This is a genomic window from Photorhabdus sp. RM96S, from assembly GCF_042879335.1.
In the GTDB taxonomy this organism is placed as follows: domain Bacteria; phylum Pseudomonadota; class Gammaproteobacteria; order Enterobacterales; family Enterobacteriaceae; genus Photorhabdus; species Photorhabdus kayaii.
Map to the genome: position 1 here is coordinate 57,672 of NZ_JBHFKT010000003.1, position 57,671 is coordinate 115,342.

Below are 57,671 nucleotides of genomic sequence, written 5' to 3' on the forward strand. Positions count from 1 at the left end.
ATGTTTAAAATCTAAGAAAAGCTCTATCGTTTTTTTACTAGCACTGAAAATATGGATATGGCTACCGCAGCAACATGATTTTTAAAGGTTATTATTCATGATGGATATTTTTTGATTTGTGGAAATAATTTTTATTTTATTCTTATCATTAATTAATAAAGTGATTCAAGATGGATTTTTTAATAATGTTACAGAACCGACATTTTTATATGTTCATAGCAAGTTTTTCATTATTTTAGTTTGGAATAGATTAAGTCTGATTATTGAAAACGGTGAGTGATATTAAGTACCTGTGACTTTTTTATTTCACTATGAAGGAAGAAGTTTATGATGAGTTAATTATCTGGAGTAAACTTTTATTGGGATATCTGCTGTGCTTAAAGTTAATAACACTTACCCAATGTTTGAGTACACAGCCCAGTAGATATTTATGAGAAAAATTTTTCACAAGGAAAGAAAATATAAAAATCTTGATATTTTATTACAAGTGACTATTAATTATATATGTGGTTTTGGTTTTAATATGCTTTCCCTTTAATTAATAATTTCAAGATAATGTTAATAGTTACCTATCAGTTTAAAGTTCAACAAATAGCGATTTGTAAATAATGTTTGTGTAATGTTTCTGACTTAAGAAATTTTTATTACTTCATAGGAAAAATTATGACTCTATACAAAAGAATATTTATTTTTTTTACCATACTGCTCACCCCTATAATTTCATGCCTTGCTGATACGAAACTGGATACGTTATCTATAGATGATTATAAGGCTGTATCTGAACTTTTAGATAGCATTAAGGTAAATAATAAACCTAAAGTGATCAATCTAACTATTCCATCTCATAAAAAGGGGTATATAGCACTGTTACGCTACAGTGGTATTACTGAACAGAAGTATCCTGATGTTTTTAAAGATATTGAGACGATAAAAGCAAAGCAACATGCACTGATTAAGAGTGGGAAATCGCTTGAAATACATCGCTCGAATAAAGATCCGGAAAATTTTTTCGGGCAGCCTGTAATCATACCTTCTAAAGGTTATAAATCAATTTCAGCTACAGTTTTTAATTCTCTTTACTATCCTGACTCTTCCGTTCCTTCATCGTTCCAAGACTCACTTGTGGTTTTTGCACTTGATAAAGATAAAAAATCTAGACAGGTAATCGCATCAGGTTCAAGCAGTATAGAGGGTAAGGTAGTACGGAGCCATACAACAGAAGCCGTTCCTGGAGAAGATATACTTGATGGTATTAATAATCCTAATCAATATTCTGTTATCGCTGTTGCAACATATCAGGGAAAAATAAATGGAATAAGTATCAGTGACGGGCCAATTATCATGAAATCAAATATACTTGATTTCGACGATGCTCCAAAAGAGATGTGTAACACGTCACCTAATGCACCTGATTATGTAAAAAAGAAGATATGTAACACGGACCCCGGTTATAAGGAGTATTTGCAGCATATACGCCCTATAATCGTTTGCTTAAATAGAGCAAATCCTGAACACGGAGCTCCCGATGCTTGCGATTATGGTCCAATGACGCCAGAGATACCATATAGTAATACACATATCAACATGGAAATCATTGGCAGTGTTGAATTCGATGACTATATCCTGATTGATGAGAATAGAAAGCCTAAGGGAACCAAGAGATTACCAATAAGCGCAGAGTTGACGCTGGTTGGCCTTGATACTGGTGGTGGATGTAAAGCAAGAGAAATTGATGAAAATATATTTTGGGAACATGTGACGGTTGATGAAAGCGGTAAAAGATTGACATGGGATTTCTCCAAAGGCTCAGGTTACGCTGATTTTGGGGAAAAATGCTGGAAGAATAACGAGAGGTATGTATTGGATTTACAGGCTAATATTCTCACAACTCCTGATAAGTCTGATAAGGAAGCATCTTTTATTCCATTCACTTATACTAATAGGGACGGAAGTACTCCGTCTGATTTACAATTCATTTACCCACCCATTAACATCCAATATGGTTGTATTGCTGAAGGTACATTAATAGATATGGCCGATGGTTCTAAGAAGAAGGTTGAAGATATACGTTCAGGCGATAGCGTTTTAACAAAGCAAGGCGGTGTATTACAAGTGAAAAGCCGTATTGTAGGTCACGATACTGAATTTGTTGATTTAATTTATAATAACGGTGAAAAAGTTTCATTGACGCCAACGCATCCTGTTGCAACATTACGAGGAATAGTCAAAGCCGATGAACTTAAGATCGGTGATACTATATATACACGTGATGGTCAAACTACCCTTAGCTCAGTTAAATTGAGAAACACAGATCCATTAAACGTATATAATTTCGTGTTAGAAAAAACAGATGATAAAAGTGAATTGTTACCTGAAGATGCTTTGCTTTTTGCTGGTGGCATTTTAGTCGGTGATAATAATCTGCAAAGAAAGGTATCGATAGAAAATTGATATTTTTAAGAGACTGTAATTTTAATTGTCAGTATTAAACTGCGCCACCTCCTAATGGAGGTGGTTTTTTACTTATAGTTTTGCTGAATAATAAATGGTCAGTCAAAGAACCACACCCTCCGATTTAAGATATCGGTTTAGAGTTTATTTCGTTCCATTTAAGCTTAAATTCCCTATTCCTTTCTCAATAAATAGCGAGCAAAAATTCTCTGTCGGCATTTAAAAAACCTTGGTTAATGCAAGGCGTTTTTCTTCAACAAAGAATATTCAGAGTTGAGCACTGTTGTATGCCCCATTTTTACGAAAATGTGATCTGTGACAGGCTCAGTACAACAGTAAGTCTTAACAACAATCTAATTTTATATATAAATAATTCTTATTTATTGTCATTTGCTGCTAATTGACAGAATGAAATCCATTGACTTTTTAATGAGCTGTATCATTAGTTTTAATCGATACTTTCGATCTAAATTAATAAATTCGATAGTTTTTATCGATCGATTGTGTGATTTTTGAACGATTTAAACAATTTTATTTTCTAAATGATAACTTATAGTATTAATTTCATAACGAAATATTGAAATTTTATAAATACTTTTATCAATTAAATCATAACGCAAATATTTTATTTCTTTTGTAAGTATATGAGTGATTAGCAAATAACAGTTCTTAAGTACGAGTTGTAACACATCTATATTTCGATTTTGGAGTTATCAGCATGAATAAGAAAGTCAATGTATTGCGTGGCGCCAGGTATCAATTAGGTTTTACGCTGATTGAAGCATTAGTTGTGATGATTGTTGGGATTGTGATATTAGCCGCCGCCGCCGCGGGGATTGGTAAGTTGTTTCGGGCTTCGGAAATTTCAACCGAATCGTCGAATATTACTCAGATGGCCGCAAATTTGAAATCAATTAAAAATGGCGCCAAAGGTTATGACAGCTTGGATAACAAGATTGCCATCCATTATAAGGTTGTTCCGGCCAATATGACTCAGGATGGTAAGTCCGGGATTATTTTTAATAGTTGGAATGGCAAGGTAATCATTTCTCCGGGAGATACCACCGCTCAAACCTTTAAGATTGAGTATCAAAATGTGCCTGATGAGGCTTGCCAGCAACTTTCGTTGAAATTGCGAGTGGCGGGTTGGTCGAAAATGACCGTGGGTGGTGGAGGTGGGAAAGGACAGCAGTCAGCCACGGAAATTAAACCAGATTCGACTTTGGCGCAAATTGAAGCGGCGTGTAATGCCAATGATGCGAATACCGTGACGCTTGTTTCTGCCAGTTAGAGTTTGATTGATGTTTTGATGTGGATGTGTGGCTTGGCAGGCTCGGTGAAGGCTTCTCAAGCTGCATTTTCTTGGTGAGGGAAGTTGCCGGTTTCTCTGGTTCTGTTGTTGTTTCCCTTATCTAATCGTTGTGTGCTGAATCTGCCGGGAGATCATCATGATGATAGGGTGGTTGCAATCTTCTACCGGGTGTTTGGTCCTGGCATCCGGGTTGCTAGGGCTGTGTGTCGGAAGTTTTCTTAATGTGGTGATCTGTCGCCTGCCGATGATGATTTTCTCTGAAATCAATAATGAGTCTGTCAGCTTTAATCTCTGTTTTCCTGGTTCCCATTGTCCACGTTGCAGCCACGTGTTAGCGGCCCGCGATAACATTCCCCTGTTGAGCTATTTGTGCCAGAAAGGACTCTGTCGATACTGTAAGGGTGCGATTTCTATACGTTATCCACTGGTTGAAGGCACGGTAGCGGTGCTCTTTTCCTTACTGGCTTTGGACTTGGGTTGGAGTTACTCGTTGTTGGGGTTTTTAGTGTTCAGCTCGATGTTGGTCGTACTGGCGGTAGTCGATTTCGAATATATGCTGCTGCCCGATCAACTGACACTTTCTTTGTTATGGCTAGGGTTGCTGTTTAATTTGTCATCCGCCGGTTTTGTCGCGTTGCCTTTGGCTGTCATTGGCGCAGTTTGGGGATATCTGTTTTTCCGGCTGGTTGAGTGGATCGCCCGGCGATTGACTCGACGCGATGCATTAGGCATGGGAGATGCCAAGTTTCTGGCGGCGCTCGGTGCCTGGTTAGGGTTGGAAGCGCTGCCAGTAGTGATTTTGCTGGCGGTGGAACTCACGCTGGTAAGTTATCTGGCAATGCGGTGGTTACGCAGAATTAAAACACCGCAGATACCTTTCGGGCCAGGTCTGGCAGTAGCTGGATTGATTGTCGCGCTTTGTCATCGGTAGCTAGCCGTGGTGCAGTTTTATAATAGAAGGGCTGTTTATGCATGATGGTAAGTCTGTATCCATATTGATGATACGTCGTCGTAATGCCGGTTTCACTCTGTTGGAAGTGACGATTGCACTTATGGTACTGGCGTCAATGATGGTGGTTGGTGTGATTTATCTGAATAGGCAGAGTGATATGTTGGTGAATCAGGTGGTAGCCGGGCAAATCCAGCACCTCGGCGATGCCGTAGTGGATTATGTGAATAATAATTACACCGCTTTAAGTCAAGGACCCACGTCAGCACCAATCCATTGGGCGGAGATGCGTCCTTATTTGCCCCCCGGATTGGATCAAAATACAGTCAATCCGCTTGGTCAGAAATATGATGGCGTATTACGTGTCGTTGTGCTGCCTAATGGCAAAAAACGCATCGATCCGCTGATTTACACCGTTCCAGCAATAGAAGGCGGAAAACAGCCGGATGTGGCGGAACATGCAATGAAAATCGTGCAATTGATTGGCGTTGGCGGCCTCTATCTCGATTACCGGGATCGTGACAGTAACAATCCAGTCACTTATTGGAACAGTTACGGTCAGGTCGATTCCCTCGAATCTTTTGCTGGTTTTTTCAATGAACAACCTACTGAAATTGGACGCATTTTTTACGCTCCATTTGTGCGGGATGCATCAACTTATGGTCCCGGTACCTTGGCCGGTGATTTGCTTCATCGGCAAAAAATAGATGGGCATCCAGAGTGGAATAAGATGGAAACCAGCATCAACATGGGGGGCAATCACCTTGATCAGGTCGATACGCTGTCGATGCAAGGGAGCGGTGTGGTTGATGGGGTGAATAAGGTCGCTTTCTCTTCCCGTTTTCAGCAAAAACAATCTTATATCGCGCAAGGTAATGATGGCGCGATGGTTGTTAATCCAACACATGGCACGCTATTTATTTTGGATGGTAATGCTAATCCCGCTAGGAAAGGCACTTTGGCTGCCGGTGATGTTCATGCAGATCAGAACGTGGTTGTTGGTAATAACCTGGTGATAAATACGAAAACGGGCAGTTTTGCCGGTAGGGGATGTCCAGCGTTAGGGAGCGTATCCATGAGTAAACAGGGAGAGTTGTTGATTTGCCAGCATGTGGGTTTTGGTATCCCGATTTTGCAATGGAAAGATGTCGCAGGGAATAAACGATTGTTTGAAAATCAAATGGTTATGGGAAGTGGTGACGGGCCTGCGTCAGGGATGTCGTCTGCTGTGGCGGGGAGGAGAGATACCGATTATCTCAGTCGTGGCGGTAAGGAAAGCAGCCAGCCCTTTTTGAACAATTCAGATTCTCCTGTGTTGGTGACGGCTTCCATACCATCCCTTTCTCATGGTTATCACCGGCGTTGTGTGTTGGCGGTGTATGAAATGAATGTGCATGGTAACGACCAACAATATAACTTTCCGCTGGTTTCTCAGGGAGCGGGGTTGATGGATAATTCCGGCGCTAATGCTCGTGTCACTCTACGAGAGGCAGCGCCTTGTGCCGTGACATTCATCGCCAAGCCGCATAGGAAATATAATATTATCAGTATGTTACACGCTGCGTACAGAGTACGGAAAACGGAGGACAGAAAACAGAGTATAGGGAGCGGATGATTGGCTGTATCCAATGTTGATTTTTCTGGTGGGTGGATTTTTACGTTTTTAATTTGCGGAGAACGAAAATGTGGCCATTAGCGATTGTTAGCGTTGTCGTTGTGTTTTTCATGCAACTGATTTTTGGTCAGTTGTTACATGAAGTGCGTGTGCAGTCAGTGCGTGCCAGGACAGATGTCGCAGCGTTGTTTCGTAGTTATGCTTCAGCCGGTGTGCAATTACTTAATCATCATTCTCAAGGAAAGATCAGGCGCCGGAATATGCAGCAGGCATTAACTGCTTTGCATATGGAGTGGGTAAACACCGGTGCCTGGTGTGACAACTTTTCCAGTCAGTGTCTTTGGGGGGGATTTATTTCAGGGGCCCATGTCTATATTTTCCGCAAAAATATCAGTGCTAGTGACAATGTGTTGTTGCACGGGGCTTTCGCGGAATTGCTGAGATGGGGAGCAGAACCCGATCAGATAGGTTTCAAGCGTGGCTCTTGGCTTATCGATGGCAAGGGAAAACGCATAGAAAGCCAACTTGCCAGACGATTACCGGGTGATGTTCGGGAATTTGTTTCTGACGGAGCGCTGGTGGAAATATTGTAGTTGCTATTCCGCAAGCGGGCTTTCTTCGGGTAACTGACCCATTAATGGGTTGTTTGGCGACTTATTTTCCTTTGGAGAAAGATCGATGAATAAAATAATCGCATCTGTTTTTATGGCGCTTGTCTCTCTGTCAAATGTCGCCGTTTACGCTACACCTGTGCCAACATCGGTTCCTCTGGCGGCAGTGTGGACAGCAACGTCGGGGCAAACGCTGCGTGATGTTATACAAGCGTGGGCCAGTAGGTCCGGTTATGAGGTGGTGTGGGATGCTTCCTATGATTTTCCGATTCGGGCTAATCTGCGTTTCAGTGGCACGTTCATTCAGGCGGTGAGTGCGTTGTTCGACGCCTACACAATGGCGAATCGCCCTTTCAACGTCGATATTTATCAGGAACAGCGGCTTGTCCATGTTCAGGCTCAGGGGTAATAACATGTCTATTCAGTTTTTGACGTTTTACAGAGGGTTATTGTTGCCCTGTGTAGCCGTTGGACTGTCAGGTTGTGCGGCAATCGCTAAGGTCGATCAGCAGGCAGATACCGAGATGGCGCAGGCGACTGAGGTTATTCAAGGATTACGTGATAGTGCCGCCGCAATGTCGGTACATGTGCATGAACATGGTTATTGGGTGTCAACTAAGGAGATCCCTTCGAAGAAGGAGAGTGAAACCGTCTCTTGTCGGTTGACCCTTGAGGAAGCTGAGCCGATTACCTTGGGTGAGTTCGCGGATAAGATTAAACGTATTTGCGGTGTACCGGTGGTGATCAGCGCCGATGCCCGGCTCGCTGTCTATCCCGGTTCGACATCGGGTGAAAAAGGGAGTGAGGGGGGAGTTGTGGTGGTCAATTCAGGCACACAGCCGGTATCTGGAGAGGGGGAGCCGGAGGTGTTGAAAATTCATGTGAATTGGCATGGATCGCTAGTGGGGTTGCTCGATTCGGTTGTTTCGTCGTCCGGTTTGCATTGGAAAGTACATAATGGCGCAGTGCATATTTTCAAGACAGAGACGCGGGTGTTTCAAATATATGCATTGCCGGGTACGGATGCATTGTCTTCCAGCGTGACTGCGACGACGAGTGCGACGTTCGGCAGTGGAGTCAGTGAGGGTGATAGTGGTAATAGCGGTAGTACTCAAACCCTTGCAACTTCTTTGACACGTTCGGTGATGGATGAGATCCAAAAAACGGTATCAGCCATGCTGACGCCGGGGGAAGGTAAGCTAACTCTATCGATGGCGACAGCATCGTTGGCGGTAACCGATTCACCCGAAGTACTCGATAGGATTAAGGATTACATTGATCAACAGAATAAATTGCTGACCACCCAGGTGGTGCTTAATGTCAAGATCCTGAATCTGACTTTCGATCGCACTGATCAGTATGGTGTCGATTGGTCGCTAGCTTATAAAAGTGCTCGTATAGGATTGAGTAATGAGAGCAGGAATAGTGTTAGTGATGACGGCGGAATCAGTACCAATATTCACATCCTCAAAGGGCCATTCAGTGACAGCGCTTTGCTAATTAAGGCGTTATCAGCGCAAGGTAAAGTATCCATAGTGACTCAACCCTCTGTGACTACGTTGAATTTGCAGGCAGTACCAATGCAGGTGGCAACTCAGACCGGTTATGTTGCATCCATTTCCAATACTTCAACGCCACAAGTCGGTACTTCGGTGGGGATTGAGCCTGCAACAGTGACGACGGGTTTTAATATGTTGATGCTGCCTTATGCTATGGCTGACAAGCAAATATTGTTGCAGTACAACATTAGTTTGAGCGATTTAAAGAAGCTGGAGAAATTTGGCAAGGAAGAGACCGGTCAGGTGCAGTTGCCGACGATAGATTTACGCGCATTCAGTCAGAAGGTGCGGCTGCATTCTGGTGAAACGCTGGTGTTATCAGGGTTCGAGCAACAGTCGGATACCAGTGATCGCAGTGGTTTAGGTAGCCCGGATAATCAGCTCTTGGGAGGGAGCCGTCAGGGTAAAAGGAATCATAATGTGATCGTAGTCATGATTACGCCTATAGTGGTAGATTAAAAGATGACCGAGATAGGCGTGGAGCATGTCATGCAAATCAAGTTATGTGGTAAGACTCTGGTGGCTGGCATCATCTGGCGGCCGCCGGTAGCTGTACTGGCGCGGGCTAACATGCGCAGAAATGGGATTGCAGCGGGGTTTACCCTAGCCGTTCGCCATCGTGTTGGACGAGGTGTTCAGGTCGGTTATGCGCCAAAGGAGGCAGGAGAACCCGGTTATTATTCATTGGCTGCTGTCTTGGCTAAAGTGGTGGATAAATCTAACTGGATCGGTGCGTTTCGTTTGTCTGATGCGTGTTATGCGTTAGTGGCAGTACATCAGGGTGCAATCATGGCTGGACGTGATTTGATCGGAACTCGCGAAGAGATCGAGACGAAGTTGCGTGAGACGGTACAGCTAGTCGAGGATGCTAATGGGGTGTGGCATGCCATCTATGCGCCGAAGGAGTTTGAATCGCTGTGGCCGGAGATGCCATTAGAGCAGCTATTATCGAAATCGATATTGAAAAAGTCTGTCGGTCAGCTAGAAAGTTTAACCGGTGAAATGTCGAAGTATCAAATTAAGGTCTTTGTCATGACCGCCGGTTTAACACTTTTGTTGGGGGGCGGTTGGTGGATGTGGCATACCTATAAGCAGAATAGGGTGGTGGAACTACCTGATTTACCCCGTGAGGTAGTGGAAGCCCTACCACCGCATCCGTGGCTTGCACAACCGCAAATGGCATGGCAATTCTCTACATGGAAGAGGGTGTTAGCCAGAGTGCCCTTGTCGCTGGCAGGTTGGCAGGTTGAATCGATTAGCTTGGATACTGATACGGTTTCCGTGAGCTATCAACGTCATGAAGGCATGCCGATCAATATCTTTCAGGTCGCTGCCATCAATATTTTCCGAGCTGGTCCGGTTATCTCCAATGGGGGAGAACAAGCACAGGTATTGATACCGATTGAGCAGCAGAGTGAGGATCAGGCAGGTAATGATGATGTATTGCAGTCATCCGATCAGGCGTTGGTTGAATTGATCTCTTATTTTCAGGCGCTAAATTTGCCCCCTCCGGTTTTGACTGAGAGTGCTTCCGTCTTGCCCCCACCACCGCCTCCCAGAGCAGAGGGAGAGACACAGGTGTGGGCCAATCCTGATTGGCAGACTTATAGTTGGACGCTCTCTTCTCAGTTACCTCCAGATGCTTTGTTTTCAGGTAAGCCTTTCCCTGGACTGAGGGTCACTAGTGCCAAAGTGGTGTTAGCTGATGGTTTCCCTCAGTGGGAACTCAATGGAGTTTTCTATGCAAAAAATTAGTCAGTTTATGATCAGTCTGTTGATGGTGTCGGTATTTTCGTTGGCATATGCACAAGTATCATCCACTGAGCGTTCAGCAATTCAGGCGAAACCTGTTGCACAGAAACCGGTATTGTCAGAGGTGACGGCGAACAATAGCGTTGCTGCGCAATTGGAGAAATTACAGACGGATGTGATGTTACTTAAAGCCGAAACTGCAAGGGCAAATGCGCAGGCTGAACTCGATAAAATTTCCAGAATCGTGAATAGAGGCAGTGTTGTTAATAACGATTTGCCTTTAGTCAAGTCAATCTTTGGACGTAACGGTGTGTTGATTGCCACGCTCCGGTTTCGTTTGGGTGGCATTATGGATGTGAAAGCGGGTGATTGGTTACCGAATGGTTATAAGGTGATCCGCATTAATTCCGGGGTGGTGACTTTCGCTAAACAAGGACGATGCTATGACGTGGGCCTTACCGCAACCAATGATGCATCGTTGTTAGATAGTCTTGATTTAATGGTAGCGCCACCGTTGCCGTTAAGTCGTTAATTGCTGAGTAGGCGGTTTCCTATGGAAATAACAAGCTCCGATCTGCTGTGTATGGTCAGGCAGGGCGCAAAAGTTTTATCCGCCCTGAGCGGCGCACTTGAAATCGAGTCAGCGAACCGTAGTTTGATCTGTCTGATTGAGTTGCCTCAGCAAAAGGGGCAGTGTGTGCTGGCGGTATCTGCTTCCCATCGCCTTGATCCCCATGTGCTGGCCTATGAGGAAACCGTTAAAAGACACGGTCTTACCTATCAGATTGTCACCTGTGGAATGGGGAGCATATTGGAGTTGTACCGTCTTAACAAAAGCCATAATCATAGTCATGGGTTAGGCGGAACGGAATCCGATGTTCAGCGTTATATCATTCGCTTAATTGGTGAAGCCACTGAGGAGCGCGCGTCGGATTTACATATCATCGCTCGTCATAATTATTGTGAGGTTCGTTGCCGTATCGATGGTTATTTACGGCCAGTGGGACAGTTGCGCCCAGAGGAAGGATTGCGGCTGTGTGCGACGATTTACCAAAGTATGTGTGATGTGGCGGAGCCGACTTTTAAGCCGATGCAAGCACAGCGTGCGCGAATGAAGGATGAATTTCTTGCCGAGTGCGGGCTTTCTGGGGCACGAATTAATACACGTCCTCTTGATCGTGGCATGTTAATGGTGTTGCGATTGCTGTACGCGGATAGCCCCGGAACCGTGCGCACCTTAAGCGATCTTGGCTATTTGCCGGAACAGTGTCAGATATTGGAAGCGCTGATGGACCATCGGGCCGGTGTGGTGCTGCTATCCGGCGCGACGGGTAGCGGCAAGAGCACCACTTTGAAAGTCGTGATGCAGAAGATGATAACCGAGCAAGCTGGCATTCATCTGCTGACACTTGAAGACCCTCCTGAATATGAGATTGAAGGGGCTAATCAATCGCCCATCACCGGTGATCGTGGTGATAGCGTGGTTATCGAACAAGAATGGGCAATGGCAATCGCTGATGCAATGCGACTCGATCCTGATGTAATTATGGTCGGTGAGATACGCGATGCAGTGACGGCAAAGATGACTTTCCGGGCAGCCATGACCGGCCATCTTATTTGGACCACGATACATGCAAACGATGCGTTAGCGATTTTGCCCCGCTTGCAGGATGAGGCGGTAATGGAATCACTGTTAATGGATTCGCGGTTGGTCATCGGCTTAGTCAGTCAATCGCTGATTCAGGTGTTATGCCCTCATTGCAAAATTCCTTTGCAAGGGCATGAGCAAGAACTCTCCGAGCGTTTGTTGAAACGGCTAAATCTTTATTGTCAGCCGGAATCGGTTTGTCTACAGGGGAAGGGTTGTGACTATTGCAAACAGTGCGGTACCGTGGGCCGAACCGTCGTGGCGGAAGTGGTTCAGACTTCTCCTGGCTTAATGCAAGCTTATCGAACCGGTCATCATCATGAGGCAACCCGATATTGGATTACGGAGATGGGCGGTATCAGTAAGATCGACGCACTTATTCGCAAAATAAATGACGGAATGATTGATCCCCGTGCCGGAGAGCGTGTGATGGGGCCGATTGTCCCGGTGGGCTATCAAATCGAGTAAAACGATATGTCAATGACCGATTTTGTTGCAAGACTGAACTATCGAATGGCGAAGATACAGTTCAGTAAGAAAGTGCGGGCCCGTTTCTATGAGCATCTTATTATGATGCTAGAGAATCGTGTCATGCTGATTGATGCATTACGTGAAATGTACAATGTTGCCAGCAATGAAGGCCATAAGCCTAACGGTGGTTATGCGTTGGTGTTGAGTAGTTGCTATGAATCTGTGAGTCAGGGCAGCACCTTGTCAGAGAGTTTGCAACAATGGATTGGTCCTAATGAAGTGGCGGTGATTGCCGCGGGTGAGCGCTCCGGTGATATACGTAGTGCTTTCACGGATGCGATCGCCATGATCGAAGCGGGTAGTAAAATTCGTCGTGCGGTTATTGGTGCATCTATTTATCCTGCGGTACTCATTGGGATGATATGTGTATTGTTGCACATTGTAGCAGGCAGTCTGGTACCGAAATTGGCTGCGGTTTCCAAGCCAGAAACTTGGGATGGTGCGGCTTATACCCTATATTTGATGGGAACATTTGTTAATGACTATGGGCTGTATTCACTGATATTCCTGGTGATATTGTTCATGTTAGTAGCATTATCGTTACCTTTTCTTGGGGGACGATTGCGAACGGGACTTGACCGGTTTCCACCGTGGTCACTGTACCGAACCATTCATGGCAGTATGTTTATACTGAATGTATCGTTGTTGATCCGTTCAGGGATGATGTTGCAATCGGCACTGGAATTGCTGCTGGAACAGGCGGGTTCACGCTGGCTGTATGTGCGTATCGCTGCCACGCTTGAACACATCTCAATGGGGGCCGGTTTTGGTGAGGCGTTGCGCGATACCGGTTACCGTTTTCCTGATAATGAGGCGATCAGTTATCTGCGGTTGTTGTCACGGTTACAGGGATTTGATCAGTCAATGGCAAAGTTCGCACGGCACTGGCTGGATGAAACGATCATTAAAGTCCAGATCGTGACGCGTGGGTTCCTGTTCGTTTCGATCCTCATGATCGGTGGTATGTTGATGCTGGTGGTTACCGCGGTGTCTGGCATTGAGAATGCCATTGAGCAGTCGCTCTCTCTGCCCTCTGTTTAATGTCGAGGCTAACTGATGAAAATTCGCCAAGACATGGAAACTGAAACTCGTGATACATGTCGCGAGAAAGTGCTGGATGAGCTGAGAAGAGCTTGCGGACCGATTATCCTCCAAGCGCTTGATGACAAGGATGTGGTGGAAATAATGATTAATCCTGATGGAAAATTGTGGATTGAATCGTATAACCAAGGCATGAGTGAAGCGCAATCTGATTTTCCGGTAGAGGCGTCAGAGCGGATTTTACTGATTTCGGCAGCACTGCAAAAATCGGATATTGGGACTGATATGGGCCTCATTGAAGGGGAATTTCCGTTGGGGAGTGCGCGTATTGCCGGTGTCTTGCTTCCGCTGGCAAATGCGCCGACTATTGCCATTCGTAAACACTCTCCGGTGGTATTATCGCTGTCTGATTACCGCAAAAGCGGCATTATTAAACCGATAGGCGTTACCGCCATGCGGTTGGTATCCGGGATAGCGAGCTATAAACGCAGTTTTGAACATCCCATTGAAGCAATTCGCGAAGCCGTGGTTATGCGTAAGAATATTCTAATCGTTGGGGGGACCGGCAGTGGGAAGACGACGCTAGCTAATACTATTTTGTACGAGATTAGTCTGCAATGCCCGCATGACCGTATCGTGGCGATTGAGGATACGATGGAATTACAGCTTAACAATGCTAACCGAGCGCTGTTACGCACTAGTCAAGATGTGGATATGCGCCGTTTGTTGCGGACTACGATGCGTTTGCGTCCAGATCGTATTGTAGTGGGGGAGATTCGCGGCGGTGAAGCTTATACTTTGCTCAAGAGCTGGAATTCCGGCCACCCTGGAGGGGTAACAACAATGCATGCTAATTCATCTGAAGAGGGGCTACAAAAACTGGCGCATTACATTTATGAAGATGAGACTGCACAGGGTTTTACTCCTGATACTATCGGTTGGATGATCGCCAAAAGTGTGAATCTGGTGGTGGTAATAGAAAAGATCGCAATGGAACCGGGAAGAATGGTGACAGAAATTTGTGAAGTTTCCGGGTTTATGAATGGTCGTTACAATATGAATGTTTTGTGCTTACAAAGTAATGGGTATTGTGAATTCAAACCACGTATTTAAAGGTGTGATGTTATGGTATGGTATGGTATGGTATGGTATGGTATGGTATATTATGTGAATCTACCATTTAAAAATATATAATTTCATAAGTTTTTGTAGCCCGGATAATATAGAATTAAGCCATTGTAAATTTGGCAAAAACCTATCAAGTAATCCGGGCATGGATTTTTTATTATTTTTTTAGACAAAAATCTTACGGTCGATTCGATAGAAAATAATCGTATCTCCCTGATTAAGTCTTTATTTTTCAAAAAGAAGTTCTCACCGGTTTACCAAAACCAGACTCTATTCTTGAGCCGACGCAATATTACCGCAAATTCTTTGCTAATCGTTCATTTAAATTATCTGGAGGTAAAGTGAAAGCCTCTTTATTGCGTACTACTAAAAGAATGTGTAGTACCTAATTTTATTTTTCCCGGGTGTTGCGCAGATTTTGTTATCGGGAATAACACTCGCTTTATTGGCGGTAAAGTTTGTGCAACCCGAAGTACAGTTCGAAACAGTATTCGCTTGATCATTGAGCGATCGGCTGCATTTAGCGCGGTACGTAACGAAATCTCAACGGCCTCATTAGCATATGTCCGCATTTGTTGTTCATAATCTGAAATCGCCTTGATTAAGTCTTCATGACCAGATGCTACGCGAGTTAGCGTCTGTGTGAGTAAAAGTGCGTCTCGAAGCGCTATGTTTGCTCCCATTCCTACCATTGGCGTCATGTTGTGAATAGCGTCGCCAAGTAGAGTGACAGCGCTGGAACGCCAGGGTAAGAGATGCTCCATACTGCGTAACGGAATCACAGAGATGTTTTCCATATCACTCTGCTTAATCAGGGTATGCAGGTTCGGGTCCCATGCAGCAATACGGGTACAGATCAGATCACACAGAGATTCCGCGGGAAAATCGGTAATCGTATTCGGATAGCTATTCGTTGCTGCTGCGTAGGCCCACATGACAAAATCACCAATTTCTGTCGATGTGGCCTTTACCTGGGTATTGATTGGAGCACGCCATAGAGAGACAAACAATCCACCAGAGCTTTTAGGCACGATATTGTTGGGCGACCCATCCAGCAAATATGGAGGCAATGAGGCAGCAAGAGCTTGGGTAAGGCGCACACGTCCAACGGTGAGCGTGACGCCAATATCAAGCCTTTTTATCGCGGGGAGGTACTGCTTGCGTACTTTTGAATTGCTTCCATCTGCACCGATAAGAACATCAACATCTTCGTGACTTCCATCGGTGAAAAAAAGCCTGACTTTACCGTTTTGCATGTGTTCATAACGCTCGAACGTTTTGTTCCATTGAACGGTATCTGAGAGCCCATCGTTTAGTACTTCTATAAGTTCAGATCTGCTGATTGACATCCGATCTTCGGTAATGATCTGTCCATCCTCCTGATGGATATCTCTCTGAGCTGCGAGAAGAAGACGTAGATGTTCATCATAGAATCTTGTCTGTCCACCAACAGGCTTTGAAATCTTTTTAAAGGTTAGCCAGTTGGTTTCTGGGAGGCATTCCTGCATTGCTTGCTGGCCGAATGTATCGACGTAAATTCCATAACCGGGAAGTATGGATGATGTAGCAGAGCCTCGTTCATAGACTTTTACTTTTATTCCGTTTTTGCGCAAGCCATGTGCCAGGCATGCTCCACCAATCCCTGAGCCAATTATTCCAACGTTCATTTCTTTTTTCTCCATAAGTAGTACGATGTGATTCTGAAAGAATCATGGTGACTGTAGCTGGCCAGGACCATTTGATCACAGCCATCGGTTGTGTTACTGCTATAGTCTTAATAATAGTATACCGTACCGTTCGGTACCAATAAAAATTTAGGTTTTTTACATGACAAATACACCTAAAGCCCAAACAGATCACAAAAGAACCCGTTCGTACTCTAGAATTTCAGGAGAACGAGTTAACGAGCTGTTAAAGATTGCTGCTCAGGTATTTGCAGAACGGGGTTTTGATGGTGCCAGTATCAATGAGATGGCGAAACGTGCTAATGCTTCGAAGGGAACCTATTATAGTCGATTTCCTTCTAAAGAAGAGCTGTTAGTCGCTGTTGTTAAGCAGAGAATAGAAGAAGTTGAGGGCGGTCTGGACAAGACCATGAACCCCGAGCCAGATATTGGGAAAGCATTAACCATTTTTGCAGAGGAAATTTTCACGGTAATTCTTTCAGAAACAATGATTGCAAATTACCGGGTGGTCACTCTGGAGGCCCAACGTTTTCCGCAATTAGGTAAAATCTATTATGAAAAGGGTGTCAAAAAGATAGTAGATTTTCTTGTCGAATATCTGGTACGAAAGATGAAGGAGGGAAAATTGAACATAGTAGACCCAAAAATCTCCGCAGAGGTGTTTATCGATGGCATCATTGGAACGCCAAGGCTTAAGGCTACTTTGGGCATTGGTTTACCTACTCCAGAGGAGCAATCTCAGCGAATTGCCATTGCTGTTCAGTCATTTCTCGCTACATATGGTACTTCCTCATGTGATAGCACTTCTTCATCATGATAGTCGCGCTGTAGTAAACCAGATGTAGTAAATCAGAAATTATCGTTCAGAAATTATCATAGGAATAGCGTTGAATTAAGGGCCTGCCTGTTATCAGGTAGGTCTTTCTGTTGAATTAAGGAAGCGGTTTGAATGCCTTGGATATATACCCGTCATCTTTCAAGTTGCCTCTTTGTTGGCTGCACTCGCTCACCCCGGTCACATCGTTATCTATGCTCACTCCCTTGCCGTCGCGATCCATCTTGAAATCCATAGGGTATAGACGAAACGCTTTGGCGTCTTTTTGGCTTGGTTGGTGATGGCTTATTATATTTCCTTTGTAAGTAAATAGTTTACAATGTAAATAACTTGTTGTTTTTCTTTGATTAGAGTTTGAATTTGTCATAATTAAAATTAACTCATGAGAATGTTATGAAGGTGGGGATGTTGATATGGTAAAAAGAGCGATAAAGCCACTGTGTATTTCGGTTATTTGTAGCACATCGGTAATAGCTGGATATGCTTTAGCTAATCATCAGAATAGGCTTATTGAAGGTGATATTCAAAATCTGCCAAAAATGCAGATTGAAAAGATATCTGAGACAACAACACCTGAACAAGTACAAATTCAAACTGCTACAATTTCAGAAACAGAACGCCGTAAGATGCTGCGAAGTTGGATACCAGCACAAATTAAGCCCGTTTTCTTTGACCGATTGGTTAGTTTGTACTCCTCTAACCAGATGCAACCTTTGTGGCAAGATAAACTCGCGGTTCAACGCTTTGAACAGCAACTTTCAGAACTGGCCTTGGCTGGGTTTCAGCCGCAATTTGGTCAATGGCTGATTGAACTCAATGATGCCCAATTGAGTCAGATGGGACGTGATCTCATCTTATCGGATGCTATGCTAGGTTATTTACAATTTGTCTCAGATGTCGGCCATCAGGGCCAACGCTGGCTCTATCGCACTATACCATACAAAATACCATACAAAATTGTATTACCTTCACCAGTCGTTATAGATCAGTGGCAGCAAGCTATTATCAATCACAATGTGGCCGCTTATATCGCAGCATTGGCACCACAACATCCTCAATATGAAAATATGCGCAAGGAGATGATGAAACAACTGGCTGATAGTAAACCGTGGCCACAGCTTTCTGACAAAAATGCGCTAAAACCGGGACAGAATAGCGCTGATGTCGCTGTGTTGAAGGAAATACTTATTCGTCTTGGTATGTTGAGCGAACTGACAACTCAATCAGATAATATCTACGATCCTGAACTGGTGACTGCGGTGAGAAATTTCCAGCATTGGCAAGGGCTGGCACCGGATGGTGTAATCGGTAAACGCACAAGAGATTGGCTAAATACTTCTCCTCAAACCAGAGCAGGATTGATGGCGCTTAATATCCAGCGTTTACGTATTATCCCAGGATATGTGTCCACAGGAATTATGGTCAATATTCCCGATTATTCATTGCATTATTATCTTAATGATCAGGAAGTATTGGACTCGAAAGTGATCGTTGGTCGCCCAAGCCGTAAGACACCCATTATGAGTAGTGTGTTGAATAATGTGGTGATTAATCCTCCCTGGAGTGTGCCAACTAGCCTGGCAAGAAAAGATATCGCACCACGGGCGGTTGATGATCCCGGATATTTTCAACGGCGAGGATACGTTATCTTTTCAAATTGGCGTGCTGATGCCAGTGTAATCGACCCTTACACTATTGATTGGAACGTGATTACGCCTGCTAACTTTCCTTATCGAATATGGCAAGCTCCGGGGCCGACTAACTCATTAGGCCGTTATAAATTTAATATGCCAAATTCTGATGCTATCTATTTGCATGATACGCCGAACCATAACCTGTTTAACAAAGACATTAGAGCGATCAGCTCTGGTTGTGTGCGGGTTAACAAGGCTTCAGAATTAGCAAGTATGTTATTGGAAGATGTAGGTTGGCATCAGAGTAAAGTGAATAATACCCTGAAACAGGGTAATACCGTTTATGTTAACATCCCACAGCGTATTCCAGTTTATTTGCATTATTTAACTGCTTGGGTAGATGAGCAGGGGGTACCTCAGTACCGTACCGATATTTATGACTACGACAATAGTGTGAGACAAGGTACCCAGTTTTTGTCAAAGTTGTTACCTTTACAAAACTAAATGCAACTAATTTTTGTTATTAATTGTCATAGTGACCAGTTGGCCTATTGTTTCTATAATTTGGGTATGATGTTTCTTCATGGATATAATCGATCATAATCGCCGCAAGTGGCTTAGTGCGGGAGCCGCTGCTTTAGGCTTGAGTTTGTTGCCGGGGTATACTTTTGCGACTCTGGCCACTCCACGTCCACGAATTTTACGTTTTGACAACTTACATACGGGTGAAACGATTAAAGCTGAATTTTTTGACGGCTATCGTTACAACAAAGAAGAGCTGGCCCGTTTGGATCATCTGTTTCGAGATTACCGTCAAAATAGAGTTAAGACTATTGATCCTAAATTATTTGATCAGATTTATTTGCTGCAAATGATGATAGGGATTAATAAGCCTGTACAACTCATTTCTGGTTATCGTTCACTGGTAACCAACAATCAGTTGCGCAAGCAAAGTAAAGGCGTGGCTAAACAGAGTTACCATATTCACGGGCGGGCGATGGATTTTCATATTGAAGGTATTGAGCTTAGTCGTATCTGCAAGGCTGCTCTGAAAATGAAAGCGGGAGGGGTAGGATACTATCCACAGAGTAATTTCGTTCATATTGATACAGGTCCCGTCAGGACGTGGTAATCTGGTGAGTAACTATTTTGTTTTGACTATGGAGTAAATGAAATAATGAAATACCAAATTATTCCTGTTACTGCTTTTATGCAGAATTGTACCCTTATTTGGAATGAAGAGAGTAAGGAAGCGGCAATTGTTGATCCGGGTGGTGAAGCAGAAAAACTGATCGCCGAGATAGAACGTCGTGGTCTGAAATTGACTCAGATTTTATTGACCCATGGTCATTTTGACCATGTTGGTGCAACAGCGGAAGTCGCTGAACATTTTAATGTGCCGGTCTACGGGCCACAGCAGGAAGATGCTTTCTGGATCGAAGGCTTGCAAGCTCAAAGCCGGATGTTTGGCATTGAAGAATGTCCATCATTTGAACCTGATCGCTGGTTAAATGAAGGTGATGAGCTGCGGGTGGGGGGCGTTGATTTATCTGTATTGCACTGTCCGGGACATACACCAGGGCATGTTGTGTTTGTGAATCATGTAGATAAGCTGATTTATATGGGAGATGTTTTATTTAAAGGAGGGGTTGGGCGTAGTGATTTTCCACGCGGTAATCACCGGCAGTTAATTAACTCAATTAAAGATAAACTTCTGCCACTTGGTGATGATTATGAATTTATTCCGGGGCACGGGCCAATGTCGACGCTAGGTCATGAGCGGCAGACTAATCCATTTTTACAGGATGAAGTATCAGGTTGGTGATGTGGCGTAGCGTTTATATTCAATATACCCATCATCTTTCAAGTTGCCTCTTTGTTGGCTGCACTCACTCACCCCGGTCACATAGTTATCTATGCTCCCGGGGATTCGTTCCCTTGCCGTCGCGATGCATCTTGAAATCCATAGGGTATAAGTGTCAATTTGAGGGCTGGCTGATAGTTGTTTGATGGCAACTATAACTGGTTGGAGACTTCAGTCAGATTTTGATCCAGATCACGAAAATAAACGGACATAATGACTCCGTTTGCTCCGGTACGTTTAATCGGCCCTTCAAGGATTTCAACTTCATTCTGATGTACTCAATAAGATTAATATCACAATTGTGTCGGACATCGAATCTTCTGAATGATAAAAGCCGCTGAATTTCAGCGACTTTTCATCGTGAGGTAAATGTTAATTTAGAGTACTGCAACAATGGCTTCACATAGTGGAGCCATGTTTTCTAACGTCAAGCCAGCGACGTTAATACGACCGGAACTGACAGCGTATATACCAAACTCATCACGCAGACGTTCTACTTGTTCTTTTGTCAGGCCACTGAATGAGAACATACCATTTTGGCTAATAATAAAGCTGAAATCCTGTTTTGCCCCTTTTTCCTGCAAGGTATTGACAAACAGTTGACGCATACGCTGAATACGTTCGCGCATGGTGGTCAGTTCCTGTTCCCAAGCTGCTTTCAGATCTTCATTTGATAAAATGGTAGTGACAACAGATGCACCATGAGCGGGTGGGTTGGAATAGTTAGCACGGATAATCGCTTTAGCTTGGCTAAATGCTTTTTCTGCTGTATCACTGTCACTAGCAACAATAGTACAGGCACCGACACGTTCATTGTATAGGCCAAAGTTTTTGGAGTAAGAGCTGGCAACAATCAGTTCATTATGATTTTTCGCAAAAATACGTAGGCCTTCTGCGTCTTCGTTCAGGCCCTTGGCAAATCCTTGATAAGCGAAATCAAAAATAGGCAACCAGCCTTTCTCCGCAGACATTTCTGCCAGCTTAGCCCATTGTGCCGGGGTTGGATCGATGCCCGTCGGATTGTGGCAGCAACCGTGGAACAGAACAACATCACCTGGCTGAGCTTCAGACAGGCTTGCTAGCATGTCTTCGAAATTCAGCGCGTGTTTTTCAGCGTCATAGTATTTATATTCACAGACTTCCAAACCGGCGGCGGAAAAAACGTTTTTATGGTTTGGCCAGGTTGGGTTGCTAATCCAAATGCGTTTAGCATTAGTCTGTTTGGCAATGAAATCCGCAGCAATACGTAAAGCACCTGTACCGCCTGGGCTTTGTGCTGTGCGGGCGCGTTTATCTGTGACGACTGGGTGATCTTTGCCAAACAGTAATTCTTGAGTTACGCGGCCAAATTCAGCTAAACCGCTAATCGGCAGATAATTCTTTGTTGTTTCGTTTTCCAGCAAATATTGTTCAGCTTTTTTAACACTACTCAGAACAGGAGTTTTTCCTGTTTCATCTTTATAGACACCGATACCAAGGTTGATTTTATTTGTACGAGGATCAGAACGGAAACTATCGGCTAAGCCAAGAATAGGGTCGGCAGGCGCTGCGGTAATTTTCTCAAACATGTTTGTAATTCCAAAGCTCAGAGTTAAGCCCAAAAGGGTAGTCAGGTTAACGCCGCTAAAACGGTTTGCCAACTATTTGTCGTAAAAAGAAGATAATCTTGTGAGGCAGTTTGCGGAGTGAGAAAAAGTTGGAATAGTAGAGAGAAAACATAAGACTAAAAAAGCAGCACCTAAGCGCTGCTTTCTCTTCATGATGCTTAACTTGTTCAGCTAAATCTAATTTACCAACGGTAATTAGAATTGGTAAACCATACCTACGCCAACAACGTTATTAGTGTTGATACCACTCTCTCTGGTGAATTCATTGCTATCCAGCAGGTTGATTTTGTAATCAATATAGGTAGTCAAGTTTTTGTTGAAGTAGTAGAAAGTACCGACCGAGATATATTTTACGAGATCGCGGCTGTTGGATTCTTTCCCGTCATGATCGAGGTCACCAAGCAGATTTTTACCTTTGGACTGAACGTATGCCAGAGATGGACGTAAACCGAAATCGAACTGATATTGAGCAGTCAATTCGATGTTCTGGGTTTTGTTAGCGATATTTTCCATATTATCTTCACCAACTTTTCCACCGAAGCGGGTCATGTTACGGGTTTCACCGTACATGGCAGCCAGGTAGATGTTGTTGGCATCGTATTTGGCACCAATGTTCCATGACTCAGCGCGATCACCCAAGGCAGTAGAACCTTTATTGGTATCAATATCATAGGCAGTTTTTTGCGCAGAAGTACGGGCAGAGTTAGAGTATGCACCACCGACGCTAATACCATAACCTACGTCATAGGTTGCAGCGAAACCGTAACCATCACCGTTGTCTTTACGGTTGATACGGCTATTAGCCGTGTTTTCACTATTTTCACCCTGATATTGCAGGGCAAAATTCAGGCCATCAACCAGACCGAAGAAATCGGTATTGCGGTAAGTCAACAGACCAGTAGAACGGCCGGTCATGAAGTTATCAGTCTGCGCCATTGAGTCGCCACCAAATACTGGCAACACATCGGTCCAAGCGTTGACATCATAAACCACACCGTAGTTACGGCCGTAGTTCAGTGAACCGTAGTCAGAGAGTTTCAAACCAGCGAAAGCTAAACGCGTTTTGGTTTCTTCGTCAGTACCTTCTGCGCGGTTACCTTTGATATTGTATTCCCAACGGCCAAAACCGGTCAGTTGGTCATTAACTTGAGTTTCACCTTTGAAACCCAGACGGGCGAAGGAGTTATCGCCATCTTCGCCACTTTTGTTGTTAGCGAATTTGTGCTGGACTTCAACTTTACCGTATAGGTCCAGTTTGTTGCCGTCTTTATTATAAACTTCAGCTGCATTTGCTGCCCCAGCAGCTAACAGAGCTGGGATTACTACTGCAAGAACATTGCGTTTCATCATTATTATTACCCTCATTGGTGTTATTCGGACACCTGCCACTGCCAAAAATAATTCTTTAAAAATCTACGGAACTATTTGTGAGAGTTTAGTGTCGTCTGTTTCGCTGTCAAGTGTTTCATTGGTTGTTATTTTTATCCACTCACAAAATGCTATAAAAAAGAAAATTTAGTAAAAATGTGAAATAAAGTGTTTCAAAATGTAAATGAGAGATTATTTTTTAATCTCTGGTTGGTCCAGTTGATCAAAAAAGTGAAAAATGACTCGAAGTTAGTGGCGGAAGAAAATTACCTGTTGATCTTAATAAAAAGAGTAAAATGTGGTGTTTATTTCATCAATCATATTTCTTATATGTAACTTACTGATATGCTTGTCGATGTGTTGCATATCATTTTTTAACAGATACCTGATAATGATTCTTCTTGGAAGAAGTAGTGCTCACTTTAAGTGAGCACCATACACATGTTAATTGGATTTTCTATTAATCTACCTAATTCATTTCAGATTGTTAGAATTGATATACCAAACCTATACCCACAGCGTTATTCGTATTGACATCGAGATATTTGGTGAAGGGGGTGTCATGGACTAAGTTGATTTTGTAATCAACATAGGCAGACAAATTTTTGTTAAAGTTATAATAAGAGCCAATAGAGAGATATTTTACCCAGTCTTGATGAGTGAAAAAAGTTGTTCCCCTGGATTGAACATATGCCAGAGATGGGCGCAGACCAGAATCCAACTGATATTGGGCAGTTAATTCGATATTATGAGTTTTTGCAGAGACAATATCTTGGTAGCCGAAAGAGGTCATATTGTGAGTTTCGCCATACATGGCAGCCAGATATAGGTTGTTTGCATCATATTTGGCCCCAACGTTCCACGCCTCAGCCCTTTCACCACGAGCGACAGAGGTAACGAGTCTTTCATGTGTAATAGGGCGGTCAGAATTGGAGTAGGCTCCTCCTACGCTGATACCATTACCGATATCATAAGTAACGGAGAGGCCGAAACCGTCACCGTTACTACCACCGTTGGGCTTACTACGACTACCGTATTTACTGTGTGAATTGCGGCTGTTTTTGCTGTCTTCGTCGTTCTTACCTTGGTATTGCAGGGCGAAGTTCAGACCATCAACCAGGCCAAAGAAATCCGTATTGCGATAAGTCAAGACACCGGTAGCACGATTAGTCATGTAGGTGTCAGCTTGCGACATGGAATCAGCGCCGAATACTGGCAGTACATCAGTCCAGGCATTGACGTCATAGAGAACACCGTAATTACGACCATAGTCTAGAGAACCATATTTAGCCAATTTTAGACCCGCGAAACCTAGACGGGTTTGATTACCTTCGGAATCATTTGCCTCAGCTTTGTTGGCCTGAATATTGTATTCCCAACGACCATAACCGGTCAGTTGGTTATTGATTTGGGTTTCACCTCTGAAACCCAGACGAACATAGCTTGCATCACCATCTTCACTATATATAGGATATGTATCTGATTTTTGGGTAATTTTAGCGAATTGATGACGTACATCAACTTTGCCATAAAAATCCAGTTTATTACCGTTTTTGTTATAAATTTCAGCGGCATTTGCTACACCAGCAGTCAACATCACTGGGATGACCACGGAAAAGATACTACCCTTCATTATTGTTACCTTCATTTAATTACTATTGTTAATGACCATCATTGGCGTTATTCGGACATCTGTTACTGACAGAAATAATTCCTTTAAGAAACTCGTTGAAATTATTTATGAAAATATCGTGCTGTCCGAGTCGGGGCACAGTTTTTCATTAGCTGTGGATTTTATCTATCATTTAATTGATACAAAGTGACGATTTTTGTAATAAAGTGAAAATAATATATTGCAAAATGTAAATGAAATAGGATTTTTGATCGTGTCTTGAATTGGAAGCATAAAAAAAGCCAGCTTTTGCTGGCTTTATACATAATGATTTTTTAATGTTTGTTTTACGCAATCATTAGAAGTTTGCGCTTCTTGGTGTGCGTGGGAATGGGATGACATCACGTACATTTGGTACACCAGTCACGTAAGCAACCAGGCGTTCAAAGCCCAGCCCGAACCCGGCGTGAGGTACGGTGCCATAACGACGCAGATCACGGTACCACCAGTAATCTTCTTTATTAAGCCCCATCTCTTCCATACGCTTATCCAGCATATCCAGACGCTCTTCACGCTGTGAGCCACCGATAATTTCGCCAATGCCTGGTGCAAGTACGTCCATTGCCGCGACAGTTTTACCGTCGTCGTTCATTCGCATATAGAAGGCTTTAATATCTTTTGGATAGTTTTTCACGACAACCGGAGCTTGGAAATGTTTCTCTGCCAGATAACGTTCATGTTCCGAAGAAAGGTCAACTCCCCAGAAGACTGGATTTTCAAATTTCTGGCCGCAGTTTTGCAGAATTTCAATGGCACTGGTGTAATCAATCTGAGCAAAGTCAGAATTGATAAATTTTTCCAGGCGGGTGATAACATCTTTATCTACGCGTTCAGCGAAGAATTGCAGATCATCAGCACGCTCTGCCAATGCGGCTTTGAAAACATATTTCAGCATATTTTCAGCTAATGTGGCGGCATCATTGAGGTTAGCGAAGGCGATTTCTGGTTCAAGCATCCAGAATTCTGCCAGATGGCGGCTGGTATTAGAGTTTTCAGCACGAAAAGTCGGGCCGAATGTGTAAACTTTGCTTAATGCACAAGCGTATGCCTCACCGTTCAATTGTCCGGATACGGTCAGAAAAGCTTCGCGGCCGAAAAAATCTTGGTTGAAATCCACTTCACCTTTGTCAGTTAAAGGCAGATTTTGTAGATCCAGCGTAGAAACGCGGAACATTTCGCCAGCACCTTCTGTATCAGCAGCTGTTATCAATGGGGTGGAAACCCAGAAGTAACCATTTTCATGGAAGAAACGGTGTAGCGCTTGAGCAAGGGTATGGCGCATACGAGCAACGGCACCAATCAGGTTGGTACGTGGACGCAGGTGAGCCACTTCGCGCAGGTATTCAATGCTGTGGCGTTTAGCGGCCATGGGATAGGTATCAGGATCTTCAACCATACCGATCACGACGATTTTCGTCGCTTGCAGTTCAAAATTCTGCCCTTGACCAAGGGAAGCAACGACTGTTCCTGTCACTTCGACAGAACAACCGGTAGTTAAATGCAGAACTTCATCCTGATAATTGGGCAAATTATTATTAACGACGGCCTGTAATGGATTAAAGCAGGAACCGTCATAGACGGCGAGGAAAGAGATGCCAGCTTTAGAATCTCTCCTTGTACGTATCCAGCCGCGAACGGTGACTTCACTATCAACCGCAACCCGGCCTTGCAGTACGTCGACTACAGGCGCTACGCTCATAGATTTCTCTCTTCTTTATCAGTTCAAGTTTATGAAAATGAATATCCCCACAAGGGGCAACTTATTCTATGTTACTTGCCCTGTTTCAGGAAACAAGGGGAAATCATCAATTTAAACGGTGAAATAGAGGGGAAAGCGCACTTTTCAGATGTGCTGCTGCCTTATTTGCCAGCAGCACAGTGGTATTTTTTAATGAAACTTGAGTTAACAAGCTTGTTTAACCTGGGGTATATCAAAAGCGGCGCGTAGCCTGTTAACAAACTCGTTATCTTCGCAAATGGTTTTGCCAGGGCTGTCTGAAAGCTTTGCGACTGGTTTGCCATTACACTCGATAAGTTTGATGACGATATTCAGTGGCTTAACCCCTGGGATATTGCAGGTAAGCTGTGTACCGATACCGAAAATCAGGTTTATTCTGTTGTGGAAATGACGATAGAGCGCTAGCGCTTTTTGGAAGTCCAGGCTGTCAGAGAACACGAGGGTCTTCGTCATTGGGTCGATACCCAGTTTTTGGTAGTGAGCGATCGCTTTTTCACCCCATTGAACGGGATCACCCGAATCATGGCGTAATCCTTGATAATTTTTGGCAAACTGGGCATCAAAGTCCCGCAGAAACGCGTCCATTGTAATGCAGTCAGTCAAGGCAATACCTAATTGGTTAGGATATTCTTTCAGCCAACTCTGTAATGCTTCTCGTTGACTGCTAGCCAGATCCGGGCTGATTTGCTGATGAGCTTGAAACCACTCATGCGCTTGTGTTCCAACAGGAGGGAGTCCAAGCTGTTGTGCAAGTTGGTAATTGCTAGTGCCAATCAGATAAGGGAAATGCTGTTGCAGCTCACTGACGATAGCGTGTTGAACATGGTGTGAGAAACGACGGCGTGTACCGAAATCCATCAGTTTAAAACTGGAGAGATCGATTCCTTTATTTTCAGCATGTTGATAGAACAGTTTGATCAATTTGCGTAGCTGGTTGACTGCATTTTCCACTGCGTTATCGGGTAAGTGATGACGATGAATTAATTCACTGATTAACGCCAGTAATGGGACTTCCCACATAATCACTTCATGCCATAATCCTGAAATATGGATAGCTAATTGACCGCCATTTGTAACAGAAATATTGACTTGCTGTGGATTAAAACGAAAGGTTTTTAACCAGCCCAGATAATCAGCCTTGAAAAAAGGCAGACTGGAAAGGTAATTAAATTCAGCATCGGTTAATGCCAGATCAGCCATCATATTAACTTGATGACGTAATTCTGTGGCATATTCACCTAGCAGTTCGTCGCTGCGGCAGCGAAACTCCGCAACAACAGGAATGTGGCTGTAGCGGTGGTACACTGCTTGTTGCATATGAAGTTTATAAGCATCAGTATCAAGCAGTGATTTAATAATTGGGGTAGCGTCTAGTGTCATAGCGCGTTATGCATCCTCACGGAGCGTATTCGTATTAGCTAAATCGATAAAGTTGGAAGAGTATACCGGGATTATTTTGTTATTGAAGTCACATAACGTCATATAGTTCACCAAAATATCGAAGCTAAAAAGGGTCTTTGGTTAAATGCTATCATGTTATTTGATCATTAAGTGATAACAAGCACCAAAGAGTAAACATATTCCTTACATAACATCATACTCGTTCTTAATGAATGTTAAATGCCAGAAGGTGCGTTGTTCACTCTTGAAATTCAACCTCTTTCTATGGCAGCGTAAGGTCTAGTATTGAATTAATTCCATCAGGTATGAAACAAAAAGGTTTCTTATGACACAACAGCGACAAGCTAAGTACCGCCGGGATTATCGCGCTCCCGACTATACGATTTCTGATATTGAACTCGATTTTAATCTTGATGCCGATAACACGGAAATCACTGCAATCAGCCAGATAAAACGTTTGAGTCACGAAATAACGCCATTAGTGTTGGATGGTGAAGATTTGATATTGAAAAGTCTTCATGTGAATGGTCAACCGTGGGCGCATTACCGTGAACAGGAGGGGGCGTTAGTCATTGAGCAGTTGCCGGCTCAGTTCACTTTGAAAATTGTCAATGAGATCCATCCATCGAAAAATACGGCGCTGGAAGGCTTGTATGTTTCTGGTGATGCACTTTGTACTCAGTGTGAAGCAGAAGGGTTTCGCCACATTACTTACTATCTCGATCGGCCTGATGTATTGGCTCGTTTTACAACACGTATCACAGCCGATAAAGCCAAGTATCCGTATCTGCTTTCAAACGGTAACCGGGTTGAGCGGGGAGAAACCGATGATGGACGTCATTGGGTGAAATGGCAAGATCCATTCCCAAAACCATGTTATCTGTTTGCTCTGGTCGCAGGTGATTTTGATGTGTTGCGCGATATTTTTACGACGCGTAGTGGCCGTGAAGTTGCATTGGAGCTGTTTGTTGATCGTGGCAATCTCGATCGGGCTGATTGGGCAATGACCTCCCTGAAAAATGCTATGAAGTGGGATGAAACCCGTTTTGGCCTTGAGTATGACCTCGATATTTATATGATTGTTGCGGTGGATTTCTTTAATATGGGCGCTATGGAGAATAAAGGGCTGAATGTCTTTAACTCCAAATATGTGCTGGCAAAATCTGAAACTGCGACTGATAAAGATTACCTTAATATAGAAGCTGTGATCGGCCACGAATATTTCCATAACTGGACCGGGAATCGCATTACTTGTCGCGATTGGTTCCAACTGAGTTTAAAAGAGGGATTGACGGTATTCCGTGATCAGGAATTTAGCTCTGATCTTGGCTTTCGTTCTGTTAATCGTATTAATAATGTGCGTGTTATGCGTTCGGCACAGTTTGCGGAAGATGCCAGTCCAATGGCCCATCCAATTCGCCCGGATAAAGTGATTGAGATGAATAATTTCTATACCCTGACTGTGTATGAGAAGGGCGCGGAAGTTATTCGTATGATTCATACCCTGCTAGGTGAAGAGCAATTCCAGGCAGGGATGCAGCTTTATATCCATCGTCATGATGGTAGTGCTGCAACATGTGATGATTTTGTTCAGGCAATGGAAGATGCATCAAATGTGGATTTGTCACTTTTCCGTCGCTGGTATAGCCAGTCTGGTACACCAGTATTAACAGTCCGCGATGAATATAATACAGAAAAGCAGCAATATAAGTTGCATGTCAGCCAGATGACACCCACTACCGCCGATCAAAAAGAGAAGCAGCCTCTGCATATTCCCCTGGATATTGAGCTTTATGACAGCAAGGGTCATGTGATTCCGTTACGTTATGATGGTCAACCGGTTCACAATGTATTGAATGTGACTAATGCAGAACAGACGTTTGTATTTGATGATGTGCCATCACTGCCGGTTCCCTCTTTATTGCGGGAATTCTCAGCACCAGTGAAACTGGATTACACATTCAGTGATCAGCAATTGGCATTCTTGATGAAACATGCTCGCAATGCGTTTTCACGTTGGGATGCGGCTCAGTCGTTGATGGCAAACTATATCAAACTGAATATTATCCGTTACCAGCAGAAGCAGCCGATCGAACTGCCAATGCATGTGGTGGATGCTTTCCGCGCGGTGTTATTGGATAAAGAGATTGATCCGGCTCTGGCTGCTCATATTCTGGCTTTACCATCAGAGAGTGAGATAGCAGAACTGTTTACGATTATTGATCCTAAAGCGATTCATGAAGTTTTGGATACCATCACCCGTACTTTGGCTCAGGAAATGGCTGATGAATTTGCGGTGGTTTATAACGCTATCAAGATCGGTGCATATCGCGTCGCTCATCAGGATATTGCTAAGCGCTCTCTGCGTAATATCTGTCTATATTATTTGGCTTTTGGTCATCAAGAGCAGGCTGATAAAGTGGTATCAAATCAATATCATCAATCTGACAATATGACTGATGCACTGGCGGCATTATCTAGCGCGGTGCTGGCAGAGTTGCCTTGCTGTGATCAACTCATGGCGGAATTTGATGGTAGATGGTATCAGGACGGCCTGGTGATGGATAAATGGTTCAGCTTACAGGCAAGTAGCCCGGCGGTAGATGTTTTGGCTAATGTACGCCATCTTCTGAATCATCGTTCATTTAGTATGAGTAACCCAAACCGGGTGCGTGCTCTGATTGGGACATTTGTTAACAATCCGGTTGCATTCCATGCTGAAGATGGCAGTGGTTATCAATTCTTGATGGAAATTTTGACTGATCTTAACAGCCGTAACCCACAGGTTGCTTCCCGTTTAATTGAACCGCTGATTCGTCTGAAACGTTATGATGAAAAACGTCAAAACATGATGCGTAGTGCGTTGGAGCAGTTAAAAGGATTGGAAAATCTGTCTGGTGATCTGTTTGAAAAAATTACCAAGGCATTAGAAAGCTGATAGCTATTTATTTATCGGGCTTATGGTTATTTAGCCCGATATTTTTTCCAATTTATCTTCTGGATAATAAATTTCTTCTTGCAAGCATTGGGTTGGAAGTAAAATGCAGTGGTCAGTATCTTATGGTAAAACTGATATGTGGTTAATTTTTATGTCTCTATGGTATTATCGTTAATTTAAGGGTGGTCAACCAGTAACTTTAGAGGATAAAAGAATGGCTTTACTTACAATGGATACACATACAGCAGTTAAGGCACTCAAAGCGTCTGGTTTTAACGATGAGCAGTCTGAAAAAATCGTTGAAGTTATTACAGAACTGCAAAACATAAGCGTTGTCACCAAAGCAGATCTAACAGTTGCTACTGAGAGCATTAAAACCGATATTGGTACTATAAAAACAGATTTAGATTGGATTAAGAAACTGACATTAGCAGTTGGTATTGCTGTTGTTATTGCGGCATTGAAATACATTTTTATTGGTTGATGCTTGATACTTATAGTATGAAAATTGCTCAAGATATTAAAGAACATCCATTGGTTTGCTCTCCTTTGAGTTGTTCGAGGGAAGCAAAGTATCTTGAGCAAAGACGTCAACGATTGTCGTCACTAGTGTATTCTTGTTATACCAATGCATTTTCCCGACTCTCACGCGCAACATCTGGGAGAGATTTGCTTCTAATTAGCATATTTCTGTAGATTCAGCCCATGTCATTCGGTTACTCTACTTGCCGAAATATTTTTGGGGATTAAAAATGAGTGTTTTTTAGCTCAAAAATCTTCAAATGGTATCTGAGTGTGTATAGAGACATGTGTAGTTTAATGTTTATAAATTAATTAATGGGTTTAGAATTATGTGCTACCCACTAGTCAGGAAAGCGTTGTTCCAGCTTGATCCGGAACGAGCACACGAATTAACCTTCCGCCAGCTCAAGCGTATTACCGGTACTCCTTTCGAGTTTCTGATCCGCCAGTCAGTTGCGACGAAGCCTGTTACTTGTATGGGCCTGTCATTTAAAAATCCCCTCGGTCTGGCCGCGGGCCTTGATAAAGATGGCGATTGTATTGATGCATTTGGTGCAATGGGATTTGGTTTTATTGAAATTGGCACCGTAACCCCACGCGCTCAGGCAGGAAATGATAAGCCGAGATTATTCCGTATCGTTGAAGCAGAAGGGTTAATTAACCGTATGGGCTTCAATAATCTTGGTGTTGATAACCTGGTAGAGAATGTCAAAAAGGCAAAATATGGTGGAGTTATTGGGATCAATATTGGCAAAAATAAAGATACACCAGTAGAGCATGGAAAAGATGATTATTTAATCTGTATGGATAAAGTTTATCCTCACGCTGGTTATATCACAATTAATATCTCTTCGCCCAACACTCCGGGCTTAAGAACACTGCAATATGGCGAAGCGTTGGATGATCTATTATCTGCGATTAAAAATAAACAGGGTGAACTTCAGCAAAAATACCAAAAATATGTCCCTGTTGCGGTGAAAATCGCACCGGATCTTTCTGAAGAAGAGTTGATTCAAATTGCAGATAGTTTAATTCGTCATAATATCGATGGTGCTATTGCCACTAATACAACGTTAGATAAGAGCTTAGTTGAAGGGCTTAACTATTGCCAACAAGCTGGTGGGTTAAGTGGTCGGCCGGTTCAGTTACGTAGTACAGAAGTTATTCGTCAGCTCTCTCAAGAATTAAGAGGTAAAATTCCTGTTATCGGTGTTGGTGGAATAGATTCACTTATCTCTGCCAGAGAAAAAATAGCGGCGGGGGCTTCTTTAATACAGATTTTCTCTGGATTTATCTATTATGGTCCAAAATTAATCAAAGATATCGTCAATCATATCTAGATCTTTCTGTTAATTTATCATTGGGGGTTTATTTTTACCCCCAACTCGTCTATATTCATTCTGATCGCCTAAATTTTATCTGTATCTTCGCATATCTTTTAATTATGGCAGGACTTATTTTACTGAATAGCGGGCAAGTTATTTACAATCTGTTTGGCGATGTAAACTTTCCTGGTATATACCCTATGGATTTCAAGGTGCATCGTGACGACAAGGGAGCGAATCCCCGGGAGCATAGGTAACTATGTGACCGGGGTGAGTGAGTGCAGCCAACAAAGAGGCAACTTGAAAGATAACGGGTATAAAAGGATAATTCATGAATATTAAACCCGATGACCAATGGCGCTGGTATTTTGATGCTGACCATGACCGTGTGATGCTCGATCTGTCTAATGGTATGGTTTTTCGTTCCTGTTTTCCTGCTAAGATGCTGATACCCTATGCAATGGGAGAAACTTCATTTTCTGTAGAAGATGCGACGCTTTATTATTGTTTTGAAGAGCAGACACGCCGAATTAATATTTCAGATGAGTCCAGGGCTGAATTAGTTCTTAATGCGTTAGTGGCGTTCCGCTTTATTAAGCCACAAATGCCAAGAAGCTGGTATTTTTCTCGTTTTGCCATGATAGAGAAGCCGGTACAAGGAGAGCTGATTCAGGTACGGCTCCAGGATTGCGGGACAGATGCTATATTCTTAGTAGTAGAGGTCGGGGATAGTGCGAGCCTTTGTCTGCTAGCTCAATCGCAATTAAAGTTATCCGATCGGGTAATGAATTTTTGTGATCCAATTAAGATTATGAATGATCGATTGATGCCATTTGTGGAACCTATTTATACGCCAATTTATGGCACTGCGATTTGATTTGGGTTTAAGATCCCATTGTTCTGTGATTTCCAAGAGTAAAGACACTTTTTGAAAATAGAGCGACAAGTCAGAAGATAATCACTGTTTTTAATTAAGAAAATTGTTCTTTATCATTTGAGGAAATTTTATCGCATTCACATCTTCCCATCTGATTATGAGTAAGTCACTCTTTTCTTGTGTTCTAAAATCTCCTGTTGGCTATTATCACAGAAATTTGCCTATTATACCCTATGGATTTCAAGATGCATCGCGACGGCAAGGGAGTGAATCCCCGGGAGCATAGATAACTATGTGACCGGGGTGAGCGAGTGCAGCCAACAAAGAGGCAACTTGAAAGATGACGGGTATATATGTAATAGCTACAGCTCACTCATTTGAAGCAGGCATGAAAAATAGATAAGAAGCGCTTTTATAATTTCCTCCCCTCTGGATAACATTAGTTCCGAGATGGGGAGGAGAGATAATGAAGTTAATTAGCACGATTTTCGAAGATTAATTGTTCTGCGTGATGGGATATTGCCGCTAATGCGTCGTGACTGGAGTAATCGTCTTGGACGATTTGTGCGCGTTGTTTAAACAAGTTTGTACGTAGCATATTTTCCACTGTTTGCTTAAGCTGAGATTCAGTAGGTTGTGCTGTATCCAGATTAATACCGCATCCAGCCCATACGACGCGAAACGCTGTTTCCTGTTTGCCTTCTCCTGTATCGGCAATGAGCACTGGTGTACCGTGGTTAAGGGCATAATTAATGGTTCCGTAACCCCCGTTGGATATTAGCAATGAAGCTTTTGGTAGCCAGTGCTCAAATGAGATAAATTCTTCGATACGTGCGTTGTCGGGGATGTTCTCTGGCTGTATTTCTACTGATCTACCACCGGTAGTTGCTAATACACGCACAGGTAATGTAGCCAGTGCACGCAATGTGGGGAAAACTAACTGGTTTAGATCGGTATTAGACATAGTACCTTGAGTGACTATAACCAATGGGCGTGGATCACCTTCTTCCCATAATTGAGGTGATTCTGTTATCGGTGCGGGGTTGGGGAGTGGGCCAATAAAATGGACTGTATTAGGTAATCCTTCTCGTGGGTATTCAAATGCCAGGGTTGAAAGTTGCAAAAAGCGGTCAGAGCCCAAAATGACTTCATCGTTGAAAAACCTAGTTAACGTAGCGCATCCTGACTGCGCTAACGCATCGTTGAAGCTATCCTGTACTTCGGTTATTAGTTGTCGGGTTTCCTCATCTACGAGTTGTTCATGTGTCAATTCTGATGGTAATAATGCGGGTGGGATACGTGGCCCCCAGAAAATTGAATCTTTCGAAGAGTAAGCCAGAGGCGTTATGCCAATTATGATCACGGGAAGGCGATGAGCTTTTTCTTTTTGCAGTAGTGGCAATATGCCATAAAAGCAATTCTCGGCTATCAGTAATTCTGCTTGCTGCTCATGGATGATTTGTTGTAGTTGGCGGTCGAGGAATGGGATTGGGCTACAGAAGAAATCTTTAAACGCTAGTGCCATTTGCAGATTTCCTGGCGGCAGGTGCGCTCGGTCAGGAAAACGTTGCTTTAAGTGGCGGTAATCAAAGTCTATCTGCTCATCAAAAGGGATAAATTGTGCGTTTAAAGCTTCTACTTGTTGGCGAAATAATGCGCCAGTGAAGACAGTTACTTGGTGTCCTTGTGTTATCAGTGATTGAGTTACCTTTAACATCGGATAGACATGCCCGGGTGTTGCAACCGCGGCAATGACAATTCGTGCCATAATTTGCTCCTTTGTACTGTTTTGATTTAATTACGCTAGTTAGCTCCTGACTCAGGGGGTGATTATTTTATGACTACTATTATAAATTAATTACAGAAATAATAATTAATTATTACAATAATCACTTTGATTTATTTTTTATGATGTAATGAAATATGCCGATTTCCTCTCCCTGTCGGTCTGTGTTAGCACCAAAACGGAGAGGAAAGAAGAAGGTATCTAGGGTTTAATTAATGTGGTTTTGTTCGAGAATTAATTGTTCTACGTGACGGGATATGGCTGCTAATGCATCATGTTTTGCGTAATCTTTTTGGACAATTTGCGCACGTTGTTTAAACAAGTCTGTACTCAGCATATTTTCCACTGTTTGCTTAAGTTGAGATTCAGTGGGATGTGCTGTATCCAGATTAGTACCGCATCCAGCCCATACAACACGAAACGCTGCTTCCTGCTTGCCTTCTCCTGCATCGGCAATAAGTAATGGTGTTCCGTGGCTGAGAGCATAATTGATGGTTCCGTAGCCCCCGTTGGATATCAGCAATGAAGCTTTCGGCAGCCAGTGCTCAAATGAAATAAATTCTTCGACGCGCACGTTTTCAGGTAGATCTTTACTCAGTGTTTCTACCGATCTGCCACCGGTGGTTGCCAATATACGTACCGGTAATGTAGTCAGTGCACGCAATGTGGGGAGAATCAACTGATTTAAATCGGTATTGGAAATAGTACCCTGAGTAACTATAACTAATGGACGTGGATCATCTTCTTCCCATAATTGAGGTGATGTTGTGGTTGGTGCAGGGTTAGGAAGTGGCCCAATAAAATGGACTGTATCAGGCAATCCTTCTCGTGGATATTCAAATGCCAGAGTTGAGAGTTGCAAAAAGCGATCAGCACCAAAGATGACTTCATCGTTGAAAAGTCTGGTTAATGCAGAGCCTCCTGACTGGACTAATGAATTATTGAAACTATCCTGCACTTCGGCTATGAGTTGTTGGTTGGCTTTATCGACGAGCTGTTCATGTGTCAATTCTGGTGGTAATACCGCAGGTGGGATACGTGGCCCCCAGAAAATTGAATCTTTCGAAGAGTAAGCCAGAGGTGTTATACCAATGACTATCACTGGAAGACGATGGGTTTTTTCTTCTTGCAGCAGGGGTAATATGCCATAAAAGCAGTTCTCGGCTATAAGTAGATCTGCTTGTTGTTCACGGATAATTTGCCGTAATTGGCGGTCAAGAACTGGGATTGGGGTGGAGAAGAAATTCTTGAATGCTAGTGCCATTTGTACATTTCCCGGAGGAAGTTGAGCACGGTCGGGAAAATGCTGTTCTAAATGGCGGTAGTCAAAATCTACCTGTTGATCAAAAGGAACAAATTGTGCGCTTAAAGCTTCTACCTGTTGGCGAAATAATGCACCGGTAAACACGGTTACCTGATGTCCTTGTGCTATTAGTGATTGAGCGATCTTTAACATTGGATAGACATGTCCAGGGGTTGCGAGCGCTGCAATGATGATACGTGCCATGACTTACTCCTTTGGTGTTTTGTCTGAGTGACTTAAGTTCCTGATTAGAGTGTAATCATTTTATGACAGTAGTTATAAATTCATTATGGTAATAATTAATTCATTATTGTAATAATAAATTCGTTATAATAATCACCATTGTGATTGATTTATAAAATTTATTGATTTCTTCTCCCTTTTAAGCGGTGTTAGCGCCAAAATGGGAAGGAAGGGGAGAGGAATTGGAGTTCAACGTGCCAACTTATGGCACGTTAGTCTGATTCTAATTTAAAAATCTATTCTTCGCTATTATTAAGAATAAGGTTGCTCTTTGGAACACAACAGCAAACTAAAATATGGCCGTCGTTTTTAATCGCCGTGGCTTTTAAAGGAGAAACCTCACCCTTAATTAAAGAAAGTTTACAGCATCCACATATTCCTGCCCGACATGAATAGGGTACTCTAATTTTTTGTTGTTCCAGTTGTTCTAAAATGATTTGTTGATTATTACCTGTAAAGGTTTTTCCATTATATTCAATAGTGACAGATTGCTCATTTATTTTTGGTAAATCAATATCTTCGACTTTTTCACTACTGCCATATTTACGCGGATCTTTTTTAGCTAATATAGTGACATTATCTCCGATTCTAATAATACCACTTGAACGGGCAATGAGATTCTGACCAAAATCGACATCACCATTTTCTGCTGTACGGAATGATTGCAATGTCGCTAATGGCTCTCCGTTAGGATTTTTAATGCCTTTATCAATGCTGACGGTGGTCAGAATACAGCGACTACACGGTTTGGGTAAATCAAAAATAACATCGCCAATCTGAATTGATTGCCAACTGTCTTCTGCAAATGCTTCTGCACCGGTAATAACAATATTTGGACGAAATTGTTCTAATTTAATACTGGCCGGGCAACGTTGTTGTAATAAATGAAATGAGGCTTCATTAATAAGAAGAAATGGATAACCATCCGCAAATGATAATGGAATTTCGGGGTGTTTTTTTACTCTGCGGGTTAATTCATGGCTTAACCAGCGTAATTGCACCGGAATGTCAAAGAAACTACTTAGCCATCGGTTAACGGTTTCTGGTGCAATGAGAGCCGTAAAATGGTTGCCCCATACTTCCGTAGGTTGCTGTTCAGGTAGGAAATCACTGTAAAGTACGGTGGCATTTTCTCCATTGGGCGCACGCAGATAAATACCGTTATTTAACATAGCCGGAGTAAATAACAACATCTGAGGATATTTACGGGCGGTAATAAAAGTCCCGTCTGTCATTGTGATCATAAAATTGCGATCAAATATAAGGCCGCTTTCACTGACTAATGCATGGGAAAGTTGTAAACCACGCATAGACTTTACCGGGTGGGTATACAGGCGAGACAGAGTGATCATCTGTTAATCTCCATGAAACATTTTTTACATGCGCAACTTTATGACATGTCACTTAGATTAGCTATAATGCGTAACAATTTTCTTTCTTGGTGATATGTAACATGAACTCTCTGTTTGCCAGCACGGCGCGTGGATTAGAAGAATTATTGAAGAACGAACTGGAAATGCTGGGTGCGCAATCATGCAAAATTGTGCAAGGCGGAGTTCATTTTCAAGGTGATGGCAAAGTGATGTATAAAAGTCTGATGTGGAGCAGGCTGGCATCACGTATTTTGCTACCGCTAAACGAATTTAATGTTTATAGCGATTTAGATCTCTATCTTGGCGTTCAGTCTATTGATTGGAGCCAGATTTTTTCTGTAGAAAGTACTTTCTCTGTGCATTTCAGTGGCACAAATGAAGAGATACGGAATACTCAATATGGCGCACTCAAAGTTAAAGACGCCATTGTCGATAGCTTTACTCGTAAGTTGGATCAACGCCCCAATGTGGCAAAGCAACAGCCGGATGTTTGCATTAATGTTTTTTTGAATAAAGAGAAAGCCAGTGTTGCATTGGATTTGAGTGGTGATGGTTTGCATATCCGAGGTTATCGCGATCTTGCTGGTCAAGCCCCACTGAAAGAAAATCTGGCTGCTGCGATTATTCTACGTTCAGGCTGGCAGATTGGTACTCCGATGGTCGATCCTATGTGTGGTTCTGGCACATTATTGATTGAAGCCGCAATGATGGCGGCTGATCGTGCTCCTGGGCTTCATCGTAACCACTGGGGCTTTATTGCTTGGTTGCAACATGATGAAGAAATTTGGCGTGAGGTGACCACAGAAGCGCAGATCCGCTTTCGTAAAGGTCTTCAGGAGACAGCTTCCCGTTTTGTTGGTTCTGATATTGATCGCAGAGTGCTGGATATGGCTCGGTCAAATGCTCGTAGAGCCGGGGTTGCGCAGTTGATAACGTTCCAGCAAGGTGATGCCAGTCGTCTGGAAAATCCGTTGCCAGAAGGCCCTGCTGGAACAGTATTAAGTAATCCACCTTATGGTGAGCGTTTGGAAAGTGAGCCGGCATTGATTGCACTACACAGTTTGTTTGGGCGGATAATGAAAAGCCGTTTCCCTAGCTGGCGTCTGTCTCTATTTAGTGCGTCACCTGAATTGCTGAGCTGCTTGCAATTACGGGCTGAACGTGAGTTTAAAGCTAAAAATGGTCCACTGGATTGCGTACAGAAAAATTATCAGTTGTCAGATAAACCGCACTCATCAGAGGTGAATGTGGCGGAAGATTATGCCAACCGCCTGCGCAAAAATGAAAAGAAATTAACTCACTGGGCAAAACAGCAAGGGATTAATTGTTATCGTCTGTATGATGCTGATTTGCCAGAATACAATGTGGCTGTTGACCGTTATGCGGATAAAGTAGTGATTCAGGAATATGCTCCGCCAAAAAGTGTTGATGCTAATAAAGCGCGTCAGCGTTTATTTGATGCTATCAGTGCAACGATGCAAATTCTTGGACTCTCATCAAATCAATTAGTACTTAAAACTCGTCAGCGTCAGAAAGGCAAAAGCCAGTATGAAAAAATGGCAGAAAAACAGGAATTCTTTCTGGTAAATGAGTATGACGCAAAATTCTGGGTCAATTTAACTGACTATTTGGACACTGGCTTGTTCCTTGATCATCGTATTGCACGAAAAATGCTAGGTGAAATGAGTGAAGGAAAAGATTTTCTGAATCTGTTTGCCTATACCGGAGCAGCGACGGTACATGCTGGATTAGGAGGCGCGCGTTCAACAACGACGGTTGATATGTCTCGCACTTATCTTGAATGGGCTGAACGGAACTTACAGGCTAATGAATTAACCGGGCGTCAGCATCGGTTGATTCAGGCAGATTGTCTCGCTTGGTTGGCACGGGCCAATGAACAGTTTGATTTGATTTTTATTGATCCGCCGACTTTTTCTAATTCTAAACGGATGGAAGATACATTTGATGTACAACGCGACCATATCATGTTGATGAGACAGCTTAAGCGCTTGTTGCGTCGTGGAGGAACGCTGATGTTCTCTAATAATAAACGTGGTTTTAAAATGGATTTTGCTGAGTTGGAAAAAGCTGGCTTGGTGGCAGAAGAAATCACCAGTAAAACCCAGTCGCAGGATTTTGCCCGCAATCGTCAGATTCACAACTGCTGGCTATTACGTCATGCTGGTGAGGAAAAATAATTACTATGTCATTGATAAATGTATCTGGTGCGTGGTTGTCGTTCAGTGATGCACCATTACTTGATAATGCAGAATTGCATATAGAAGAAAATGAAAGAGTTTGTCTGGTTGGCCGTAACGGTGCTGGAAAATCTACTTTGTTACGGGTATTAGCAAAAGAGCAGCCGTTGGATGATGGTCAGGTTATTTACGAACAGGATCTGGTTGTCGCCCGCTTACAACAAGATCCCCCCCGTAATATAGAAGGGACGGTTTTTGATTTTGTTGCCGAAGGCGTTCAGGAGCAGGCCGAATATATTAAATCTTTTCATCTGGTCTCCCGTTTGGTGGAGCAGGACCCAAATGAGAAAAATCTTAACCGCCTGGCAGAATTGCAGGAGGTGCTGGATATTCGTGGGTTATGGTCACTGGATAGCCGCATTAATGACGTATTGAAACAGCTCTCTTTACCTGCGGAAGCGAAGCTCTCTTCTCTTTCAGGTGGTTGGTTGCGTAAGGCCGCATTGGGAAGGGCGTTGGTTAGTTTGCCAAAAGTCTTGCTTCTTGATGAACCAACTAACCACTTGGATATTGATACGATTGAATGGCTAGAGAATTTCCTGAAAGATTTTCAGGGTAGTCTTGTTTTCATTTCTCATGACCGTTCATTTATTCGCAATATGGCAACCCGTATCGTCGATTTGGATCGGGGTAAGCTCGTATCGTGGCCGGGTAATTACGATAAGTTTCTTGAAGGCAAAGAAGACGCGTTGCGTGTGGAAGAGATGCAAAATGCTGAATTTGATCGTAAGTTGGCTCAGGAAGAAGTGTGGATACGTCAGGGGATTAAAGCGCGTCGTACTCGTAATGAAGGGCGTGTCAGGGCATTGAAGGCATTACGTATTGAGCGTTCACAACGCCGTGAAGTAATGGGAACCGCTAAAATGCAGATGGGAGAAGCGAGTCGTTCCGGCAAAATTGTCTTTGAGTTGGAAAATGTTAACTATCAAATTGGTGAAAGGAAACTGGTCAATAATTTCAGTGTGCAAATTCAGCGTGGGGATAAGATTGCACTGGTAGGACCAAATGGTTGTGGCAAAACAACTTTACTGAAACTGATGTTAGGTGAGCTGCAATCTGAGAGTGGCCGTGTTCATTGTGGTACTAAACTAGAAATTGCTTATTTTGATCAGCATCGGATAGCACTTGATCCGGAAAGAACCGTAATGGATAACCTGGCTGGAGGTAAACAGGAAGTGATGGTGAATGGTCGTCCTCGTCATGTTCTGGGTTATTTGCAGGATTTTCTGTTTCATCCCAAACGAGCAATGACACCGGTTAAAGCGCTTTCTGGTGGTGAAAGGAACCGATTGTTACTAGCGCGTCTATTCCTGAAACCCAGTAATCTGTTGGTACTTGATGAGCCAACCAACGATCTGGATGTAGAAACATTAGAGTTGCTGGAGGAGCTGGTAGACAATTATACAGGTACTGTATTGCTGGTGAGTCATGATCGTCAATTTGTTGATAACTCCGTGACAGAATGTTGGATTTTTGAAGGTAATGGTGCGATCAATAATTATGTTGGTGGTTATTACGATGCTCAGCAACAGCGCGAACAGGTTGTATCGTTGCGCCAGCAAAATAAGAAAAAACTTCAAACGGAAGTTAAAGTAGAAAAGATTAAGGAACCGCCAAAAAATTCTCGTAACAAAATGAGTTACCATTTATTACGAGAGTTAGAGCAATTACCATCATTGTTGGAGAAACTGGAAGAAGAGCTTGATCAGTTACAATCTCAAGTGAGTGATCCTGAATTTTTTAATCAGCCTCATGTAATAACCCAAAAAATATTGACTGAACTGTCTCAAAAAGAGCAAGCATTAGAAGCGGCTTTTGATCGCTGGCAGGAATTGGAAACATTGAAAACAGTTAATAGTTAACATAATTAGCAGAATCATACTGCGAAATTGTTCTGAGTATGATTCTGTGGATATTCCCGATTTCCTTAACAGGGAGAAAGATCTTGTGTTCCGGTAACCATCATCATGAAATGGTATTGTGCCCTCAATGTGATTTGCTGGTGACATTGCCAGAATGGGTTCAGGGAACGAAGGCAGTTTGTCCTCGTTGTAAGACGACATTAGTCACATGGTGGAAAGAACCTAAACATCAGCCAACAGGTTATGCAGTCAGTGCATTATTTATGCTGTTAATGGCTTGCCTGTTTCCATTTGTCAGCATGAGTGTGGCGGGAATTGGCAGTGAAATTACCTTATCTCAAATCCCTCAGGTGATGTTTAATGAAAATTACGTCAGTGTGGGAACATTCTTTTTGCTCTGTGTTCAACTGGTGCCTGCGTTTTGTATGGTAGCGGTTATTCTCTTGTGCCAGGGTGTTGTTACTTCTCAGAAGATAAAAGTCTGGTTGGCCAGGGTCTTATTCCAGATGAAAAGCTGGTGTATGGTTGAAATCTTTCTGGCAGGGGTGTTAGTCAGCTTCGTTAAGTTAATGGCTTATGGTGATATTGGGTTAGGTTTAAGTTTTTTGCCATATTGTCTGTTCTGTCTTCTCCAGGTGAGAGCATTTCAATGTCTGGATCGCCACTGGTTATGGAATCAGATAACCCTCGCACCTAGGGTGAATATACCGTTACAGGCAGGAAGATCGGGGTTAGTGCAGGGTGTTCGATTATGCCAGTGTTGTACGGCTATTTTACCGGCAGACCAATTGGTATGTACACGTTGTTATACTCGTGGGCATGCCCGTCGTCGCAACAGTCTACAATGGACAATGGCACTGATAGTGACAGCTTTAATGCTGTATATTCCTGCTAATATTATGCCAATGATGGTGACAGAATCGTTAGGTAATCGGAGTAACTCCACTATTATGGCTGGAGTGATATTACTATGGAGTGTAGGTTCATACCCGGTCGCTTTAGTCATTTTTATTGCTAGTATTATGGTGCCATCCTTGAAAATGCTGGCAATTAGCTGGTTGTGTTGGGATGCCAAAGGTCACGGTAAACGGGATTCCACCCGAATGCATTTTATTTATGAAGTTGTCGAATTTGTTGGCCGTTGGTCAATGATTGATGTATTTGTTATCGCAATATTGTCATCACTGGTACGTATGGGGAAATTGATGAGTGTCTACCCTGCTATGGGGGCAGTTATTTTTACTTTAGTTGTGATCCTGACTATGTTTGCGGCAATGACATTTGATCCGCGTTTAATTTGGGATAGGGCCAACGTTAAACATTCGTTATAAGGCAATGAAGGGGTGTCAAGGTGACGGATAAAGTTGAAGACCAGAGTCAGGCTAAAATCGATAAAATTAAAAGTTGGTCGCCAGTCTGGATTGTACCGATTGTGACAGTGCTTATAGGTGCTTGGATATTGTTTTACCATTTCAACCACCAAGGGCCGGAAGTGACGTTGATTACCTTCAACGCGGAGGGCATTGAAGCTGGAAAAACTAAAATTAAAAGCCGTAGTGTGGATGTCGGCGTGGTTGAGAGGGTCATGCTGAGTGATGATCTTAGTCAAGTTATTATTAAGGCTCGGCTGAATGATGGCATGGAAAATCTATTGCGTAGTGACAGCGCTTTCTGGGTAGTGAAACCGCAGATTGGCCGTGATGGAATATCTGGTCTTGGTACTCTTCTGTCCGGGGCTTTTATTGAGCTTCAACCGGGAACGAATGGTGATGAAGAAGATGAATTTAATTTGTTGGACTCACCACCATTGGCTTCACCTGATGCAAAAGGTATTCGTGTCATCTTGGTCAGTGATAAAGCGGGTCAGCTCAATCCGGGTGATCCGGTGTTGTTTCGTGGTTATCGGGTTGGTTCTGTTGAAACCAGCGAGTTTGAATCGAAATCTCATCTGATGAGATATCAGCTATTTATTAATGCACCTTATGATGGTTTGTTGACAACCAATGTCCGCTTTTGGAAAGAGAGTGGTATTACCTTTGATATGTCTTCTCAGGGGGTACGTGTTGAAATGGCTTCGTTATCAACGCTGTTTGGTGGTGGTGTCAGTTTTGATGTGCCTAAGGGTTGGGAATTGGGTGAGCCAATTAAAGAAAAAGCCACTTACAAACTTTTTGACAACCAAAGAAGCATTCAGGATTCTTTATATACCGAACATAAAGATTATCTGTTGCTCTTCTCTGATTCTGTTCGAGGGCTACAGCCGGGTGCGCCAGTAGAGTTCCGTGGTATCCGTATGGGGACTGTGGCAAAAGTACCATTCTATTCAGAGGGAATGAGACAGCGGTTAGATAACGATTTTCGTATCCCAGTACTTATCTCCATTGAACCGGAGCGCTTTGAGAAGGAGCTGGGAGAAGGGTTTGATGTTGAGAAAGAGCTGAATAGCATAACTAAACGTGGTCTGCGGGCGTCCCTCAAGTCAGGTAACTTGCTGACAGGGGCACTGTTTATTGATTTGGATTTCTATCCAAATGAAAAAGGGTGGGCCGGCCCGTATGAAATTGCAGGTTATCCGCTATTGCCGACAATCAGTGGTGGCCTTGCTCAAATTCAACATAAGGTTATTGCAGCGTTAGACAAAATTAATAATATGCCGGTTGAGCCAATGTTTAATCAGGCTATTCGCACTTTGGAAGAGAGCCAGAAAGCGATCAGAAAAGCACAACAGACCCTTGATGAATTGAATAAGGTGCTGGCGAATCCTGAAACCAAAGATCTGCCAAAAGATATACAGAAAACATTGCAGGAGTTTAGCCGCAGTATGCAAGGTTTCCAGCCTGGTTCACCGGCTTATAACAAGATGTTGGATAATATGCAGCGATTAGATCAAGTGTTGAGTGAACTGCGACCTGTTCTGAGGACGTTGAATAATAAGAGCAATGCGTTAGTTTTTGAGTCTAAGCCAATTGAAGATCCAGAACCGAAAAAGGCTAAAAAATGATGAGAAGATTGGCATTAATTTTAGTGATTTTTATTTCTGCTTGTAGCCGTCAGCCAGAAAAAACTTACTATCAATTGCCGGTAGTAGCAATAGCATCACAAAAGAGTGCTATTGTGCAGCATGATCGCCAATTATGGGTACAACGGGTTATGTTGTCCGATTATCTGTCCTCCTCCGGTGTGGTGTATCAAAGTAGTGATGTTAGTTATGTCAGTGCGGCGAATCACTTGTGGGCAAGTCCACTTGAACAACAGTTACAGCAAGTGCTGGTAGCTGAGTTAACTATGGCATTGCCTCAGCGTTTAGTTTCTGCTCAACCATTGGTTAATAAGCCAGATACACTAGACGTGACAGTCACCAGTTTTCATGGTCGTTATGATGGTAAGGTGATTTTGCAAGGTTACTGGACATTAACGCATCAGGAGAATGTCGTTAAACAGCCCTTTAATCTGGTGCTAAAACAGCAAGAAGATGGTTACGATGATTTAGTCCGCACATTGGCAAAAGGATGGAGTCAGTTGGCGCAAGCTATTGCCAGTCAATTAATTTCCCAACCGTAACCCTCTGTCATTCTCCGAGTGTAAAACTTTTGCACTCGGAGAAAATTGGTATTATCAATAGGATAAAAATTTCTCTTTATTATTAATACGTTATTGTTTTTTTTGTACTGATATAACAAATATTACATTAATATGAATTTCTTGACTTGATTTTCAAAATTTATAGGGGTATTTCTAAATTGTGGTTGGATAAATGGTGACCACTGTTTTCTTTCTACTGATCTAGCTTATGAGGTAAATAAAAGCATGAAGAGACAGAAACGAGATCGTTTAGCACGAGCATTATCGAGAGGGTACCATGCAGGTATTTTGGGGCGTCCAAGGGAGCATTGTCCCTATTATTCATTAGATGCCCGTTCTCATTGGTTAGGAGGATGGCGTCAGGCGATGGAAGACAGGTCGGTGATGGCTTAGTCTGCCAAACTGATGGTATAGGTTAGGTGAGAAAAACCTCCATTCCTTATCAACGTGATATATATCCCAAATTTAATCTGACAGTGACTGATTGTTTATACAGATATCTGTCAGATTGAATCCTGTGAGTTTTCTCTGTCCAGATTTCCCTTTGGTTGTGACTAAAGTAAAAATGCCCGTGCTGTGTAAATAAGTTTTTTCTAGCGTCAATGGCTTACCAACTATTTGTTAAATTATTAAAGCATCGTGTGATGAAACCTTTGATGTATCGCATGTAATAAATCGGTAAGCATTAGCAATGTCAGGATTACAATTCTTTCATGTTGTTGTGCTGTTATTTGAGAATTCGGTAACATGTGAATGACTGGCCGCTAGGTGACATATCCTATTTAACCTATTCAACATGACGACTGAAATTGCGGCCATTAAGTAATCTACTTGGTAAATACGAGAGAAGATTGTAATTCAATAATTGCAGTCAGATGGGTTTGTTAAACATTTATGATGTAATTCAACCCAAAAGAGACGGCTATATTCTTCAATCCCATCGACTGATATGGTTATAGATTCATGGCTTGTATAGGCTGTTTGAAGCAATGATAATAGCGTCGATCCGCCATTAATCGTGCATACCCACCTAAATCCTTGGATACGGGTAGGAGTCGCTATTTTTCCATAGCAATCCCCATTTGTGTTAGGTGCTTTTAGCATTTCGACGGTACCGTCAATCCTATCGAGTTTTGCAATGGCAGTTGGTGTAAGAGTCAATGCTATGATTGTGAGCAGTATTTTTCTGATGTTCATATAATATTACCTCGGTGTGTTTGTTAATATTAATCATAAATCTTAATTATTATTAATGTTTTACCTGTCATCAGTATGCTTTGGGGAGCTTGTTTGATATATCAGGTCAATTTGATCATAGCACAATTTGCCAATTGTATACTGATTGGTCAGCGACAATTGGGTGTTTGTCATGCAGATATTCAGGTGTGGATTTGTGTTATTTCTAGTCGAGGTAGGTCAAAGTTAGAACTTGATTTGATTTTTTTCTGTATATACTCAATGGATTTCAAGATGGATCGCGACGGCAAGGGAGCGAATCCCCGGGAGCATAGAGAACTATGTGACCGGGGTGAGTGAGTGCAGCCAACAAAGAGGCAACTTGAAAGATGACGGGTATAGATATTGAATCTTATACTCTGAGATATAACCGGAATTACCTTTGAGGGAGAAAAAATAGCACCAAGTATTTTTTTAAGATATTGGTTACTTGGTGGTGTGCTTTTAGTGAAAAAAGGTGAAAAGCAATTAGCCAGTCACCTTCCTTTTCGATATGTTACTGATTATTGATTAGAAAGCGCTGGTATCTTTAAACAAGCCTACTTTCAAATCCGTTGCCGTATAGATGATTTTTCCATCTACTAACACTTCACCATCAGCCAGTCCCATAATCAATTTACGGTTAATGACACGTTTAAAGTTGATACGGTAGGTGACTTTTTTAGCCGTTGGTAATACTTGGCCGGTGAACTTAACTTCGCCAACGCCAAGGGCACGGCCTTTACCTTCACCACCTAACCAGCCAAGGAAGAATCCAACCAATTGCCACATGGCATCAAGGCCAAGGCAGCCGGGCATTACCGGGTCATTAATAAAATGGCAGTCGAAAAACCATAAATCAGGGGTAATATCCAGCTCGGCTTCTATGTAACCTTTATCGTAGGTACCGCCGTTTTCTGTCATTTCAATGATGCGATCCATCATTAGCATATTACCAGATGGTAATGGCGGCCCATTTTCTCCGAACAGCTCACTGCGTCCAGATGCGATAAGATCTTCTTTTGTGTAGGATTTACGTTTATCAACCATATTATCAGATAGCCTTATATTTAATGTAGGGTAAATAATAGAGTACACTTGTACGCTGAACAACTCCGATCAGACATTGTGAATTAACCCAACCAGCGAAGAAACCACGGGAATTTAGGTCGTTCCTGATTATTCGCCTGTGTTATACGTTCTTGTATCATAGCTAACAAGTGTGTTTCTTGTTGATCATAATAAGGGATACCTGTCAATAAAGGCAGCGCTTCAGAAACATGTTTTACTGACCATAAATGAAATTTTTGCGCTTTTACCGCATCTACAATGGCTTGATTAAGACATAAATGATGGATGTTCGCTGCGGGTAGGATGACTCCCTGTTGACCAGTTAGCCCTCTGCGGTGGCATACTTCAAAGAAACCTTCGATTTTTTCGTTAATACCACCGATGGGTTGAACATAACCAAATTGATCTACTGCACCTGTGACGGCCAGTTGTTGATCAATGGGTTGCAGGGAAAGAGCACTTATCAATGCGCATAATTCGGCAAGAGAAGCGCTGTCGCCGTCAACTTCACCATAGGACTGTTCAAATACAATAGATGCAGAGAAAGGTTGTGGTTGATCCAATTTTAGCTCGGAAATTAAAAATGCTTGCATAATCATCATGCCTTTCGCATGGATATTGCCACCTAACTCAACTTTGCGTTCAACATCAACAAATTCCCCATCTCCCATATGGGCCACGCAAGTGATACGGGATGGCTCTCCTACTGGATCAGGATGGCCGGGATACTCTAGCACAGATAATCCATTAATTTGGCCAATGACCATGCCTTGGGTGCGGATAAGAATCTGGCCTTTGTGAATTTCCTCTAAACTACGTTCAGGCAGATAATTGTGACGCCAGCGGCGATTTTCCTCTGCTTGTTTAATTGATTGAGCTGTAATCTGATTTTCTTGCTGATAGAGTGCCGCAGTAGTCAGTTGCCGTTGTAGCCAGAGAATATCTAAAGGCAGGAGGTGTTGATCTTCTACATGGCGGATTGCTTGTTGGACAAGCTCAGGCCAAGCATTGTGACTCAATGGAGGTAATTGCCATTGTTGAATGAGTCCATTGATATAATCGCACCACAGGCTTAAATCCTGCTCATTATGAAATGGCATATCCAGCTCAAATTCGCCATATAGAGCGCTTTTTGTTAATTCAGGTTCTGTAGCCTGAAACTCTTCAAGGCTTAGACGATCTCCAACCAGGATCAGACGTAGCTTTAATGGCATAGAAGGGATAGGTAATGGTAACGGTTTGTTGCTATCCGGAGACAACCATTCAAAGCGTTGCTGAATAATCATCTGTTTCAGGCGAACCCACATTAAGGGCTGAGACAGTAGGGTACGTAACGGTAGAATAAGTACACCGCCATTTACCTGATGAATCAGACCGGGTTGTAAGTGAATTTCTCCGTTGTGAGAATGGAAGCAGCCAAATAGTTGCTCTGCTTCTATCCATTCACGATAGGCGACGCGTAACTCAGGTGTGAAATGGCCTGCTGTTGATGGTTGCCAGCTAATTTTCTGTTGCTGTATGTGATAATTGCCACCAATTTGGGGAAGCTCTTTCGTGAGTAATGGACGGATAGACTCAGCTAATGCTGACAAATAAATATCACATTCTTCGGCTTTCAATAGCATAAAAGGCTGGCGGGAATCCATCCGGCAAAAAAGCTGTAAACCACTATGTAGCCGTGATTGAACGGCTTCCATACTGGCAGACGCCTGTTGGGAAGCAGAATGAAAAAGCGCATCATAAGGAACGCAATTCGGCAGTAATGCCTGCCAGTCTAGTTTGTTAGTGGTCAAAGTGATCGCTGTATGTTGTAAAGTAGGAAAGCGTCGATTATACAAGATTAAGATATAAACCAACATGCTTGAATGTTTGCTATTGCAGACACTTTATGTAAAAAATAATTTTTTCAAAAAACAGATATTAATCAGTTTGGCTATAAGCAATTTACTAAAATAGTTGTTATGCTTATTTTTAGTTACGCTGTCACTGAGAAAGTAAGATGAAATATCAACAACTGGAAAATTTGGAATGTGGCTGGAAGTGGGCTTATCTGATGAAAAAACATCAAGAAGGCGAGCCAATTACTAGATATATTGAAAACAGTGCAGCTCATGCAGCCGTTGATAAACTCATTGAACTTGAGAGTGAACCGGTAAGGGTACTGAAATGGATTGAGCAGCATATGAATCCTGATTTATCCAACCGGATGAAACAAACTATCCGCGCTCGGCGTAAACGGCATTTTAATGCGGAACATCAACATACTCGCAAGAAATCCATCGACTTAGATTTTCCTGTGTGGCATCGCTTATCTGCACTTTCTCAGCGACGGGGTAATACACTGTCTGAAACTATTATCCAGTTAATTGAAGATGCTGAGCGGGAAGAAAAGTATGCCAATCAGATGTCCAGCTTGAAACACGACTTGGAAGCTATTCTGGGTAAGAAAGAGTAATTTCAGTTGTGATAGGCTGGTATCGCAACAAGCTCTTTTAATAAGTTTGATATAAAATTTCACTATCGGTAAAAGAAAACCCCATCTGACAATGGGGCTTTCTGAGCTTTTGATGATTAATTATAACCAAGAAAGGCTATTATTGAGCAGATTGTGCTTGAGTAACAACCTCTTTAGTACCTTGAATTTCGATCTCTACACGACGATCTGGCGCCAGGCAGTTGATTAGGTTAGGTTTGCGAACCTTATCACAAGTAGAACCAGTGACAGGGTTTGCTTTACCGTGGCCTTCCGCGCTGATGCTGCCGGCAGGGATACCTTTAGATACCAGATAGTCAACTACGCTTTGAGCGCGTTTTTGAGACAGCTTCTGATTGTAAACATCTTTACCGATACGGTCAGTGTAGCCTAAAACCAGTACCTTGCCCTGATTTGGGTCGATATTTGCTAACTCAGTATAGAGTTGATCCAGATTGTGCTTACCTTCGGCTTTCAGCTCAGAACTTGCAAATTCGAACAGCACATCAGAACGCAGGGTAAAACGTTTATTTTCAACAACGGGGGTTGGAGCTGGTGTTGGAGCAACAATCGGAGCTGGAGCAACAATTGGGGCTGCTGCTTCATCTTGGCCGAAGCGGTAAGAAACACCTACGCTCAACAGACCGTTATCAGGACGTGCACCTACTGAACCTGCATCCCCGATATTGTTAACCCACTGGTAATCCAGACGAGTAGCCCAGTCTTTAGTTATTGCATACTCAACACCGATAGCTGCCAGTGGAGAAACACCGGTGTCATGATTTTTCAGATGAGTATTGGTTACGCTGTAAGTTGCTTTGGAATCTGCCCGCCAAACCATACCACCCAGGCGAGTATAGATATCCAAGTCATCCATAATTGGATAGCTCAGTTTGGTTGCCATTTGGAAACCGTGGGCTTTGAAGGCACCATTATTGACGCTGCCTTTGTAAGGCATACGACCTAGCCAGTCGTAACCTATTTCAAAACCTAGGTACGGATTGGCTTGATAACCTAAGAAAGCACCCGTACCCAATTGGTTTTTGTGAGTAGGGCCATTACCGATTGCACTGGTATAATCGTTACCGTAGAAATTCACGTCATGGTATTGGGACCAACCCAACTTACCACCGGTATACCAAGTGTTGTCTTTTGGAGCTGCTTGCGTTGCAGTTGTGAAAGCGGCCACTGCCACTGCTACCGCGATAGCTATCTTTTTCATTTTAACGCCTCGTTATTATCATCACCCAATAGGCAATTGGCTTTGGGAGCCTTTTTACTTACTGCCTACCCCATTAGGCTATTTCATTTGCCATTCTTTGTAATAAAAGCGAACACTGAGTTGTGTTCAAATTCTTCGGTACCGTTATTGTGTGTACACTTTGAATTTTACGCGTTTCCGTGTTCACTATTTATCCATAAGAATGGCCTGCACTAATTTAATATCTACTAAGATAGGCTGTTGAGCCATATTGATTAAAAAACTCAGTTAGGAATACTGCACTTTCATAAAACCGATGGACTAAAACAATACAAGGGTACTAAGTGCAGTAACCTTTAATGGTGTAAAGTCTACAACGAAGTTAAAAAGTTACAAGTGCCCCTTGATTAATAGAGTAAAAAATTTAAAAGATAATGCATGATTTCAAAAAAACTTTACTATTCTTTACAACTAATCTTACCTTAATTAATTGATTTTAATTGTGATCAGGGGTTCTTGGTCTGAATTGGTTATTTTGTGTTATGAATATTGCGATAATGCTTGGTTTTAGTCAATGGTAGTGAATGGAGTGGATTTTTAGTAAATTTGATCGCGATTCAGCATGGTTGGTTTCTTTACTTACATCTTGTGGGCGCATAATAAAGCCCAGAGCATTACCTTTTTGTGCCGCCGCCTGTAATCTTACGGTATCTTTTTCCGATAACTTTGGTAGCCAGCCAAGTACCACGCTGTAATTACCACTCGCCAATGCTCTTTCCATTGCCTCTACCGTTGTAATGGAGCTAATGCGATTTAATTGGATAATCTTATCTAAAGGTAATCCAGAGTTAATTAACCATTGGCGGCTCAGTTTTTTATGTGGACTAACCCATAGCAACCAGCGGGCTTCATTTCCTGATTGGCGTAACAAAGGTAGCAATATACGATTAATGACCGCTTGGCTATCGCTATATTGGTTATCACTATAAATCAATTCACTCACTATACCCGTCATCTTTCAAGTTGCCTCTTTGTTGGCTGCACTCACTCACCCCGGTCACATCGTTATCTATGCTCCCGGGGATTCGCTCCCTTGCCGCCGCGATGCATCTTGAAATCCATAGGGTATAGAAGGGTAAACCCAGGGTGATTGAATGCCCATAATGAACCTCGCCACAATTAACTGTATTAATATACAGTATCTTCATACCAAGCTAAGATCAAGTCTATTTTTTCAAAGAGCTTCGCAAATATTGACTGTAAATGGCTGTAAACTCATTTAACCATTGGCAGATAAAATTGGATTGCGTATGTTTTTAATTGCTTGTTCCTGTTATTTATTTTACTAGTAATTGGGACAAATCTATGGATAAGAGATTTATTTGCACAAAACTCATGGAGTGATCTGTATGTTTTTGTCTGAGGTACGTTTTACTCAACTCAAAAATGGTTTTTCTTCGTTTGGGGCATTGACAAGGAAGCCACAGTTTGGTGGTTACAGCCTGTTAGCTGATGGGATTATGTTCGCTATTATTGCTGATGGAGAATTATATTTAAGGGGAAATGGCCATGCTGAAGTATTATTTAAAGCCAGAGGAATGAAAAACTATATTTACTCGAAAAAAGGAGTGCCTGTAACTTTGCGTTATTATCAAGTTGTTGAGTCACTTTGGCAAGATCAAGAGTTGTTATCTCAATATGCGTATTTGGCTTATCATTACTCATTTATTGAAATGGTGGGTAAAAAGAAGATGCCAGAGCGTTTGAAGGATTTACCTAATCTTGGAATGTCTTTGGAACGTCAGTTATGGAAAGTCGGAATATGTAAAGTTGAAGATTTGCGGTTGTTAGGTGCGAAAGCCAGTTATTTAAAATTGCATCAATATAAAAGAAATTCTAATGTTAGTTTATTGCTTGCTTTGGCTGGTGCAATTGAAGGATGTCATTCAGCCGTTTTACCGGTACAGATTCGTAATGATTTATTACGCTGGCACAAGGAATTGGCTTGTTAGATCTTTATCGTGAACAGCTAAAGAAAGGGGCAGTCAACTGCCCCAGTATGTCAATCTGGTTATATTTAATTAATTTTTTTAATGATACTGGCGATTTTAGGTAGCAATGCTATTAATAAACTGATTTGTTGCAATACCAGTTGTTCTTTACTATTTCTTTCTGCCGGCGCTTGCTCAATTCTTTTCACTATGTTGACAGGTATTTGCTTAATTCTATCATCGTCTATTAATATCGATTTTAATGCTGTATCGACATAACAAACAGCATCATTAAGAATATCCAAAATAGCTTTATTATCCAATTTATCTCGATGTGCTCCCAGCGCAGAGATGTAACTTAGCATGGTGTGATTTAGGCACAATAGCTGGAATGCTTTTTCTTGAGAAGTCTGGTCACTTTTCGGCTCGGCAGACATGTTTGAAATAACGGATACCAGTTCTGCATCACTATTATGGGCATCACGGCGGGCAATTCGATAGGTCAATCCATTATCTTTTCCCTGATAATATTGAACTAAAATGGCATCAAGGTAGCGACAGTTGGTATTCATCGTCCGGTTTATCACTTGTGATAACTGGCGGAATTTCCAGTCTGGCCAAATGAAATTTACGGCTAACCAGGCGCTACCACAACCGATTAATGTGTCAATAATTCTTGGTAATGCGACTTCAAAGCCTTCATCTAATAAATTGAAGCATAATAATACCAGTAATGTGATAAACAGGGTTGCATGTGCATATTGGGTGTTACGGAAGACGAAGAACAATACACCAGAAATGACAATTAACACCAGTTGCCCCTCAATAGATGGCACAAAGTAAAGGATTGGTAAGCCAATCAATACCCCGGCAACGGTTCCTATTATTCTCAGTATCAAACGGCGGTGAGTAGCGCTGTAGTTGGGTTGGCAAACGAATAGACTAGTTAGTAAAATCCAATACCCATGTTGTAAATCCAACAACTGGATCATGGTGTAGCCACTACATAGCAGAACAGACATACGGATTGCATGGCGGAACAGGGCTGATTTTGGGGTTAGATGGCGGTCGAGTCTTAGACAAATATCACGCCAGCCAGTTAAAGTTTCGTCAGATAGTTGAGTCTCATCTTCTCTGTCTTTGGAAAGATTATATCGTCCAGAACTCATGCTTGCTAATTGTGCATCAATCGCGCGCAGGTTTTTCAGCAAATTATATAAGGCGGTAATCTTGAGGTTATGTTTCTGTTGCTTACTGAGTTGTTGTAGGGAACTTTCCAAATAGTTAAATGCACGTTCAATACGTGGATTGTGCTGGTATGGTTTATGCCAAAGTATCGATTGAGCAATCTGTTCACATACATGGGCTTGTATAGAGAGAAGACGTTGAAAACGGAACAGAATATCGCTGTAACGGAAAATATGTAGTAGGCTCTGATATTGCACATGAGATGAACTTGCCCGTTCGTGAATATCTTGTGCAACAAAGTAATAATGCAGAGTGTGGTGAGTTCCGCGTTGGCGGCTATCGCCTTTCAGACGGGTCAGTAGGGAGGTTTTGGCTTGATTTAGCGTGTTAACTAAGACACTGTTTGCCATTGCCACATTAATGACGGATTGCTGATATCCTTCTTCTATTATATCGGGATCAAACAGATTAGCTTTAGCGTCAAGGTAAACTGCGAGTTGTTGGTAACAACGTGCTAGATTGTCTTGTAATGGGCGAATAGGGAACAGTAAATGGCCCGTTAGAGTTAGCAGGTTATACCAGATTGCACCTGTCAGCAGTAATAGGGGTTGTTGATACCATAGTGGGAAAATAGACGAGCCAAGCATGGTATAAATTGCGATCAGCAACGCACCAAATGCAATAGTGGCATAACGTTGTCCGAGGGCTCCCAGTAAGATAAAACTGCAAGTGGATAACGCCAGTCCAATGGTAAAAAGCCAGGGATAAGGGAACAGTAATTCAATAGAGGCTGAAGCGATAAAGAAAGAAATCAGCGTGATCACTAGATTACGTAAACGTCCAGTTAGACGATCATCAAGATCAGCGAGTGCTGCGGCAACAACGCCCAAGGTCAATGAGATAGTTATTTTAGGCTCTTTATTCAGAAGCCAAGGCACTAGTGTTGTTCCAGCCAAGGCGATTAGGATACGGTTATAGTAGAGAAAATGACTGTTATAAAGAAAACGGCGCAGACCGGAGAAAACAGTTAGCACAAGATACCTCTGAGGTAATAATAACGGCCATAAATAACTATACCCTACGGATTTCAAGATGCATCGCGACGGCAAGGGAGCGAATCCCTGGGAGCATAGGTAACTATGTGACCGGGGTGAGTGAGTGCCGCCAACAAAGAGGCGACTTGAAAGATAACGGGTATATTATGATAAAAGGTTTATTGGTGATAAAAAACTCTTATAAGACATAATTCAACTATTTTTTAGGTACGGCGCTCGATAATGGAACTTAAAGCAACACAAATTGGTCAACGCCTTGCTCAGCATCCTTATAATCGGGTGCGCTTGCTGAATGCAGGTATTGAAGTCAGTGGTGAAAAGCATCAATACCTGATCCCATTTAACCAGTTAATTAATATTCAGTGTAAACGGGGTATCATCTGGGGTGAGTTAGAGTTTGAGCTATCCGATGGAAAAGCGGTTCGCCTTCATGGTACTGAATGGCAGCAAACTCAGCGTTTTTACCATTATCTGCTTGGTGAATGGCAGAAATGGAGTCAGGAAATGAGTGATATTAGTGCTAATGTACTGACAGCTCAGGTTAGTGAAATCAACAGAATTGGACAACAGAATCGCTGGTTGAAAAAAGCTGATTTGTTCCAATTACAACAACAAATTCAAGCAACATTTCAGGCTTTACCGTTGCCATTACAACGTCTGGAACAATTTGATCATTGCCGGGATGGGTATCAAATTTGTTTGCGTTGGCTTGAGAATGGCGAAAAGTGCGTTGAAAAAATCAATCTGCAATGGACAGAACGTATGTTGGAGCAACACCGTGACTTTTTTCAGCGGGTAGAAACATCTCCTTTAAACCGTTCTCAGAGTCTGGCTGTTATTAATGGTGAAAATTCAGTTCTGGTTCTTGCTGGCGCGGGTAGTGGAAAAACATCGGTGTTAGTAGCGAGAGCGGGTTGGTTATTACTTCTCCAACAGGCGATTCCCGAACAGATATTATTGTTAGCCTTTAGTCATCAAGCCGTAAATGAGATGAATGAAAGGATTCA

The 57,671-nt window shown here is 42.6% G+C and carries 47 protein-coding genes (1 of these 47 only partly in view); 30 read left to right on the plus strand and 17 right to left on the minus strand.

Annotation, left to right across the window (positions count from 1 at the left end; genetic code table 11):
• Window positions 1-663 precede the first annotated feature (663 nt).
• The 12 genes from ACGF49_RS02460 (at window position 664) to ACGF49_RS02515 (ending at window position 14,582) form a co-directional block, all read left to right on the plus strand.
• Window positions 664-2,451 (plus strand): Hint domain-containing protein, encoded by a 1,788-nt coding sequence (locus tag ACGF49_RS02460; RefSeq protein WP_387489470.1) that lies wholly within the window; start codon window positions 664-666, stop codon window positions 2,449-2,451.
• Between the two features lie 718 nt (window positions 2,452-3,169).
• Window positions 3,170-3,742, plus strand: coding sequence for a type 4 pilus major pilin (locus ACGF49_RS02465; RefSeq protein WP_113043213.1), 573 nt, complete (start codon window positions 3,170-3,172; stop codon window positions 3,740-3,742).
• A gap of 157 nt (window positions 3,743-3,899) precedes the next feature.
• Window positions 3,900-4,694, plus strand: coding sequence for an A24 family peptidase (locus tag ACGF49_RS02470; RefSeq protein WP_113043214.1), 795 nt, complete (start codon window positions 3,900-3,902; stop codon window positions 4,692-4,694).
• Window positions 4,695-4,731: 37 nt separating this feature from the next.
• Window positions 4,732-6,327 (plus strand): shufflon system plasmid conjugative transfer pilus tip adhesin PilV, encoded by a 1,596-nt coding sequence (pilV, locus tag ACGF49_RS02475; protein WP_113043215.1) that lies wholly within the window; start codon window positions 4,732-4,734, stop codon window positions 6,325-6,327.
• Window positions 6,328-6,395: 68 nt separating this feature from the next.
• Window positions 6,396-6,920, plus strand: coding sequence for a hypothetical protein (locus ACGF49_RS02480; RefSeq protein WP_113043216.1), 525 nt, complete (start codon window positions 6,396-6,398; stop codon window positions 6,918-6,920).
• Between the two features lie 85 nt (window positions 6,921-7,005).
• Window positions 7,006-7,347, plus strand: coding sequence for a toxin co-regulated pilus biosynthesis Q family protein (locus tag ACGF49_RS02485; RefSeq protein WP_113043217.1), 342 nt, complete (start codon window positions 7,006-7,008; stop codon window positions 7,345-7,347).
• A 4-nt stretch (window positions 7,348-7,351) separates the two neighbouring features.
• Window positions 7,352-8,956, plus strand: coding sequence for a PilN family type IVB pilus formation outer membrane protein (locus tag ACGF49_RS02490; protein WP_271859135.1), 1,605 nt, complete (start codon window positions 7,352-7,354; stop codon window positions 8,954-8,956).
• Window positions 8,957-8,959: 3 nt separating this feature from the next.
• The gene (pilO2, locus tag ACGF49_RS02495; RefSeq protein WP_262977786.1) at window positions 8,960-10,252 is read left to right on the plus strand and encodes a type 4b pilus protein PilO2; all 1,293 of its coding nucleotides are present in this window, start codon (window positions 8,960-8,962) and stop codon (window positions 10,250-10,252) included.
• Complete coding sequence (gene pilP / locus ACGF49_RS02500; RefSeq protein WP_113043220.1) at window positions 10,239-10,781, plus strand: type IV pilus biogenesis protein PilP; 543 nt, start codon at window positions 10,239-10,241, stop codon at window positions 10,779-10,781. The genes pilO2 and pilP overlap by 14 nt, the downstream gene beginning before the upstream one ends.
• Window positions 10,782-10,802: 21 nt before the next feature.
• On the plus strand, window positions 10,803-12,365 hold the full coding sequence (locus ACGF49_RS02505; RefSeq protein ID WP_113043221.1) for a GspE/PulE family protein: 1,563 nt from the start codon (window positions 10,803-10,805) through the stop codon (window positions 12,363-12,365).
• 12 nt (window positions 12,366-12,377) lie between these two features.
• Window positions 12,378-13,469: a type II secretion system F family protein gene (locus ACGF49_RS02510; protein WP_228899366.1), complete on the plus strand. Its 1,092-nt coding sequence runs from the start codon at window positions 12,378-12,380 to the stop codon at window positions 13,467-13,469.
• Window positions 13,470-13,484: 15 nt separating this feature from the next.
• Window positions 13,485-14,582, plus strand: coding sequence for an ATPase, T2SS/T4P/T4SS family (locus tag ACGF49_RS02515; protein WP_271866372.1), 1,098 nt, complete (start codon window positions 13,485-13,487; stop codon window positions 14,580-14,582).
• Window positions 14,583-14,950: 368 nt separating this feature from the next.
• Here ACGF49_RS02515 and ACGF49_RS02520 read toward each other — a convergent pair whose 3' ends face one another.
• On the minus strand, window positions 14,951-16,264 hold the full coding sequence (locus tag ACGF49_RS02520) for an NAD(P)/FAD-dependent oxidoreductase (RefSeq protein WP_113043224.1): 1,314 nt from the start codon (window positions 16,262-16,264) through the stop codon (window positions 14,951-14,953).
• A 160-nt stretch (window positions 16,265-16,424) separates the two neighbouring features.
• On the opposite strand from ACGF49_RS02520, the gene ACGF49_RS02525 reads away from it, so the two are divergent.
• Window positions 16,425-17,099 carry a TetR/AcrR family transcriptional regulator gene (locus tag ACGF49_RS02525; RefSeq protein WP_113043225.1) on the plus strand — a complete coding sequence of 225 codons (675 nt, stop codon included), beginning with the start codon at window positions 16,425-16,427 and terminating at the stop codon, window positions 17,097-17,099.
• A gap of 115 nt (window positions 17,100-17,214) precedes the next feature.
• Here ACGF49_RS02525 and ACGF49_RS02530 read toward each other — a convergent pair whose 3' ends face one another.
• Entirely contained in the window at window positions 17,215-17,484 is a 270-nt protein-coding gene (locus ACGF49_RS02530; protein WP_146748110.1) for a hypothetical protein, read from the minus strand.
• A gap of 46 nt (window positions 17,485-17,530) precedes the next feature.
• Between ACGF49_RS02530 and ldtD the strand changes: the two genes are divergently transcribed.
• The 3 genes from ldtD to ACGF49_RS02545 all read left to right on the plus strand — a co-directional run bounded on the left by ldtD (window position 17,531) and on the right by ACGF49_RS02545 (window position 20,576).
• Window positions 17,531-19,255, plus strand: coding sequence for a L,D-transpeptidase (gene ldtD, locus ACGF49_RS02535; RefSeq protein ID WP_228899372.1), 1,725 nt, complete (start codon window positions 17,531-17,533; stop codon window positions 19,253-19,255).
• A 79-nt stretch (window positions 19,256-19,334) separates the two neighbouring features.
• On the plus strand, window positions 19,335-19,883 hold the full coding sequence (locus ACGF49_RS02540) for a YcbK family protein (RefSeq protein ID WP_113043227.1): 549 nt from the start codon (window positions 19,335-19,337) through the stop codon (window positions 19,881-19,883).
• A 45-nt stretch (window positions 19,884-19,928) separates the two neighbouring features.
• Entirely contained in the window at window positions 19,929-20,576 is a 648-nt protein-coding gene (locus ACGF49_RS02545; protein ID WP_113043228.1) for an MBL fold metallo-hydrolase, read from the plus strand.
• A gap of 416 nt (window positions 20,577-20,992) precedes the next feature.
• Here ACGF49_RS02545 and ACGF49_RS02550 read toward each other — a convergent pair whose 3' ends face one another.
• From ACGF49_RS02550 to pncB, 5 genes are all read right to left on the minus strand, one after another.
• The gene (locus ACGF49_RS02550) at window positions 20,993-22,183 is read right to left on the minus strand and encodes an amino acid aminotransferase (protein ID WP_271859137.1); all 1,191 of its coding nucleotides are present in this window, start codon (window positions 22,181-22,183) and stop codon (window positions 20,993-20,995) included.
• 234 nt (window positions 22,184-22,417) lie between these two features.
• Complete coding sequence (gene ompC, locus ACGF49_RS02555; RefSeq protein ID WP_271859138.1) at window positions 22,418-23,572, minus strand: porin OmpC; 1,155 nt, start codon at window positions 23,570-23,572, stop codon at window positions 22,418-22,420.
• Window positions 23,573-24,077: 505 nt separating this feature from the next.
• Complete coding sequence (locus tag ACGF49_RS02560; protein ID WP_387489484.1) at window positions 24,078-25,223, minus strand: porin; 1,146 nt, start codon at window positions 25,221-25,223, stop codon at window positions 24,078-24,080.
• A gap of 337 nt (window positions 25,224-25,560) precedes the next feature.
• Window positions 25,561-26,961 carry an asparagine--tRNA ligase gene (asnS, locus tag ACGF49_RS02565; protein WP_113043231.1) on the minus strand — a complete coding sequence of 467 codons (1,401 nt, stop codon included), beginning with the start codon at window positions 26,959-26,961 and terminating at the stop codon, window positions 25,561-25,563.
• A 204-nt stretch (window positions 26,962-27,165) separates the two neighbouring features.
• Window positions 27,166-28,380, minus strand: coding sequence for a nicotinate phosphoribosyltransferase (gene pncB / locus ACGF49_RS02570; protein ID WP_387489487.1), 1,215 nt, complete (start codon window positions 28,378-28,380; stop codon window positions 27,166-27,168).
• Between the two features lie 346 nt (window positions 28,381-28,726).
• Between pncB and pepN the strand changes: the two genes are divergently transcribed.
• From pepN to ACGF49_RS02595, 5 genes are all read left to right on the plus strand, one after another.
• Entirely contained in the window at window positions 28,727-31,339 is a 2,613-nt protein-coding gene (gene pepN, locus ACGF49_RS02575) for an aminopeptidase N (protein WP_387489489.1), read from the plus strand.
• 214 nt (window positions 31,340-31,553) lie between these two features.
• Window positions 31,554-31,823: a DUF1640 domain-containing protein gene (locus ACGF49_RS02580; protein WP_046396460.1), complete on the plus strand. Its 270-nt coding sequence runs from the start codon at window positions 31,554-31,556 to the stop codon at window positions 31,821-31,823.
• 367 nt (window positions 31,824-32,190) lie between these two features.
• Window positions 32,191-33,201 carry a quinone-dependent dihydroorotate dehydrogenase gene (gene pyrD, locus ACGF49_RS02585; protein ID WP_113043234.1) on the plus strand — a complete coding sequence of 337 codons (1,011 nt, stop codon included), beginning with the start codon at window positions 32,191-32,193 and terminating at the stop codon, window positions 33,199-33,201.
• 204 nt (window positions 33,202-33,405) lie between these two features.
• On the plus strand, window positions 33,406-33,528 hold the full coding sequence (locus tag ACGF49_RS02590; protein WP_262405170.1) for a hypothetical protein: 123 nt from the start codon (window positions 33,406-33,408) through the stop codon (window positions 33,526-33,528).
• Window positions 33,518-34,063, plus strand: a complete 546-nt coding sequence (locus ACGF49_RS02595) for a cell division protein ZapC (RefSeq protein WP_113043235.1) — start codon at window positions 33,518-33,520, stop codon at window positions 34,061-34,063. Before ACGF49_RS02590 ends, ACGF49_RS02595 begins: the two co-directional genes overlap by 11 nt.
• A gap of 472 nt (window positions 34,064-34,535) precedes the next feature.
• Here ACGF49_RS02595 and ACGF49_RS02600 read toward each other — a convergent pair whose 3' ends face one another.
• The 3 genes from ACGF49_RS02600 to ACGF49_RS02610 all read right to left on the minus strand — a co-directional run bounded on the left by ACGF49_RS02600 (window position 34,536) and on the right by ACGF49_RS02610 (window position 38,747).
• Window positions 34,536-35,831 (minus strand): glycosyltransferase, encoded by a 1,296-nt coding sequence (locus tag ACGF49_RS02600; RefSeq protein ID WP_113043236.1) that lies wholly within the window; start codon window positions 35,829-35,831, stop codon window positions 34,536-34,538.
• A 226-nt stretch (window positions 35,832-36,057) separates the two neighbouring features.
• The gene (locus ACGF49_RS02605; protein ID WP_228899377.1) at window positions 36,058-37,356 is read right to left on the minus strand and encodes a glycosyltransferase; all 1,299 of its coding nucleotides are present in this window, start codon (window positions 37,354-37,356) and stop codon (window positions 36,058-36,060) included.
• 275 nt (window positions 37,357-37,631) lie between these two features.
• Window positions 37,632-38,747, minus strand: coding sequence for a YcbX family protein (locus tag ACGF49_RS02610; RefSeq protein ID WP_113043238.1), 1,116 nt, complete (start codon window positions 38,745-38,747; stop codon window positions 37,632-37,634).
• Window positions 38,748-38,848: 101 nt separating this feature from the next.
• Here ACGF49_RS02610 and rlmKL point away from each other — a divergent pair, with 101 nt between their 5' ends.
• The 6 genes from rlmKL (at window position 38,849) to rmf (ending at window position 46,863) form a co-directional block, all read left to right on the plus strand.
• A complete protein-coding gene (gene rlmKL / locus ACGF49_RS02615) occupies window positions 38,849-40,966 on the plus strand; it encodes a bifunctional 23S rRNA (guanine(2069)-N(7))-methyltransferase RlmK/23S rRNA (guanine(2445)-N(2))-methyltransferase RlmL (protein WP_113043239.1) in 2,118 nt (705 codons plus the stop codon).
• Between the two features lie 5 nt (window positions 40,967-40,971).
• Window positions 40,972-42,888 carry an ABC transporter ATP-binding protein gene (locus ACGF49_RS02620; protein ID WP_113043240.1) on the plus strand — a complete coding sequence of 639 codons (1,917 nt, stop codon included), beginning with the start codon at window positions 40,972-40,974 and terminating at the stop codon, window positions 42,886-42,888.
• A gap of 83 nt (window positions 42,889-42,971) precedes the next feature.
• Window positions 42,972-44,219 (plus strand): membrane integrity-associated transporter subunit PqiA, encoded by a 1,248-nt coding sequence (gene pqiA / locus ACGF49_RS02625; RefSeq protein ID WP_113043241.1) that lies wholly within the window; start codon window positions 42,972-42,974, stop codon window positions 44,217-44,219.
• A gap of 20 nt (window positions 44,220-44,239) precedes the next feature.
• Window positions 44,240-45,889, plus strand: coding sequence for an intermembrane transport protein PqiB (gene pqiB, locus ACGF49_RS02630; RefSeq protein WP_113043242.1), 1,650 nt, complete (start codon window positions 44,240-44,242; stop codon window positions 45,887-45,889).
• A complete protein-coding gene (gene pqiC, locus ACGF49_RS02635; RefSeq protein WP_191214914.1) occupies window positions 45,886-46,449 on the plus strand; it encodes a membrane integrity-associated transporter subunit PqiC in 564 nt (187 codons plus the stop codon). Before pqiB ends, pqiC begins: the two co-directional genes overlap by 4 nt.
• A 246-nt stretch (window positions 46,450-46,695) precedes the next feature.
• On the plus strand, window positions 46,696-46,863 hold the full coding sequence (rmf, locus tag ACGF49_RS02640; RefSeq protein WP_387489500.1) for a ribosome modulation factor: 168 nt from the start codon (window positions 46,696-46,698) through the stop codon (window positions 46,861-46,863).
• Window positions 46,864-47,328: 465 nt separating this feature from the next.
• Here the strand turns inward: rmf and ACGF49_RS02645 are convergent, their stop codons facing one another.
• The 3 genes from ACGF49_RS02645 to ACGF49_RS02655 all read right to left on the minus strand — a co-directional run bounded on the left by ACGF49_RS02645 (window position 47,329) and on the right by ACGF49_RS02655 (window position 50,549).
• Window positions 47,329-47,667 (minus strand): hypothetical protein, encoded by a 339-nt coding sequence (locus ACGF49_RS02645; RefSeq protein ID WP_113043243.1) that lies wholly within the window; start codon window positions 47,665-47,667, stop codon window positions 47,329-47,331.
• 549 nt (window positions 47,668-48,216) lie between these two features.
• Window positions 48,217-48,735: a bifunctional 3-hydroxydecanoyl-ACP dehydratase/trans-2-decenoyl-ACP isomerase gene (gene fabA / locus ACGF49_RS02650; RefSeq protein ID WP_065390704.1), complete on the minus strand. Its 519-nt coding sequence runs from the start codon at window positions 48,733-48,735 to the stop codon at window positions 48,217-48,219.
• 83 nt (window positions 48,736-48,818) lie between these two features.
• Window positions 48,819-50,549, minus strand: a complete 1,731-nt coding sequence (locus tag ACGF49_RS02655; RefSeq protein ID WP_113043259.1) for a Lon protease family protein — start codon at window positions 50,547-50,549, stop codon at window positions 48,819-48,821.
• Between the two features lie 206 nt (window positions 50,550-50,755).
• Between ACGF49_RS02655 and matP the strand changes: the two genes are divergently transcribed.
• Window positions 50,756-51,211, plus strand: coding sequence for a macrodomain Ter protein MatP (matP, locus tag ACGF49_RS02660; RefSeq protein ID WP_113043245.1), 456 nt, complete (start codon window positions 50,756-50,758; stop codon window positions 51,209-51,211).
• 139 nt (window positions 51,212-51,350) lie between these two features.
• On the opposite strand, the gene ompA is transcribed toward matP, so the two are convergent.
• The 3 genes from ompA to ACGF49_RS02675 all read right to left on the minus strand — a co-directional run bounded on the left by ompA (window position 51,351) and on the right by ACGF49_RS02675 (window position 53,638).
• Window positions 51,351-52,451 (minus strand): porin OmpA, encoded by a 1,101-nt coding sequence (gene ompA, locus ACGF49_RS02665; protein WP_387489503.1) that lies wholly within the window; start codon window positions 52,449-52,451, stop codon window positions 51,351-51,353.
• Between the two features lie 550 nt (window positions 52,452-53,001).
• Window positions 53,002-53,445: an SOS-induced cell division inhibitor SulA gene (sulA, locus tag ACGF49_RS02670; protein ID WP_113043247.1), complete on the minus strand. Its 444-nt coding sequence runs from the start codon at window positions 53,443-53,445 to the stop codon at window positions 53,002-53,004.
• The gene (locus ACGF49_RS02675; RefSeq protein WP_228899387.1) at window positions 53,426-53,638 is read right to left on the minus strand and encodes a hypothetical protein; all 213 of its coding nucleotides are present in this window, start codon (window positions 53,636-53,638) and stop codon (window positions 53,426-53,428) included. Before ACGF49_RS02675 ends, sulA begins: the two co-directional genes overlap by 20 nt.
• 201 nt (window positions 53,639-53,839) lie before the next feature.
• Here ACGF49_RS02675 and ACGF49_RS02680 point away from each other — a divergent pair, with 201 nt between their 5' ends.
• Window positions 53,840-54,442, plus strand: a complete 603-nt coding sequence (locus ACGF49_RS02680; protein ID WP_113043248.1) for a TfoX/Sxy family DNA transformation protein — start codon at window positions 53,840-53,842, stop codon at window positions 54,440-54,442.
• A gap of 65 nt (window positions 54,443-54,507) precedes the next feature.
• Here the strand turns inward: ACGF49_RS02680 and yccS are convergent, their stop codons facing one another.
• The gene (gene yccS, locus ACGF49_RS02685) at window positions 54,508-56,643 is read right to left on the minus strand and encodes a YccS family putative transporter (protein ID WP_113043249.1); all 2,136 of its coding nucleotides are present in this window, start codon (window positions 56,641-56,643) and stop codon (window positions 54,508-54,510) included.
• A gap of 243 nt (window positions 56,644-56,886) precedes the next feature.
• Between yccS and helD the strand changes: the two genes are divergently transcribed.
• Window positions 56,887-57,671, plus strand: the 5' end (the start) of a protein-coding gene (gene helD, locus ACGF49_RS02690; RefSeq protein ID WP_228899389.1) for a DNA helicase IV. Its footprint extends 1,270 nt past the window's final position; only the first 785 of its 2,055 coding nucleotides appear in the window; its start codon is at window positions 56,887-56,889; its stop codon lies beyond the right edge, outside the window.

What these genes read in the sequence shown, in the direction of transcription:
- ACGF49_RS02460 (WP_387489470.1), top strand. Translation starts at nt 664, where the DNA reads ATGACTCTATACAAAAGAATATTTATTTTTTTTACCATACTGCTCACC.
- ACGF49_RS02465 (WP_113043213.1), top strand. Translation starts at nt 3,170, where the DNA reads ATGAATAAGAAAGTCAATGTATTGCGTGGCGCCAGGTATCAATTAGGT.
- ACGF49_RS02470 (WP_113043214.1), top strand. Translation starts at nt 3,900, where the DNA reads ATGATGATAGGGTGGTTGCAATCTTCTACCGGGTGTTTGGTCCTGGCA.
- pilV (WP_113043215.1), top strand. Translation starts at nt 4,732, where the DNA reads ATGCATGATGGTAAGTCTGTATCCATATTGATGATACGTCGTCGTAAT.
- ACGF49_RS02480 (WP_113043216.1), top strand. Translation starts at nt 6,396, where the DNA reads ATGTGGCCATTAGCGATTGTTAGCGTTGTCGTTGTGTTTTTCATGCAA.
- ACGF49_RS02485 (WP_113043217.1), top strand. Translation starts at nt 7,006, where the DNA reads ATGAATAAAATAATCGCATCTGTTTTTATGGCGCTTGTCTCTCTGTCA.
- ACGF49_RS02490 (WP_271859135.1), top strand. Translation starts at nt 7,352, where the DNA reads ATGTCTATTCAGTTTTTGACGTTTTACAGAGGGTTATTGTTGCCCTGT.
- pilO2 (WP_262977786.1), top strand. Translation starts at nt 8,960, where the DNA reads ATGACCGAGATAGGCGTGGAGCATGTCATGCAAATCAAGTTATGTGGT.
- pilP (WP_113043220.1), top strand. Translation starts at nt 10,239, where the DNA reads ATGCAAAAAATTAGTCAGTTTATGATCAGTCTGTTGATGGTGTCGGTA.
- ACGF49_RS02505 (WP_113043221.1), top strand. Translation starts at nt 10,803, where the DNA reads ATGGAAATAACAAGCTCCGATCTGCTGTGTATGGTCAGGCAGGGCGCA.
- ACGF49_RS02510 (WP_228899366.1), top strand. Translation starts at nt 12,378, where the DNA reads ATGACCGATTTTGTTGCAAGACTGAACTATCGAATGGCGAAGATACAG.
- ACGF49_RS02515 (WP_271866372.1), top strand. Translation starts at nt 13,485, where the DNA reads ATGAAAATTCGCCAAGACATGGAAACTGAAACTCGTGATACATGTCGC.
- ACGF49_RS02520 (WP_113043224.1), bottom strand. Translation starts at nt 16,264, where the DNA reads ATGAACGTTGGAATAATTGGCTCAGGGATTGGTGGAGCATGCCTGGCA.
- ACGF49_RS02525 (WP_113043225.1), top strand. Translation starts at nt 16,425, where the DNA reads ATGACAAATACACCTAAAGCCCAAACAGATCACAAAAGAACCCGTTCG.
- ACGF49_RS02530 (WP_146748110.1), bottom strand. Translation starts at nt 17,484, where the DNA reads ATGACAAATTCAAACTCTAATCAAAGAAAAACAACAAGTTATTTACAT.
- ldtD (WP_228899372.1), top strand. Translation starts at nt 17,531, where the DNA reads ATGGTAAAAAGAGCGATAAAGCCACTGTGTATTTCGGTTATTTGTAGC.
- ACGF49_RS02540 (WP_113043227.1), top strand. Translation starts at nt 19,335, where the DNA reads ATGGATATAATCGATCATAATCGCCGCAAGTGGCTTAGTGCGGGAGCC.
- ACGF49_RS02545 (WP_113043228.1), top strand. Translation starts at nt 19,929, where the DNA reads ATGAAATACCAAATTATTCCTGTTACTGCTTTTATGCAGAATTGTACC.
- ACGF49_RS02550 (WP_271859137.1), bottom strand. Translation starts at nt 22,183, where the DNA reads ATGTTTGAGAAAATTACCGCAGCGCCTGCCGACCCTATTCTTGGCTTA.
- ompC (WP_271859138.1), bottom strand. Translation starts at nt 23,572, where the DNA reads ATGATGAAACGCAATGTTCTTGCAGTAGTAATCCCAGCTCTGTTAGCT.
- ACGF49_RS02560 (WP_387489484.1), bottom strand. Translation starts at nt 25,223, where the DNA reads ATGAAGGGTAGTATCTTTTCCGTGGTCATCCCAGTGATGTTGACTGCT.
- asnS (WP_113043231.1), bottom strand. Translation starts at nt 26,961, where the DNA reads ATGAGCGTAGCGCCTGTAGTCGACGTACTGCAAGGCCGGGTTGCGGTT.
- pncB (WP_387489487.1), bottom strand. Translation starts at nt 28,380, where the DNA reads ATGACACTAGACGCTACCCCAATTATTAAATCACTGCTTGATACTGAT.
- pepN (WP_387489489.1), top strand. Translation starts at nt 28,727, where the DNA reads ATGACACAACAGCGACAAGCTAAGTACCGCCGGGATTATCGCGCTCCC.
- ACGF49_RS02580 (WP_046396460.1), top strand. Translation starts at nt 31,554, where the DNA reads ATGGCTTTACTTACAATGGATACACATACAGCAGTTAAGGCACTCAAA.
- pyrD (WP_113043234.1), top strand. Translation starts at nt 32,191, where the DNA reads ATGTGCTACCCACTAGTCAGGAAAGCGTTGTTCCAGCTTGATCCGGAA.
- ACGF49_RS02595 (WP_113043235.1), top strand. Translation starts at nt 33,518, where the DNA reads ATGAATATTAAACCCGATGACCAATGGCGCTGGTATTTTGATGCTGAC.
- ACGF49_RS02600 (WP_113043236.1), bottom strand. Translation starts at nt 35,831, where the DNA reads ATGGCACGAATTGTCATTGCCGCGGTTGCAACACCCGGGCATGTCTAT.
- ACGF49_RS02605 (WP_228899377.1), bottom strand. Translation starts at nt 37,356, where the DNA reads ATGGCACGTATCATCATTGCAGCGCTCGCAACCCCTGGACATGTCTAT.
- ACGF49_RS02610 (WP_113043238.1), bottom strand. Translation starts at nt 38,747, where the DNA reads ATGATCACTCTGTCTCGCCTGTATACCCACCCGGTAAAGTCTATGCGT.
- rlmKL (WP_113043239.1), top strand. Translation starts at nt 38,849, where the DNA reads ATGAACTCTCTGTTTGCCAGCACGGCGCGTGGATTAGAAGAATTATTG.
- ACGF49_RS02620 (WP_113043240.1), top strand. Translation starts at nt 40,972, where the DNA reads ATGTCATTGATAAATGTATCTGGTGCGTGGTTGTCGTTCAGTGATGCA.
- pqiC (WP_191214914.1), top strand. Translation starts at nt 45,886, where the DNA reads ATGATGAGAAGATTGGCATTAATTTTAGTGATTTTTATTTCTGCTTGT.
- rmf (WP_387489500.1), top strand. Translation starts at nt 46,696, where the DNA reads ATGAAGAGACAGAAACGAGATCGTTTAGCACGAGCATTATCGAGAGGG.
- ACGF49_RS02645 (WP_113043243.1), bottom strand. Translation starts at nt 47,667, where the DNA reads ATGAACATCAGAAAAATACTGCTCACAATCATAGCATTGACTCTTACA.
- fabA (WP_065390704.1), bottom strand. Translation starts at nt 48,735, where the DNA reads ATGGTTGATAAACGTAAATCCTACACAAAAGAAGATCTTATCGCATCT.
- matP (WP_113043245.1), top strand. Translation starts at nt 50,756, where the DNA reads ATGAAATATCAACAACTGGAAAATTTGGAATGTGGCTGGAAGTGGGCT.
- ompA (WP_387489503.1), bottom strand. Translation starts at nt 52,451, where the DNA reads ATGAAAAAGATAGCTATCGCGGTAGCAGTGGCAGTGGCCGCTTTCACA.
- sulA (WP_113043247.1), bottom strand. Translation starts at nt 53,445, where the DNA reads ATGACGGGTATAGTGAGTGAATTGATTTATAGTGATAACCAATATAGC.
- ACGF49_RS02675 (WP_228899387.1), bottom strand. Translation starts at nt 53,638, where the DNA reads ATGAAGATACTGTATATTAATACAGTTAATTGTGGCGAGGTTCATTAT.
- ACGF49_RS02680 (WP_113043248.1), top strand. Translation starts at nt 53,840, where the DNA reads ATGTTTTTGTCTGAGGTACGTTTTACTCAACTCAAAAATGGTTTTTCT.